The sequence below is a fragment of the Kitasatospora sp. NPDC101157 genome, from assembly GCF_044768255.1.
Classification (GTDB): Bacteria; Actinomycetota; Actinomycetes; order Streptomycetales; family Streptomycetaceae; genus Kitasatospora.
The window spans coordinates 168,144-225,814 of record NZ_JBIWPL010000011.1 but is presented as its reverse complement, the minus strand read 5'-3'; the positions used below and the strand labels follow the sequence as shown (position 1 = coordinate 225,814).

Here is a 57,671-nt window from a genome sequence, read left to right as displayed (position 1 = left end):
CGCTTCGCCGAGTGCGAGGCCGCGCTCGCGCCCCACACCGGCTGGTCGGCCAGAGCGGTGCTGCGAGGTGACGCCGGGGCGCCCGGCCTCGACCGGGTCGACGTGGTCCAGCCGGTGCTGTTCGCCGTCATGGTGTCGCTGGCCGAGTTGTGGCGCTCGTACGGCGTCCGGCCGGCGGCCGTGCTCGGCCACTCCCAGGGCGAGATCGCCGCGGCCTGCGTGGCCGGCGCGCTCTCGCTCGACGACGCCGCCCGGGTGGTCGCACTGCGCAGCCGGGCGCTGCGGCAGCTGGCCGGTCTCGGCGGCATGGTGTCGGTGGCCGAGCCGGTCACCGCCGTCCGGGAACGGCTCGGCCGCTGGGGCGAGCTGATCTCGGTCGCCGCCGTCAACGGCCCCGGCTCGGTGGTGGTCTCCGGCGAACCCGGCGCCCTGGACGAACTGCTCGCCGACTGCGAGCGGTCCGGCGTCCGGGCCCGCCGCATCCCGGTCGACTACGCCTCGCACTCCGCCCAGGTCGAGCGGATCGAACACGAGCTGCTGGACCTGCTGGCGCCGATCACCCCGCGCAGCGCCGACATCCCGTTCTGCTCCACCGTCACCGGCGCGGTCATCGACACCGCCGGGCTCGACGCCGCCTACTGGTACCGCAACCTGCGCCGGACCGTCGAGTTCGAACAGGCCACCCGCACCCTGCTGGCGGCCGGACACCAGCTGTTCGTCGAGGTCAGCCCGCACCCGGTGGTCACCACCGGCCTCCAGGAGACGATCGAGGACGCCGGCCTGCCCGCCGCCGCCCTCGGCACCCTGCGCCGCGACGAGGGCGGGCTCGGCCGCTTCCTGCTCGCCCTGGCCGACGCCCGGGTGCACGGTGCCCGGGTGGACTGGCAGCGCTGCTTCGCCGGTACCGATCCCCGGCCCGTCGAGCTTCCGACCTACCCCTTCCAGCGGCAGCGCTACTGGCCGCGCCCCGGTGCCGCCGGCGGCGACGTGACCACGGCCGGCCTCGCCGCGCCGGAGCACCCGCTGCTCGGCGCCGCCGTCGAACTCGCCCGGGACGGCGGCCTGCTGGCCACCGCCCGCTGGTCGCTGCACACCCACCCCTGGCTCGCCGACCACGCCGTCGCCGGCACCCTGGTCGTTCCCGGCGCGGCGCTGGTCGAGGCGGTCGTCCGGGCCGGGGACGAGCTGGGCTGCGGCCGGATCGAGGAACTGACCCTGCACGCGCCCGTCCTGCTGCCCGAACGCGGCGCCCTCCAGGTGCAGATCGAGCTGGGCGCCCCCGACGGCTCGGGCCTGCGCCCGGTCGCGGTGCACACCCGGCCCGCGGAGGCGGACACACCGGACGCCTGGACCCGGCACGCCGAGGGCAGGGTCGGCCCGGCCGGCGCCGAGCCCGCACCGGAGACCGCCGCCTGGCCGCCGGCCGGGGCCGAGCCGGTCGACCTGGACGGCTGGTACCCGGGCCTGCGCGCCGACGGGTACGGCTACGGCCCGGTGTTCCGGGGCGTGCGCGCGGCCTGGCTGCTCGGCGACACCGTCCACGCCGAGGCGGAGCTGCCCGAGCCGGCCCGTCCCGACGCCCCCCGCTACGGACTGCACCCGGCCCTGCTGGACGCGGCCCTCCACCCGGCCGGGCTCGGCCCGCTGCGCGGCCGCCCCGGACTGCCGTTCGCCTGGACCGGCGTCACCCTGCACGCCGCCGGGGCAACCGCGCTGCGCGTCACGCTCACCCCGGCCGGACCCGACGCGGTCCACGTCCGGATGACCGACCCGGCCGGACGGCCGGTGGCCACCGTGGACGCCCTGGCCGTGCGCCCGCTCACCGGAGCCGCCCTCGACCCGGCCGCCCGGGTGGCCCGCGAGGCGCTCCACCACCTGGACTGGCAGGCCCTGCCCGCCCCGCAGGCCGCTCCGGCCGCCGCCCGCTGGACCGTGCTCGGCGAACCGCCCGCCCACGCGGACGCGCTCGCCGAGGCGGGGATCAGCTTCGGCCCCGGGGGCGGCGTCGTCCTCCACCAGGCCACCGGACCGCACCCGCTGGCCGCGCTCGAAGGCGTCCTCGCCGCGCTGCGGGATCACCTCGCCGCGGACACGGGCGCGGGCGCAGGCGCGGGCGTGGACGCGGACGGGAACGGGGCCGGCGGCGACGCCACCCTGCTCGTCGTCACCCGCCGGGCCGTCGCCACCGACCCCGCCGAGGACGTCCACGACCTGCCCGCCGCGGCGGTGCACGGACTGGTCGGCTCCGCCCAGAACGAGCACCCCGGCCGGATCGTGCTCGCCGACCTGGACGACGACCCCGCCTCCTGGCGCACCCTGCCCGCCGCCCTCGCCGCAGCCCTGGCCGCCGGCGAACCCCGGCTGGCCCTGCGCCACGGCACCGTCCACGCCCCCCGGCTGGCCCACGCCCACACCGCCGCGCCGCTGCCCGTCCCCGACGGTCCGTGGCGCCTGGACGTCCGCACCAAGGGCACGGTCGACAACCTCGAACTGCTGCCCTGCCCGGACGCCGCCGAACCGCTCGCCGACGGCCAGGTGCGGATCGAGGTCCGGGCCGCCGGCCTCAACTTCCGCGACGTCCTCAACGCCCTCGACATGTACCCCGGCGGGGCGCGGCACCTCGGTTCCGAGGCCGCCGGCATCGTCCGGGAGACCGGACCGGGCGTCACCGGACTCGCCGTCGGCGACCGGGTGATGGGCATGGTCCCGGGCGGCTTCGGCCCGCTCGCCGTCACCGACCACCGCCTGCTCACCCGGATCCCGCAGGACTGGACCTTCGCCCAGGCCGCCTCCGTCCCCGTGGTCTTCCTCACCGCCTACTACGCGCTGCGCGACCTGGCCGGGCTCCGGGCCGGCGAACGCCTGCTCGTCCACGCCGCCACCGGCGGCGTCGGCATGGCCGCCGTCCAGCTCGCCCGGCTCTGGGGGGCCGAGGTGTACGGCACCGCGAGCGAGGCCAAGCAGCACCTGCTGCGCGCCGACGGCCTGCCCGGCACCGCCGTCGCCTCCTCGCGCACCCTCGACTTCGAGGACCGCTTCCGTACCGCCACCGGCGGCGCGGGCGTGGACGTGGTGCTCAACTCCCTCGCGGGGGAGTACGTCGACGCCTCGCTGCGGCTGCTCGCCCCCGGCGGCCGGCTGATCGAGATGGGCAAGACGGACGTCCGCGACGCCGAGGAGGTCGCCGCGGCCCACGGCGGCGCCCGCTACCGGGCCTTCGACCTCCAGGAGGCCGGCCCGGAGCGGATCGGGCAGATGCTCGCCGATCTGGTGGAGCTGTTCGAACAGGGCGCGCTGCGACCCCTCCCGCTCACCTGCTGGGACGTCACCCGCGCCCGGGAGGCCTTCCGGCACATGGCCCAGGCCCGGCACACCGGCAAGATCGTGCTCACCGTGCCGCGCCCCTGGGACCGGGAGGGCACCGTCCTGATCACCGGGGGCACCGGCACCCTCGGCGGCGAACTCGCCCGCCACCTGGTCACCGAACACGGCGTGCGGCACCTGCTGCTGGCCGGTCGCCGCGGCCTCCAGGCCCCCGGAGCACGGGAGTTGAGCGAGGAGCTGGCCGCCTCGGGCGCCGAGGTCACGGTCGCCGCCTGCGACACCGCCGACCGCGCCGCCGTGGCCGCCCTGCTGGCCGGGGTGCCCGCCCGGCACCCGCTGACCGCCGTCGTGCACGCCGCCGGCATCCTCGACGACGGCGTGGTCGACGCCCTCACCCCCGAACGGCTCGCCGCCGTGCTGCGGCCCAAGGCCGACGCCGCCCACCACCTGCACGACCTCACCCGCGGCCTCGACCTCGCCGACTTCGTCCTGTTCTCCTCCGCCGCCGGTGTGTTCGGCTCGCCCGGCCAGGCCGGCTACGCCGCCGCCAACAGCTGGCTCGACGCCCTCGCCCAGCACCGCCGGGTCTCGGGCCTGCCCGCCACCTCCCTGGCCTGGGGCCTGTGGGCCCAGGCCAGCACCATGACCGCCCACCTCGGCGCGACCGACCGCGCCCGCGCCGAACAGTCCGGCGCGCTCACCCTCGACACCGCCGACGGCCTCGCCCTGTTCGACGCCGCCCTCGCCGCCCGGCGCGCCCTGCTGGTCCCCGTCCGGCTGCACACCGCCGCCCTGCGCGGCCGCGGCCCGGCCGAACTCCCGCCGCTGCTGCGCGACCTGGTCCGCACCCGGACACGCCGCACGGCGCAGTCCGGGCCGGCCGCAGACGGGCTGCCCGCCCGCCTGGCGGCCCTCGGCCCGGCCGAGCGCCACGCGGCGCTGCTCGACCTGGTGAGCGGCTGCACGGCGGCCGTCCTCGGCCACGGGTCGGCCGAACAGGTCCACGCCACCCGGCCGTTCCGCGACCTCGGCCTGGACTCGCTGACCGCCGTCGAACTGCGCAACCGGCTCAACACCGCCACCGGCCTGCGGCTGCCCGCCACCCTGGTCTTCGACCACCCCACCCCCGGCGCGCTCGCCGGACACCTGGCCGAGGGCCTCGGCGGCCGGACCGCCGGCCCCGCGGCCGGCACCGCGCCGGGCGCCGCCGACGAACCGGTCGCGATCGTCGGCATGGCCTGCCGCTTCCCCGGCGCCGTCACCTCCCCCGAGGAGCTGTGGGCCCTGCTGGCCGGCGGCACCGACGCCGTCACCGGCTTCCCCACGGACCGCGGCTGGGACCTCGAACGGCTCTACGACGGCATCCCCGACCACCCGGACTCCTCCCGCACCCGCCAGGGCGGCTTCCTCGACGCCGCCGCCTGGTTCGACGCCGACTTCTTCGGCATCAGCCCCAACGAGGCGCTGGCCATGGACCCGCAGCAGCGGCTGCTGCTGGAGACCGCGTGGGAGGCGGTCGAACGTGCCGGCATCGACCCCGGCACCCTGCGCGGCAGCCGCACCGGGGTGTTCGCCGGCCTGTCCTCCAGCGACTACCTCGACCGGGTCACCCGCATCCCCGAGGAGGCCGCCCCGTACGTCAACACCGGCAACGCCGTCAGCGTCGCCTCCGGCCGGGTCGCCTACGCGCTCGGGCTGGAGGGCCCGGCGGTGACGGTGGACACCGCCTGCTCCTCCTCCCTGGTGGCGCTGCACCTGGCCGTGCGCGCGCTGCGCGGCGGCGAGTGCTCGCTGGCCCTGGCCGGCGGCGTCACCGTGATGTCCACGCCGATGATCCCGGTCGACTTCGCCCGGCAGCGCGGCCTGGCCGCGGACGGACGCTGCAAGCCCTTCGCCGAGGCGGCCGACGGCACCGGCTTCTCCGAGGGCGTCGGCGTGCTGCTGGTCGAGCGGCTCTCGGACGCCCGGCGCAACGGGCACCCGGTGCTGGCGGTGGTGCGCGGCAGCGCGGTCAACCAGGACGGCGCCAGCAACGGACTCAGCGCCCCCAACGGCCCGTCCCAGCAGCGGGTGATCCGGGCGGCCCTGGCCGACGCCGGGCTGTCGCCCGCCGAGGTGGACGCGGTCGAGGCGCACGGCACCGGGACCCGGCTGGGCGACCCGATCGAGGCCCAGGCGTTGCTCGCCGTCTACGGGCAGGAGCGTGAACTGCCGCTGCTGCTGGGCTCGGTGAAGTCCAACCTGGGCCACACCCAGGCCGCCGCCGGGGTCGCCGGGGTGATCCGGACGGTGCTCGCCCTGCGGCACGGCGAACTGCCGAAGTCGCTGCACATCGACACCCCGACCAGCCACGTGGACTGGTCCCAAGGGGCCGTGGAACTGCTCACCGAGGCCCGTGCCTGGCCGGAGACCGGACGGCCCCGCCGGGCCGGCGTCTCCTCCTTCGGTCTCAGCGGCACCAACGCCCATGTGCTCCTCGAAGCGGCACCCGAATCCGGGGGCGTCCAGCCCGGTGCCGTCGAGCCCGGTGCCGTGCCGGCCGGCGCCGTCGAGCCCGGTGCCGTGCCGGCCGGCGTCCCGGAACCCGGCGCCCCCGGATCCGGCGCCCTGCCATGGCTGCTCTCCGCCCGCAGCGCCCAGGCACTGCGCTGCCAGGCCCGCGCCCTGCTCGGCCACCTCGACACCGCCGCCCCGGCGCCGCTCGACCTCGCCCACTCGCTCGCCACCCGACGCGCCCTCCTGGAGCACCGGGCCGCCGTCATCGGCACCGGCCCCGCGGAGCTGCGCGCCGGACTGACCGCCCTCGCCGACGGCACCCCCGCCCCCGGCGTGGTCACCGGCCGGCACGCCGCCGGGCGGGACCGCCGGGTCGTCCTGCTGTTCCCCGGCCAGGGCTCCCAGTGGGCCGGCATGGGCGCCGAACTCCTCGACAGCTCACCGGAGTTCGCCGAGGCCATCGCCGCCTGCGAACAGGCCCTGGCGCCCTGGACGGACTGGTCGCTGAGCGCCGTCCTGCGCGGTGCGCCGGACGCCCCGGCCCTGGACCGGGTCGACGTCGCCCAGCCCGCGCTCTGGGCCACCATGATCGCGCTCGCCGCCTGCTGGCAGGCCCACGGGGTGACCCCCGCCGCCGTGCTCGGCCACTCCCAGGGAGAGATCGCCGCCGCCTGCGTGGCCGGCGCGCTCTCCCTGGAGGACGGGGCCAAGGTGGTCGCCCTGCGCAGCCTGGCCATCGCCCGCGAACTGTCCGGCCACGGCGGCATGGTGTCCGTCCCGCAGACCCACGCCGAGGTCCTGGCCCGGATCGAACCCTACGACGGCCGGATCTCGGTCGCCACCGCCAACGGCCCCGCCGGGGTGGTGGTCTCCGGCGAGCCCGAGGCCCTCGACCGGCTGCTGGCCGGCTGCGAGGACGACGGCGTCCGGGCCAAGCGGATCCCCGTCGACTACGCCTCGCACTCCGCCCAGGTCGAGCGCATCGAGCGGACCCTGCTCACCGAACTCCACGGGATCACCACCCGGGAGGCCCGGATCCCGTTCTTCTCCACCGTCACCGCCGACTGGCTCGGCGACACCCCGCTGGACGCCCGGTACTGGTACCGGAACCTGCGCCGCACCGTCCGGCTGGAGGAGTCCGTCCGCGCCCTGCTCGCCCAGGGCCACGACGCCTTCCTCGAATGCAGCCCGCACCCGGTGCTGGCCATGGCCGTCGAGGACACCGCCGCCGACGCCGGGGCCCGGGCCGTGGTGCTGGGCACCGTCCGGCGCGAGGACGGCGGCCCCGCGCGGCTGCTGACCTCGCTCGCCGAGGCGCACGTCAGCGGGGTGCGGATCGACTGGGCCCCCGCCGTGGCCGGCGGACGCCCGGTGGACCTGCCGACCTACGCCTTCCAGCGTCGCCGCTACTGGCTCGCCCGGGACACCGCCGCCACCGGCCCGGCCGACCCGTCCGGACTGGACCGCGCCGTCCACCTCGCGGGCGACGACACGATCCTGCTCACCGGCCGGATCGGCACCGCCACCCACCCCTGGGCCGCCGACCACCGGGTGCGCGGCACCGCCGTCGTTCCCGGCACCGCCCTGCTCGACTGGGCCGTCCGGGCCGGTGACGAGGCCGGCTGCCCGGCCGTCGCCGAACTCACCGAGCACAGCCCGCTGGTCCTGCCCGAGCACGGCACCCTCGACCTCCAGCTCACCGTCGGCCCGGCCGGCGAGGACGGCCGGCGGCCCCTCACCGTCCACGCCCGCCGCAGCGACACGCCCGGGCCCGCCCCGTGGACCCGCCACGCCTCCGGCACCCTCGCCCCGGCCGGGGCACCGTCCGCCGCCCGGCCGGCGTCCCAGGACGCCCTGCCGCCGGACACCGGCACCGGGACCCACACCGACACCCCCACCGACACCCCCGCCGGACCGGACGGGTACGGCGAGCGCTTCCGCACCGTCCGCTCGCTCGCCCGGCGAGGCGAGGAGCGGTACGCCGAGGTCGCCCTGGCCGAGGAGCACCGCGCCGAGGCGGCCGGCTTCCGGCTCCACCCCGCGCTGCTCCAGGGCCTGCTGGCCGTCACCGGGGCCGGCGCGGACGCCGGCACCGCAGCCCAGCCCGCCGACTGGCGCGGGGTCACCCTGCACGCCACCGGCGCCACCCGGCTCCGGGTCCGGCTCACCCCGGGCCCCGACGGCGGCCACGCGCTCAGCGCCGTCGACCCGGACGGTGCCCCCGTGCTCACCGTCGAGGCCGTCACCGCCCGCCCGATCACCGCCGACCTGCTCGGGCCCGAGCCCGAGCCGCTGTACGCGGTCGAGTGGTGCCCGGTGACCCCCGGCGAACCGCGCGGGACCGTCGCCCTCCTGGGTGCGGACCCGGCAGCCACGGACCCGGCAGCCACGGACCCGTCGGCCACGGATCCCGGTCCGGCCGCCGCACCCGGTGCCCCCCGCTACGCCGACCTGGCCGAGCTCACCGCCGCCCTGGACGCCGGCGAGCCGGCCCCCCACACCGTCGTCCACCGTCTCACCACCGCCGACGGCGACGACCCCGTCACCGCCACCCACCAGGCCGTCCGGGCCGCCCACCGCCTCGCCCGCGCCTGGCTCGCCGAACCGCGCCTGGCCGGCTCCCGGCTCGCCCTGCTCACCCGGGGCGCCGAAGCCGCCGTCCCCGGAGAGGACGTGACCTCCCTCGCCCAGGCCGCCGTGCACGGACTGGTCCGCTCCGCGCAGTCCGAGGAGCCCGGCCGGTTCCTGCTGCTCGACCTCGACGACGACCCGGCGTCCACGGTGGCCCTGTCCGCCGCCCTCGCCGTGCCCGACGAGCCCCGGCTCGCCGTCCGGCACGGCCGGGTGACGGCCCCCCGGCTGCGCCCGCTGCCGGTACCGGGGCCCGGGCAGACGTCCCCGGACCGTCCGGCCTGGTCCTGGAACCCCGCCGGCACCGTCCTGATCACCGGCGGCACCGGTACCCTCGGCGCACTGGTCGCCCGCCACCTGATCACCGCACACGGCGTGCGCCACCTGCTGCTCACCGGCCGGCGCGGCCCCGCCGCCCCCGGCGCGGAGGCCCTGCGTGAGGAGCTCACCGCCCTCGGTGCCACCGTCACCGTCGCCGCCTGCGACACCGCCGACCGGGCCGCCCTGGACGCCCTGCTCGCCACCGTCCCGGCCGAGCACCCGCTCACCGGGGTCGTGCACGCCGCCGGCGTCCTGCACGACGGGCTCCTCGCCAACCTGACGGACGAGCAGCTCACCGAGGTGCTGCGCCCCAAGGCCGACGCCGCCTGGCACCTGCACCGCGCCACCGCGCACCTGGACCTCTCCGCCTTCGTCCTCTTCTCCTCCTTCGCCGCCACCGCCGGTGGACCGGCCCAGGCCAACTACGCGGCCGCCAACGCCTTCCTCGACGCGCTGGCGCACCGGCGCCGGGCCCAGAGCCGCCCGGCCGTCTCGCTCGGCTGGGGATACTGGGGAGAATCGAGTGCGATGACGTCCACGCTGGACGCCGTGGACATCGCCCGCTTCGCCCGCTCCGGCATGCTGCCGCTCCCGGCCGCCCAGGGCCTCGCCCTGCTCGACGCCGCGAGCACCGTGGACCGCCCGCACCTCGCCCCCGTACGGCTCGACCGGCACGCCCTGGCCACGGCCGGCGCTCCGCCGCTCTTCGCCGACCTGCTGCCCCGGCGCGCCACCGCGCGGCCCACGGCCGCCGGCACCGCCACCGGCGGCGAGCGGGGAGTCCGGGACCGGCTGGCCGGCCTCGGCGCCGCCCAGCAGGAGCAGCTGCTCCAGAGCCTGGTGATCGGCCACCTGGCGGCCGTGCTCGGTCACCCGGAGCCCGCCGCGCTCGAACCGGAACGCGGCTTCCTGGACCACGGCATGTCCTCGCTGGCCGCCGTCGAACTGCGCAACCGGCTGAACGCCGAGCTCGGACTGCGCCTGCCCACCACCACCGTCTTCGACCACCCGTCACCGGTCGCCCTGGCCGGCCGGCTGCGCGAACTCCTGGGCGCGCCGACGGACGCCGCGGCCCCGGCCCGGCCCGTCTTCGCCGAACTGGACGTCCTGGAGACCGCGCTCACCGGCGCGCTCGACAGCGCCGCCCTGGACCCGGCGTCCCGCGCCCGGCTGCTCACCCGCCTCAAGAGCCTCCAGTGGCGGCTCGACGACGGCGCGACCGAGCCGGCCGACGGCGCCCCCGAACCGGACGCCGGACTCGACGGCAGCACCGACGACGAGATGTTCGACCTGATCGACCGCGAACTCGGACTCGCCTGACCGCCGCACGCACACCCCGCCGCGCACCGGCCGCCGACCCGTACCACCTTCCGAACTGCGAGGTTTCCCACCCATGGCCAGCACCTCCGAGGACAAGCTCCGCGACTACCTCAAGAAGGTCACCGCGGACCTGCGGCGAACCAGGCTGCGGCTGGAGTCGGTCGAGGCCAGGGACGCCGAGCCGATCGCGATCGTCGGAATGGCCTGCCGCTACCCCGGCGGCGTCCGCACCCCGGAGGACCTGTGGCGGCTGGTGGCGGACGGCACCGACGCCATCGGTGAACTCCCGGCCGACCGCGGCTGGGACACCGAGGCGCTCTACGACCCCACCCCCGGCACCCCCGGCAAGAGCTACGTGCGGCACGGCGGATTCCTGGACGGCGTGGCCGACTTCGACGCCGAGCTGTTCGGCATCGCCCCCCGCGAGGCCCTCGCCATGGACCCGCAGCAGCGGCTCCTGCTGGAATCCGCCTGGGAGGCGATCGAACGCGCCCGGATCGCCCCCGCCTCGCTGCGCGGCACCGACACCGGCGTGTTCATCGGCGGCGCCGACACCGACTACGGCTCACTCGCCCGCCAGACCGAGGAGACCGAGGGGCACCTGCTCACCGGCGGAGCCGTCAGCGTGCTCTCCGGCCGGATCTCCTACACCCTCGGGCTGGAGGGCCCGGCCGTCACCGTCGACACCGCCTGCTCCTCCGCCCTCGTCGCCCTCCACCTCGCGGTGCGCGCGCTGCGGGCCGGGGAATGCTCGCTGGCCGTCGCCGGCGGCGTCGCCGTGATGCCCACCACCCGGCTGTTCACCGAGTTCTCCCGCCAGCGCGGCCTGGCCCCGGACGGGCGGTGCAAGCCCTTCGCCGAGGCGGCGGACGGCACCTCCTGGGCCGAGGGCGTGGGCGTGCTGCTGGTCGAACGGCTCTCGGACGCCCGGCGGCACGGCCACGAGGTGCTGGCCGTCGTCCGTGGCACCGCGGTCAACCAGGACGGTGCCAGCAGCCGGCTGACCGCCCCCAACGGGCCCTCCCAGCAGCGGGTCATCCAGGCCGCCCTGGCCAATGCCCGGCTCACCCCGGACCAGGTCGACGCCGTCGAGGCGCACGGCACCGGCACCACCCTGGGCGACCCGATCGAGGCCCAGGCCCTGCTCGCCACCTACGGCCAGGACCGGCCGGCGGACCGGCCGCTGTACCTCGGCGGCATCAAGTCGAACATCGGGCACGCCCAGGCGGCGGCCGGGGTCGCGGGTGTGATCAAGACGGTGATGGCGATGCGGCACGGGGTGCTGCCGCGGACCCTGCACGTGGACGCGCCGTCCGGTGAGGTGGACTGGTCGGCGGGGTCGGTGGAGCTGCTGGCCGAGGCCCGGGACTGGCCGGAGACCGGCCGCCCGCGCCGGGCCGGTGTCTCGGCCTTCGGGATCAGCGGCACCAACGCCCACGTGGTACTGGAACAGGCAGAGGACACGGCGGTGGCACCCGCGCCGGAGGAGGCCGCCCCGGCGCCGGCCGTGCTGCCCTGGGTGCTCAACGGCCGGACCGGCGACGCGCTGCGCGCCCAGGCCGCACGGCTGCTGGACGGCGCGGCCGGACTGTCCGCCGGGGACCTGGCGTGGTCGCTGGCGACCAGCCGCTCACCGCTCGGCCACCGGGCCGTGGTGGTCGGATCCGACCGGGAAGCGCTGCTGCGCGGCCTCGGCGTGATCGCGGCGGGCGAGGGCGAGGGCGAGGGCGAGGGCGAGGGCACGGGCACGGGCACCGGCGTGAGCCCGGCGGTCGTCGAGGGTGCGGTCCGGGGCGGCGGGACGGCCTTCCTGTTCTCCGGTCAGGGCTCGCAGCGGTTGGGGATGGGGCGGGAGTTGTATGCCCGGTTCCCGGTGTTCGCGGAGGCTTTCGATGCGGTGTGTGCGGAGCTGGACCTGCCGGTGCGGGAGGTGGTGTGGGGTGCGGACGCGGAGCTGCTGAACCGGACGGACTTCGCCCAGGCGGGGTTGTTCGCGGTGGAGGTGGCGCTGTTCCGGCTGGTCGAGTCGCTGGGCGTGCGGCCGGAGTTCGTGGCGGGTCACTCGATCGGCGAGGTCGCCGCCGCGCATGTGGCGGGGGTGTTCTCGCTGGCGGACGCGTGTGCGCTGGTCGCCGCCCGTGGCCGGCTGATGCAGGCGCTTCCGGAGGGTGGCGCGATGCTGGCGGTGCAGGCCGGCGAGGAGGAGGTCCGGCCGCTGCTGGGCGAGTCGGTGTCGATAGCCGCCGTCAACGGCCCGTCCTCGGTGGTCGTTTCGGGCGCGGAGGCTGCCATCGCGGCGGTCGAGGCGCGCTTCGCCGACCGGAGGACCAGCCGCCTGCGGGTGTCCCATGCCTTCCACTCGCCGCTGATGGACCCGATGCTGGAGGAGTTCCGTACCGTCCTCAACGGGCTGACGTACCACGCACCCTCGATCCCGCTGGTCTCCAACCTCACCGGCGAGCTCGGCGCGGACCACCGGTCGCCCGAGTACTGGGTGCGCCACGTCCGCGAGGCGGTCCGCTTCGCCGACGGCCTCCGCGCGCTGGAGACGGCCGGCGTCAGCCGCTTCCTGGAGCTCGGCCCGGACGGTGTGCTCACCGCGATGGCGGCCGCCTCCCTCGCCGGTGACGCCGTGACGGCCGCGCTCCTGTGCAAGGGCCGGCCCGAGGAGCCCACCGCGCTCGCCGCGCTCGCCCGTCTGCACGTCACCGGGGCGAACGTCGACTGGGCTGCCCTGTTCGCCGGCTGCGCCGTCCGTACCGTCGGGCTGCCCACGTACGCCTTCCAGCACCGCCGCTACTGGCCCACCCCCTCCGCGGCCGTCACCGGCGACCTCGGCGCCGCCGGCCTCCACGCGGCCGACCACCCGCTGCTCACGGCCGCCCTCGAACTGTCCGACGACGACGGCCTGTTGTTCACCTCCCGGCTCTCCCGGCAGTCCCACCCCTGGCTCGCCGACCACGTGGTCCGGGGCGACGTCCTGCTGCCCGGCACCGCCTTCCTCGAACTCGCCGTCCGGGCGGGCGACGAGGCCGGCTGTGACCGGGTCGAGGAGCTGACCCTGGCGGCGCCGCTGGTGCTGCCCGAACACGGGGGCGTCCAGCTGCAGCTGCGCGTCGGCGCGGCCGACGACAACGGCCGGCGCGCCTTCACGGTCGCCTCCCGCCCCGAGGACGCCGACGGCGGACCCTGGGACCAGCACGCGAGCGGCGTCCTGGGGACTGGTGCGGCGCCGGTGGAGTTCGATGCCTCGGTGTGGCCGCCGGCCGGTGCGCAGGCGGTGGACCTGAGCGGCCTCTACGAGGGCATGGCAGACGGTGGGTATGCGTACGGTCCGGTGTTCCGGGGTCTGCGGGCGGCCTGGCGGCGGGGTGACGAGGTGTTCGCCGAGGTCGCCCTGCCGGCCGGGACCGAGGGTACCGGTTACGGCCTGCACCCGGCGCTGCTGGACGCGGCCCTGCACGTGACGGCCGTGAACGGCATGCCGCACGGTGTGGTGCCCTTCTCCTGGGAGGAGGTGTCGCTGCACGCCTCCGGTGCCTCGGCGGTGCGGGTGCGGGTCACCCGGACCGGCGAGGAGTCCGTCGCGGTGGCGGTCACCGACAGCGAGGGCCTGCCGGTGGCGTCGATCGGGTCGCTGGTCCTGCGGGCGGCGTCGGCCGCCGATGCGAGCGCCTCCGCCCGTGACGCGCTGTTCCGGGTGGACTGGGTGCCGGTGGTGCCGGTTGGCGGGGTGTTTGTGGAGGTTGGGTCGCTGGGGGAGGTGCCGGCTGAGGTGCCGCCGGTGGTGGTGGTGCGGTCGGTGGCCGGTGGTGGGGTGCACGAGCGGTCGGCGTGGGCTCTGGAGTGGGTGCAGGGCTGGTTGGCGGAGGAGCGGTTCGCCGGTTCGCGGTTGGTGTTCGTGACGCGTGGTGCGGTGGACGGTTCGGATCTTTCCGCTGCTGCTGTGTGGGGTCTGGTGCGGTCGGCGGTTTCGGAGGAGCCGGGCCGGTTCGGTCTGGTGGATCTTGCGGGGGAGGAGGAGCTGCCGGCGTCGGCGCTGGGTGTGGATGAGCCGCAGTTGCTGGTGCGGGACGGCGAGGTCCTTGCGGCCCGGCTGGTGCGGGCCACTGCCCGGGCCGAGGCCGTGCCGGTGGTGTGGCCGGGTGAGGGCACGGTGCTGGTGACCGGGGGGACGGGTGGTCTGGGCCGGGTTGTCGCCCGGCACCTGGCGGGTGAGCACGGGGTGCGGAGTCTGTTGTTGGTGAGCCGCCGGGGTGCGGAGGCCGAGGGTGTGGGGGCGTTGCTGGCGGAGTTGGAGGCGCTGGGCGCGCGGGCGGTGGTCGAGGCCTGTGATGTGGCGGACGAGGGGGCGGTGGCGGGTCTGTTCGCCCGGCACGATATCCGTGCGGTTGTGCACACGGCGGGGGTGATCGATGACGGGGTGGTCGGCTCGCTGACCCCCGACCGGCTGTCGGCCGTGCTCCGGCCGAAGGCGGACGCCGCGTGGAACCTCCACGAGGCCACGAAGGACAGCGAGTTGGCGGCCTTCGTCCTGTTCTCCTCGGTCTCCGGCGTGTTCGGCGGCCCGGGCCAGGCCGCCTACGCGGCGGGAAACGCCTACCTGGACGCCCTGGCGGTGCACCGCCGTTCGCTCGGCCTGCCCGCCGTCTCCCAGGCCTGGGGCCCGTGGACCCACGACGGCGGCATGACCGCCACCCTCGCCGAGGTCGACCTGCACCGGATCGCCCGCTCGGGCCTACCGGAACTGACCCCCGCCGAGGGCACGGCCCTCTTCGACGCCTCGCTCGCGGCCGACGAGCCGGCGATCCTGCCCGTGCGCCTGGACCTCGCCGCGCTGCGCTCCCAGGAGCCGGTGCCCGCCCTGCTGCGCGGGCTGGTGCGTGGCCGGGTCCGCCGCACCGTGGTGGCCGGGCCTGCGGGATCGGCTGTGACGGCGGGGCTGGCGCAACGCCTGTCCACGCTGGGCGGCGAAGAGCGGCGCGCGGTGGTGCTGGAGCTGGTGCGTGAGCAGATCGCGGTGGTGCTGGGGCACGAGGGCGAGTCCGCGGTCGATCCGTCGCGGGCGTTCCAGGACCTGGGGTTCGACTCGCTGACGGCGGTGGAGCTGCGGAACCGGCTGCGGTCCGTGACCGGCCTCCAGCTGCCGTCCACGGTGGTGTTCGACTACCCGACGGCGGGCGCACTGGCCGGATTCCTGCTGGAGGGCCTGCTCGGGGCCGAGAGCGTGGTCCACGTCCCGGAGGCCCTGCCGGCACTGACGGACGACCCGGTCGTGATCGTGGGGATGGCCTGCCGCTACCCCGGAGGCGTCGCCTCACCGGAGGACCTGTGGCGCCTGGTCGCCCACGGGGTGGACGCGGTGTCGGAGTTCCCGGCCAACCGTGGCTGGGACCTCGACGCGCTGCACAGCGAGGACCGGTCGGCACCGGGCACCTCCTACACCCGGATGGGCTCGTTCCTCCACGACGCCGGGCAGTTCGACCCGGAGTTCTTCGGGATGAGTCCGCGGGAGGCGTTGGCGACGGATGCGCAGCAGCGGTTGCTGCTGGAGACGTCCTGGGAGGCGTTCGAGCGGGCGGGTATCGATCCGGTGTCGCTGCGGGGCAGCCGCACCGGTGTGTTCGCGGGCGTGATGTACACCGACTACCGCTCGCTGCTCGACGGCGACGAGTTCGAGGGCTTCCGGGGCAACGGGAGCGCCCCCAGTGTGGCGTCCGGACGCGTGTCCTACACCTTCGGGTTCGAGGGCCCGGCGGTGACGGTGGACACGGCGTGTTCCTCCTCGCTGGTGGCGATGCACCTGGCGGCCCAGGCGCTGCGCGGCGGTGAGTGCTCGTTGGCGCTGGCCGGTGGTGTGACGGTGATGTCCACCCCCAACACTTTTGTCGAGTTTTCGCGGCAGGGTGGGTTGTCGGCGGACGGGCGGTGCCGTTCGTTCGCGGAGGCGGCGGACGGGGTCGGCTGGGGTGAGGGCGTTGGCATGGTCGTGCTGGAGCGCCTCTCGGATGCGCGGCGCAACGGTCACCGGGTGCTGGCGGTGCTGCGGGGCAGTGCGGTGAACCAGGACGGTGCGTCCAATGGTCTGACGGCGCCGAACGGTCCGTCGCAGCAGCGGGTGATCCGGCAGGCGCTGGCGAGCGCGGGTCTTGCGCCCGCTGATGTGGGTGCGGTGGAGGCGCACGGGACCGGGACGACGTTGGGTGACCCGATCGAGGCGCAGGCGCTGCTGGCGACGTACGGGCAGGATCGTGAGCTGCCGTTGCTGCTCGGTTCTATCAAGTCGAACATCGGGCACGCCCAGGCGGCGGCCGGTGTCGCTGGTGTGATCAAGATGGTGCTGGCCATGCAGCACGGGCAGTTGCCGCGCACGCTGCACGTGGATGCGCCGTCCTCGCACGTGGACTGGTCGGCGGGGGCGGTGGAGCTGCTGGCGCAGGGTGCCGAGTGGCCGGACACCGGTCATCCGCGCCGGGCGGGTGTGTCGTCCTTCGGGATCAGCGGCACCAACGCCCACCTGATCCTGGAGCAGGGTGAACCCGAGGCCGTGCGGCACGGTTCGGTCGTCCCGGCCTCGATGCCCTGGGTGGTATCGGCCAAGTCCGCCGCCGCGCTCGACGCGCAGCTCGCACGGTTGACCGAGGCGGGTGAACTTCCCTCCGCCGATGTGGCGTTCACTCTGGCGGGCCGGTCGCGGTTCGCGCACCGGGTGGTGCTGGTGGACGGCGTGGAGGTGGCCCGGGGGGTGGCTTCGGAGGGCAAGCACGCCTTCCTGTTCTCCGGTCAGGGCTCCCAGCGGCTCGGGATGGGACGGGAGCTGTACGAGCGCTTCCCCGTGTTCGCGGAGGCTTTCGATGCGGTGTGTGCGGAGCTGGACCTGCCGCTGCGCGAGGTGGTGTGGGGTGAGGACGCGGAGCTGCTGAACCGGACGGACTTCGCCCAGGCGGGGCTGTTCGCGGTGGAGGTGGCGCTGTACCGGCTGGTCGAGTCACTCGGCGTGCGGCCGGAGTTCGTGGCCGGCCACTCGATCGGTGAGGTCGCGGCCGCGCATGTGGCCGGCGTGTTCTCGCTGGCCGACGCCTGCACCCTGGTCGCCGCCCGCGGCCGGCTGATGCAGGCGCTGCCCTCCGGTGGCGCGATGCTCGCGATCGAGGCGACGGAGGAGGAGGTCCGACCGCTGCTCGGCGACTCCGTCGCGCTGGCGGCCGTGAACGGGCCCACCTCGGTGGTCGTTTCGGGTACGGAGGAAGCGGTCGCGGCGCTCGGCGAGCACTTCGCCGAGCGGAGGACCAGCCGCCTGCGGGTGTCCCATGCCTTCCACTCGCCGCTGATGGACCCGATGCTGGAGGAGTTCCGTACCGTCCTCACCGGGCTGAGCTACCACGCGCCGTCGATCCCGCTGGTCTCCAACCTGACCGGTGAGCTGGTCACCGGCGCGACCGACGCGGACTACTGGGTGCGCCACGTCCGCGAGACCGTCCGCTTCGCCGACGGCGTCCGCGCGCTGGAGACGGCCGGCGTCAGCCGCTTCCTGGAGCTCGGCCCGGACGGTGTGCTCACCGCGATGGCGGCCGCCTCCCTCACCGGTGACGCCGTGACGGCCGCGCTCCTGCGCAAGGGCCGTCCCGAGGACACGAGCGTGCTGACCGCCCTGGCCCGTCTGCACGTCGCCGGAGTCGACGTCGAGTGGGCGGCCCTGTTCACCGGGACCGCTGCCCGTACCGTCGAGCTGCCCACGTACGCCTTCCAGCACCGGCAGTACTGGCCGGCCGTTACCCTCACCCGCGGCGGGGATGTCCGGCTCGCCGGTCTCGGCGCCGCCGAACACCCGCTGCTCGGCGCTGCCGTCGAGCTCGTGCACACGGACGGGTACCTCTTCACCGGCCGGTTGTCCGCCGGGACGCACGGGTGGCTGGCGGACCACGTGGTGCTGGGTTCGGTGCTGGTGCCGGGGACGGCGCTGGTGGAGCTGGCCGTCCGGGCCGGGGACGAGGTCGGTTGCGACCGGGTCGAGGAGCTGACCCTGGCGGCGCCGCTGGTCCTGCCCGAACGAGGCGGTGTCCTGGTGCAGGTGTGGGTCGGCGAGCCGGACGCGTCCGGGCGGCGCGCCGTTACCGTGCACGCCCGGCCGGAGGCGGAAGAGGGGACGGACTGGTCCCTGCACGCGAGCGGCGTCCTGGGGACGGGTGCGGTGCCGGTGGAGTTCGATGCCTCGGTGTGGCCGCCGGCCGGTGCGCAGGCGGTGGATCTGAGTGGTCTGTACGAGGGGCTGGCCGAGGCCGGGTTCGGTTACGGTCCGGTGTTCCGGGGCCTGCGGGCGGCCTGGCGGCGCGGTGACGAGGTGTTCGCCGAGGTGGCTCTGCCGGAGGGCACCGAGGGTGCGGGTTTCGGTCTGCATCCGGCGCTGTTCGACGCCTGCCTGCACGGCTTCGCGTTGGCCGGGTCCGAGGGGGAGGCCGGTTCCGAGGGCGGGGCCGGGGTGCCCTTCGCCTGGGAGGACGTGGCGCTGCACGCCGCGGGCGCGTCGGCGGTCCGGGTCCGGCTGACCCGGACGGCGGCCGATGCGGTGTCGCTGGCGATCGCTGACACCGAGGGACGGCCGGTGGCCTCGGTCGGGTCGTTGGTCGTCCGACCGGTGGCGGCGGACGCGGTGGCCTCGGTCGACCGGAACTCACTGTTCCGGGTGGACTGGGTGCCGGTGGAGCCGGTGGTACCGGTTGGCGGGGTGTTTGTGGAGGTCGGGTCGCTGGGGGAGGTGCCGGCTGAGGTGCCGCCGGTGGTGGTGGTGCGGTCGGTGGCCGGTGGTGGGGTGCACGAGCGGTCGGCGTGGGCTCTGGAGTGGGTGCAGGGCTGGTTGGCGGAGGAGCGGTTCGCCGGTTCACGGTTGGTGTTCGTGACGCGTGACGTGGTGTCGGGTGGTGACCTGGCGGGGGCGGCGCTCTGGGGTCTGGTGCGGTCGGCGGTTTCGGAGGAGCCGGGTCGGTTCGGTCTGGTGGATCTTGCGGGGGAGGAGGAGCTGCCGGCGTCGGCGCTGGGTGTGGATGAGCCGCAGTTGCTGGTGCGGGACGGCCGGCTGCTGGCTGCCCGGCTGGTGCGGACGGAACCGGCGGTCGTGCCGGTGGTGTGGCCGGGTGAGGGCACGGTTCTGGTGACCGGGGGGACGGGTGGTCTGGGCCGGGTTGTCGCCCGGCACCTGGCGGGTGAGCACGGGGTGCGGAGTCTGTTGTTGGTGAGCCGCCGGGGTGCGGAGGCCGAGGGTGTGGAGGCGTTGCTGGCGGAGTTGGAGGCGCTGGGCGCGCGGGCGGTGGTCGAGGCCTGTGATGTGGCGGACGGGGCGGCGGTGGCGGGTCTGTTCGCCCGGTATGAGATCCGTGCGGTTGTGCACACGGCGGGGGTGATCGATGACGGGGTGGTCGGCTCGCTGACTTCTGACCGGCTGTCGGCCGTGCTCCGGCCGAAGGCGGATGCGGCGTGGAATCTGCACCGGGCGGCTGAGGGTGTGGATGTGTTCGTGCTGTTCTCGTCCATGGCGGGGACGTTCGGGAGTGCGGGGCAGGCGGCGTATGCGGCGGGCAATGCCTGTCTGGATGCGTTGGCGGTGCACCGGCGTGCGTTGGGTCTGCCGGGGGTGTCGCTGGCGTGGGGGCCGTGGTCCGGGGTGGCGGGCATGACCGGCACCCTCACCGACGCCGAGTCCGACCGCATCGCCCGTCACGGCCTCCCGGCGATCTCCCCGGAACAGGGCACCGCGCTCCTCGACGCGGCGCTCTCCACCGGGCACGCGGCCGTGCTGCCGGTCCGGCTCGACCCCGCGGCGGTGGCGGCGCACGGTGACGTGCCTGCGCTGCTGCGGGGCCTGGTACGGGGGCGGGTGCGGCGTGCGGTCGTGGCGCGGTCGGCCGTGACGGCGGGGCTGGCGCAACGCCTGTCCGCGCTGGGCGGCGACGAGCGGCGCGCGGTGGTGCTGGAGCTGGTGCGCGAGCAGATCGCGGTGGTGCTGGGGCACCAGGGCGGGTCCGCGGTCGATCCGTCGCGGGCGTTCCAGGACCTGGGGTTCGACTCGCTGACGGCGGTGGAGCTGCGGAACCGGCTGCGGTCCGTGACCGGGCTCCGGCTCCCGGCGACCGTCGTCTTCGACTATCCGACCGCCAGCGCGCTGGCCGCCTTCCTGCTGGAGGGCCTGCTCGGGGCCGAGAGCGTGGTCCACGTCCCGGAGGCCCTGCCGGCACTGACGGACGACCCGGTCGTGATCGTGGGGATGGCCTGCCGCTACCCCGGAGGCATCGCCTCGCCGGAGGACCTGTGGCGCCTGGTCGCCGACGGGGTGGACGCGGTGTCGGACTTCCCGGCGGACCGCGGCTGGGACGTCGAGTCGCTGTACCACCCGGACCCGGACCACACCGGCACCTCCTACACGCGATCGGGCGGATTCCTGCACACCGCAGGGGAGTTCGATCACGAGTTCTTCGGGATGAGTCCGCGGGAGGCGTTGGCGACGGATGCGCAGCAGCGGTTGCTGCTGGAGACGTCCTGGGAGGCGTTCGAGCGGGCGGGTATCGATCCGGTGTCGCTGCGGGGCAGCCGCACCGGTGTGTTCGCGGGCGTGATGTACGCCGACTACGCCGGCCTGCTCGGCGGTGGTGAGTTCGAGGGGTACCAGGGCAGTGGCAGCGCGGGGAGCGTGGCCTCGGGCCGGGTCTCCTACACGCTGGGCCTGGAAGGCCCGGCGGTGACGGTGGACACCGCCTGCTCCTCCTCGCTGGTGGCGATGCACCTGGCCGCGCAGGCGCTGCGCAGCGGTGAGTGCTCGTTGGCGCTGGCCGGTGGTGTGACGGTGATGTCGACGCCGGGCACCTTCGTGGAGTTTTCGCGGCAGGGTGGGTTGTCGGCGGACGGGCGGTGCCGTTCGTTCGCGGAGGCGGCGGACGGGGTCGGCTGGGGTGAGGGCGTTGGCATGGTCGTGCTGGAGCGCCTCTCGGACGCCCGGCGCAACGGTCACCGGGTGCTGGCGGTGCTGCGGGGCAGTGCGGTGAACCAGGACGGTGCGTCCAATGGTCTGACGGCGCCGAACGGTCCGTCACAGCAGCGGGTGATCCGGCAGGCGTTGGCGAGCGCGGGTCTTGCGCCCGCTGAGGTCGACGCGGTGGAGGCGCACGGCACCGGGACGACGCTGGGTGACCCGATCGAGGCGCAGGCGTTGCTGGCGACGTACGGGCAGGACCGTGAGCTGCCGCTGTTGCTCGGTTCGATCAAGTCGAACATCGGGCACGCCCAGGCGGCGGCGGGTGTGGCGGGTGTGATCAAGATGGTGCTGGCCATGCAGCACGGGCAGTTGCCGCGCACGCTGCACGTGGATGCGCCGTCCTCGCATGTGGACTGGTCGGCGGGGGCGGTGGAGCTGCTGGCGCAGGGTGCCGAGTGGCCGGCCACCGGTCATCCGCGCCGGGCGGGTGTGTCGTCCTTCGGGATCAGTGGGACGAACGCCCATGTGATCCTGGAGCAGGGTGAACCCGAGGCCGTGCGGCACGGTTCGGTCGCTCCGGCCTCGATGCCCTGGGTGGTATCGGCCAAGTCCGCCGCCGCGCTCGATGCCCAGACCGCGCAACTCGCCCGGATGGACGGCCCGTCCGCCCTCGATGTGAGCCTGACGCTCGCCGGGCGGTCGCGGTTCGCGCACCGGGCGGTGCTGGTGGACGGCGTGGAGGTGGCCCGGGGGGTGGCTTCGGAGGGCAAGCACGCCTTCCTGTTCTCGGGTCAGGGTTCGCAGCGGCTTGGTATGGGTCGGGAGTTGTACGAGCGCTTCCCGGTGTTCGCGGAGGCTTTCGACGCGGTGTGTGCGGAGCTGGACCTGCCGGTGCGGGAGGTCGTCTGGGGTGAGGACGCGGAGCTGCTGAACCGGACGGACTTCGCCCAGGCGGGGCTGTTCGCGGTGGAGGTGGCGCTGTACCGGCTGGTCGAATCACTCGGCCTGCGGCCGGAGTTCGTGGCCGGTCACTCGATCGGCGAGGTCGCCGCCGCGCACGTGGCGGGGGTTTTCTCGCTGGCGGACGCGTGCGCGCTGGTCGCCGCCCGCGGCCGGCTGATGCAGGCGCTGCCCTCCGGTGGCGCGATGCTCGCCGTACAGGCGACGGAGGAGGAGGTCCGGCCGCTGCTGACCGACGAGGTGTCGACAGCCGCCGTCAACGGCCCGTCCTCGGTGGTCGTCTCGGGCGTGGAGGCCGCCGTCGCGGCGATCGAAGCGCACTTCGCGGACCGCCGCACGACCCGCCTGCGGGTCTCGCACGCCTTCCACTCCCCGCTGATGGACCCGATGCTGGACGACTTCCGTACCGTCCTCAACGGGCTGACCTACCACGCACCCTCGATCCCCGTCGTCTCCAACCTCACCGGCCAGCTGGTCACCGGCGCGACCGACGCGGACTACTGGGTGCGCCACGTCCGCGAGGCGGTCCGCTTCGCCGACGGCCTTCGCACCCTCCACGACCAGGGCGTCCGCCGGTACCTCGAACTGGGCCCCGACGCCGTCCTCACCGCCCTCACCGCGAACGCACTGCCCGAGGCCGACGACGCCGTCACCACCCCGGCCCTGCGCCGCAACCGCCCCGAGGAAGCGACCTTCGTGGAAGCCCTCGCCCGACTCCACGTCCACGGCACCGACATCGACTGGCGCGCCCTGCTCGCCGGCACCGGCGCCCGGAGCGTGGACCTTCCGACGTACCCCTTCCAGCGGCGCCGTTTCTGGCCGGCCGTGCGCCCCGCACACAGCGGTGACGTCCGCTCCGCCGGCCTCGCGGCCACCACTCACCCGCTGCTGGCCGCAGCAGTCGACCTGGCCGACGAGGACGGACTGGTGCTCACCGGTCGCCTGTCGACGGCCGCCTTCCCGTGGCTGGCCGATCACGTGGTCCAGGGCCGGGTCCTGCTGCCCGGCGCGGGCCTGCTCGAACTCGCTCTGCGTGCCGCGGGCGAGACGGGCTGCGAGCTGGTGGAGGAGCTGACGCTGGCCGCGCCGCTCGTGCTGCCGGAGCAGGGTGCCGTCCAGCTGCAGCTCAGGGTCGGAGCGCCCGATGCCGCCGGTCGTCGGGAGTTGGGGATCCACTCCCGGCCGGAGGGTGATCCGGAGGCCGGCTGGGTGCAGCACGCGGCGGGTTCGCTGGCCGTTGCGGCGGCGCCCGGTGAGCCGTCCTTCGACGCCTCGGTCTGGCCGCCGGCGGGTGCGGAGCCGCTGGCGGTGGAGGGGGCGTACGAGCGGATGGCGGAGGCCGGGTTCGGTTACGGTCCCGCCTTCCGGGGGCTCCGCGCGGCCTGGCGCCGTGACGACGAGCTGTTCGCGGACGTCGAACTCCCGGAGGGCGCCGCGCCCGACGGCTTCGGCGTCCATCCCGCCCTCCTGGATGCCGCTCTGCACGTCGCCATCGTGGACGCGGCGAGCGACGACACCGTGGTCCCGTTCGCGTGGACGGGTGCGGCGCTCCGTGCCGTCGGTGCTTCGGCGGTGCGGGTGCGGATCGTCCGGCTGGACGGTGGCGGGCTGCGGCTCGACCTCGCCGACCCGGCGGGTGGCCCGGTGCTGACGGTGGAGGCCGTGCGGGGCCGGGCGGTGTCGGCGGACCAGCTGGGCTCGGCCGACCCGCTCTACGCGGTCGACTGGTCGGAACTGCCCGGTTCCCCGGACCAGGGCACCGGGTGGACGGCCTGGGAAGACCTGCCTGCCGAGGGCCCGGCTCCCGACACCGTCGTACTGGACTGCTCGACCCTGTCCGCCCCTGCCGACGACCTCCCTGCCGACGACCTCCCGGCCGCCGTCCGCGCGGTGACGCACGGCGTCCTGCACGTGGTGCAGGAGTGGTTGGCGGAGGAGCGGTTCGCGGGGTCGCGGTTGGTGGTGGTGACGCGCGGTGCGGTGGCGGTGCGTGCGGGTGAGCCGGTGGGGGTGGCGCAGGCTCCGGTGTGGGGTCTGGTGCGGTCCGCGTCGGCGGAGAACCCGGGCCGGTTCGCGCTGGTGGACACGGATGGTGAGGTGGTGGTGTCGGGCGAGCCGGAGTCGGCGGTCCGGGGCGGGGTGGTGCTGGTCCCGCGTCTGGTGCGGCTGCCGGTGCCGGACGGGCCGTTGTGCGTCCGTGGCGACGGCACGGTCCTGATCACCGGTGGGACGGGTGGTCTGGGGGCGGTGGTGGCCCGGTACCTGGCCGGTGAGTGCGGGGTCCGCAGGCTGGTGCTGACGAGTCGTCGTGGCCCGGCGGCCGCGGGTGCGGCCGAGTTGGTGGCGGAGCTGGCCGCGCTGGGGGCGGAGGCCGAGGTCCGGGCCTGTGATGTGTCCGACCGTGCCGCGGTCGCGGAGCTGGTCGACTCGATCCCGGACCTGTCCGCGGTGGTCCACGCCGCCGGGGTCGGTGACAACGGCCTGGTGGGTGCGTTGACGCCGGAGCGGATGGATGCCGTCCTGGCCCCGAAGGCGGACGGTGCCTGGTACCTGCACGAGCTGACCCGCGAGCGCGACCTCGCCGCTTTCGTGCTGTTCTCCTCGGCCGGTGGCCTGGTGCTGACCGCCGGGCAGGGCAACTACGCGGCGGCGAACGTCTTCCTGGACGCCCTGGCCGCCCACCGTCACGCGCTCGGCCTGCCCGCCACCTCCCTGGCCTACGGCCTGTGGGACGTCGGCGCCGGCCTCGGCCGTGACCTCGCCGAGGTCGACCGCCACCGGATGGCCGTCCAGGGCGTCCCCGTCCTCGATCACGCCACGGGCCTCGCCCTGTTCGCGGCCGCCCTGCGCAGCGAGCGCGCGGCCGTCGTCCCGATCCGGGTCGACCGGGCGGCCCTGCGCACCCGCACCGACGAACTCCCGGCGCTGCTGCGCGGCCTCGCCGCCCCGCGTGGCCGCGCAGCGCTCCCCGTGAGCGGCCGCGCCGCCGGCACCGGCCTCGCGCAGCGCCTCGCCGGGCTGGCGGAGACCGAGCGCCGCCGCCTGGCGCTGGAGATCGTGCGGACGGAGGTCGCGGCCGTGCTCGGTCACGCCTCCTCCGAGGAGGTCACACCCGAGCGCGCGTTCCGGGAACTCGGCTTCGACTCCCTCGCCGCGACGGACCTGCGCAACCGCCTCAACCAGCGCACCGGACTGCGCCTGCCCGCCACCCTCGCCTTCGACCACCCCAACGCGCGGGCCGTGGCGGCCCACCTCCTCGACCTGGCCGGGGCCGGTGCGACCCCGGCACAGGCAGACGGCGCTCACCGCCGCCCGGACACATCGCCCGACACCTCCGGCGAACCGATCGCGATCGTCGGGATGGCCTGCCGCTACCCCGGCGGCGCGGCCTCGCCCGAGGCACTGTGGCAGCTCCTGACGGACGGCGTCGACACCGTGACCGAGTTGCCGGCCGACCGCGGCTGGGACCTCGGGAACCTCTACGACCCCGAGCCCGGGAAGGAAGGCCACAGCTACACCCGGCACGGGAGCTTCCTGCACGACGCCGGAGACTTCGACCCCGGCCTGTTCGGGATCTCCCCGCGCGAGGCGCTCTACATGGACCCGCAGCAGCGGCTGCTGCTGGAGACCTCCTGGGAGGCGCTGGAGCGGGCCGGCATCGACCCGCTGTCCCTGCGGGGCAGCCGGACCGGCGTCTTCGCCGGGGTCATGTACCACGACTACGCGCTCAACACGAACCCCTCCGGCACCAGCGGCGGCAGCGTGGTCTCGGGCCGGGTGTCCTACACGCTGGGCCTGGAGGGTCCCGCGGTGACGGTGGACACCGCCTGCTCGTCCTCGCTGGTGGCCCTGCACCTGGCCGTCCAGGCCCTGCGCAGCGGTGAGTGCTCGATGGCCCTCGCGGGCGGTGCCACCGTGATGTCCACGCCGGGCATGTTCATCGAGTTCTCCCGGCAGCGGGGGCTGTCGGCGGACGGCCGGTGCAAGGCGTTCGCGGGCGCGGCGGACGGAGTGGGCTGGTCCGAGGGCGTCGGGGTGCTGCTCGTGGAGCGGTTGTCCGACGCACAGCGCCACGGCCACCGGGTGCTCGCGGTGATCCGTGGTACGGCCGTGAACCAGGACGGCGCGTCCAACGGCTTCTCGGCGCCGAACGGTCCGTCGCAGCAGCGGGTGATCCGGCAGGCGCTGGCGAGCGCGGGTCTTGCGCCCGCCGAGGTCGACGCGGTGGAGGCGCACGGCACCGGGACGACGCTGGGTGACCCGATCGAGGCGCAGGCGTTGCTGGCGACGTACGGGCAGGACCGTGAGCTGCCGTTGCTGCTCGGTTCGATCAAGTCGAACATCGGGCACGCCCAGGCGGCGGCCGGTGTGGCGGGTGTGATCAAGATGGTGCTGGCCATGCAGCACGGCACGCTGCCGAAGTCGCTGCACATCGACCGGCCTTCGCCGCACGTGGAGTGGTCCGAGGGCGCTGTCGAGCTGCTCGCCGAGGCCTGGGACTGGCCGGAGACCGGCCGGCCGCGGCGCGCGGGCGTGTCCGCGTTCGGGATCAGCGGGACCAATGCGCACGTGATCGTCGAGCAGGGGCCCGCGCTCTCGCCCGCCCACGTACCCGCGCCGGCGTCCGAACCGGCCGTCGAGCGGCCGGGGCCGGACACGACGGGGCCGGACACGACGGGGCCGGACCCGCTGCCCTGGCTGCTCGCCGCGGCCACACCGGAGGCCTTGCGGGCCCAGGCCGGTCGGCTCGCGACCTTCCTCGGCTCCCGTCCGGAACTCAGTGCCTCCGACGTCGCACACTCGTTGGCGACCACGCGGGCGGCACTGGAGCACCGCGCGGTGGTGCTGGGAGCCGACCGTGCCGAGCTACTGGCCGGACTGGACGGGCTGGCCCGGGGCGAACTCCTCCCCGGCGTGGCGGTCTCCTCGGCCCGGGCCGGTGGGGCGACGGCGTTCCTGTTCTCCGGTCAGGGCTCGCAGCGGCTCGGCATGGGGCGGGAGCTGTACGAGCGCTTCCCCGTGTTCGCGCAGGCTTTCGACGCGGTCTGTGCGGAGCTGGACCTGCCACTGCGGGAAGTCGTCTGGGGTGAGGATGCGGAGCTGCTGAACCGGACGGACTTCGCCCAGGCGGGGCTGTTCGCGGTGGAGGTGGCGCTGTACCGGCTGGTCGAATCACTCGGCCTGCGTCCGGAGTTCGTGGCCGGTCACTCGATCGGCGAGGTCGCCGCCGCGCACGTGGCGGGGGTGTTCTCGCTGGCCGACGCCTGCACCCTGGTCGCCGCCCGTGGCCGCCTGATGAAGGCGCTTCCGGAGGGTGGCGCGATGCTGGCGGTGCAGGCCACCGAGGAGGAGGTCCGGCCGCTGCTGAACGCCGAGGTGTCGACAGCCGCGGTGAACGGGCCGTTCTCGGTGGTGGTTTCCGGCACGGAGGCCGCCGTCGCGGCGATCGAAGCGCACTTCGCGGACCGCCGTACGACCCGCCTGCGGGTCTCGCACGCCTTCCACTCCCCGCTGATGGATCCGATGCTGGAGGACTTCCGTACCGTCCTCAACGGGCTGACCTACCACGCACCGTCGATCCCCGTCATCTCCAACCTCACCGGCGGGCCGGTCAGCGGCGCGACCGACGCGGACTACTGGGTGCGCCACGTCCGCGAGGCGGTCCGCTTCGCCGACGGCCTCCGCACCCTCCACGACCAGGGCGTCCGCCGCTACCTCGAACTGGGCCCCGACGCCGTCCTCACCGGCCTCGCACAGGGCGTCCTCGACGACCCGGATGCCACCGGAACCTGTGTCGTCGCCGCCCTGCGCGCGGACCGGAGCGAGTCGGCATGCCTGGCGGCCGCGCTCGGCCGGCTGCACGCGGCCGGGGCGGAGGTGAGCTGGTCCACCGTCTTCGCGGGCCGCGGTACCCGGACGGTCGAGCTGCCCACCTACGCGTTCCAGCACCGCCGTTTCTGGCTCGACGCGACGGCCCCGCTCGCTGATCTGGGCGCGGTGGGCGTCGGCGCCGTCACCCACCCGCTGCTCGGGGCGTCCGTCGACCTGTCGCACACGGACGGCTTCCTGCTCACCGGCCGGCTGTCGCTGGACTCGCACGCGTGGCTGGCGGACCACCAGGTCCTGGACACCGTCCTGGTGCCGGGCGCGGCGCTCGTCGAGCTCGCTCTGCGTGCCGCGGGTGAGACGGGCTGCGAGCTGGTGGAGGAGCTGACGCTGGGCGCGCCGCTCGTGCTGCCGGAGCAGGGTGCCGTCCAGCTGCACGTCCGGGTCGGCGGGCCGGACGCCGCCGGTCGTCGGGAGTTGGGGATCCACTCCCGGCCGGACGGTGATCCGGAGGCCGGCTGGGTGCAGCACGCGGCGGGTTCGCTGGCCGTTGCGGCGGCGCCCGGTGAGCCGTCCTTCGACGCCTCGGTCTGGCCGCCGGCGGGTGCGGAGCCGCTGGCGGTGGAGGGGGCGTACGAGCGGATGGCGGAGGCCGGGTTCGGTTACGGTCCCGCCTTCCGCGGGCTCCGCGCGGCCTGGCGCCGTGGCGACGAGCTGTTCGCCGAGGTCGCGCTGCCGGAGGAGGTCGGGGCGGACGGCTTCGGGGTGCACCCGGCGCTGCTCGATGCGGCGATGCACGCCGCGATCCTGGTCGGGGGTGAGCGGGAGACGACGATCCCGTTCGCCTGGACCGGCGTGTCGCTGTGCGCCGTCGGTGCTTCGGCGGTGCGGGTGCGGATCGTCCGGCTGGACGGTGGCGGGCTGCGGCTCGACCTCGCCGACCCGGCGGGAGGCCCGGTCCTGACCGTGGCCTCGATGGTGGGCCGGGCGGTGTCCGCGGAGCAACTGGGCTCGACCGACCCCTTGTACGGGGTCGACTGGTCGGAGCCGGCGGACTCGCCTGCCGCGTCGGACTCCTGGGCACGCTGGGAGGACGTCCTCGAATCCTCGGAGCCCGTGCCCGACGTGGTCGTCCTCGACTGCGGAGACCCCGGCCGGGCCGACCTCGGGGCCGCTGCGGACGTCCCGGACGCGGTGCGCACGTACGTCCACACCGTGCTGGCCGCCGTCCAGTCCTGGTTGGCGGAGGAGCGGTTCGCGGGGTCGCGGTTGGTGGTGGTGACGCGCGGTGCGGTGGCGGTGCGTGCGGGTGAGCCGGTGGGGGTGGCGCAGGCTCCGGTGTGGGGTCTGGTGCGGTCCGCGTCGGCGGAGAACCCGGGCCGGTTCGCGCTGGTGGACACGGATGGTGAGGTGGTGGTGTCGGGCGAGCCGGAGTCGGCGGTCCGGGGCGGGGTGGTGCTGGTACCGCGCCTGGTCCGGCTGCCGGCGCCGGAGGGACCATCGGGTGTCGGTGCGGATGACACGGTGTTGGTCACGGGTGGTACGGGTGGTCTGGGTGCGGTGGTGGCCCGGTACCTGGCCGGTGAGTGCGGGGTGCGCAGGCTGGTGCTGACGAGTCGTCGTGGCCCGGCGGCCGCGGGTGCGGCCGAGTTGGTGGCGGAGCTGGCCGCGCTGGGGGCGGAGGCCGAGGTCCGGGCCTGTGACGTGTCCGACCGTGCCGCGGTCGCGGAGCTGGTCGACTCGATCCCGGACCTGTCCGCGGTGGTCCACGCGGCCGGGGTCGGTGACAACGGCCTGGTGGGTGCGTTGACGCCGGAGCGGATGGATGCCGTGCTGGCTCCGAAGGCCGATGGTGCCTGGTACCTGCACGAGTTGACCCGGGACCGGGGTTTGAGCGCGTTCGTGCTGTTCTCCTCGGCCGGTGGCCTGGTGCTGACCGCCGGGCAGGGCAACTACGCGGCGGCGAACGTCTTCCTGGACGCCCTGGCCGCCCACCGTCACGCGCTCGGCCTGCCCGCGACGTCCCTGGCGTACGGCCTGTGGGACGTCGGCGCCGGCCTCGGCGCGCACCTCCGGGAGCTGAACCGCCACCGGATGGCCGCCCAGGGCGTTCCGCCGCTCACCCGCGAGGCCGGTCTGGCCCTGTTCTCCGCGGCTCTGCGCAGTGAGCGTGCGGCCGTCGTCCCGATCCGGGTCGACCGGGCGGCCCTGCGCACCCGCACCGACGAACTCCCGGCGCTGCTGCGCGGCCTGGTCCCGACGGTCCGCCGGACGGCGGCCCGCGCGGACGCGCTGCCGGCCGCGCCGACCGGCCACCTCCCGGCCCGGCTGGCCGGGCTGCCGGAGGCCGAGCGACGGCGGACGGTCCTCGAACTCGTCCGGGCCCGGGTGGCCGCCCTGCTGGGGCACGAGTCCGGCGACGCGATCGAACCGGACCGGGCGTTCCAGGAACTCGGCTTCGACTCCCTCGCCGCGACCGACCTGCGCAACCAGCTGAACGGCCTCACCGGGCTCCGGCTGCCCGCCACCCTCGCCTTCGACCACCCCAACGCGGAGGCGGTCACGGGCTTCATCCTCACGGAGCTGGGGACGGCGGCCGACGTCGCGAACGGCGACGGACTCCGCGCAGAGGCCGAGGTGCGCGCCGCCCTGCAGTCGATCCCGACCCGCCGGCTCCGCGACGCGGGCCTGGTCGAGGCCCTGCTCGACCTCGCCGACGACCGGGTACGCCCCGCGCTCCCGGCCACGGCCACGACCACGACCACGGCCACGACCGCCACGGGGACGGGAACGGAGACGGAGGTGACGGAGGCGGCGGCGGGCGCCGTGACACCGAGCGCCGTCCGGCACGAGCCGATCGCGATCGTCGGCATGTCCTGCCGCTACCCGGGCGGAGTCAGCACCCCCGAGGACCTCTGGCGCCTGGTGACCTCCGGCGCGGACGCGATCTCGCCGTTCCCCGCCGACCGCGGCTGGGACCTCTCCGCCTTCCGCGCCGAGGACGCCGGCCACGCCCTGGAGGGCGGGTTCCTGGACGGCGCCGCCGAGTTCGACCCCGAGTTCTTCGGGATCTCCCCGCGCGAGGCCCTCGCCATGGACCCGCAGCAGCGGCTCACGCTGGAGCTCTCCTGGGAGGCCCTGGAGCGCGCGGGCATCGACCCGACCGGCCTGCGCGGCAGCCGGACCGGGGTCTTCACCGGTGTGATGTACCACGACTACCCGGGCAGCGACGGCAACGGCAGCGTGGTGGCCGGCCGCGTCTCGTACAAGCTGGGCCTGGAGGGCCCGGCCGTCGCGGTGGACACCGCCTGCTCCTCCTCGCTGGTGGCGCTGCACCTGGCCGTCCAGGCGCTGCGGCAGGGCGACTGCTCGCTCGCGATCACCGGCGGTGTGACCGTGATGGCCACCCCGGGGGTGTTCGCCGAGTTCGGCCGACAGGGCGCACTCGCCCCCGACGGGCGCTGCAAGTCCTTCGCCTCCGCCGCCGACGGCACCGGCTTCGCCGAGGGCGCCGGGTTCCTGGTCGTCGAACGGCTGTCGGACGCCCTGCGGCACGGGCACCCGGTGCTGGCACTGGTCCGCGGCAGCGCCGTCAACCAGGACGGCGCCTCCAACGGCCTCACCGCTCCGAACGGTCCCTCGCAGCAGCGGGTGATCCGGCAGGCCCTGGCCAATGCCCGCCTCGGCGCCGACCAGGTCGACGTGGTCGAGGCCCACGGCACCGGCACGCGGCTGGGCGACCCGATCGAGGCCCAGGCCCTGCTGGCGACCTACGGGCAGGACCGTGAACTGCCGCTGCTGCTCGGCTCGGTGAAGTCGAACATCGGTCACACCCAGGCGGCGGCCGGTGTTGCGGGTGTGATCAAGATGGTGCTGGCCATGCACCACGGCGAGCTGCCGTCGACGCTCCACGTCGACGAGCCGAGCGGACAGGTCGACTGGACGGCGGGATCCGTCCGGCTCCTGACCGAGCGCCGGCCGTGGACCCCGGGCGACCGGCCGCGCCGGGCGGGCGTGTCCTCCTTCGGCATCAGCGGGACCAACGCCCACGTGATCATCGAGGAGGCTCCGGCCGTACCGGCCGCCGATCCCGCCCCGGAGACCCCGGGCGGCCCCGGGACCGTTCCCTGGCTGCTCTCCGCCGCGACCCCGGAGGCCCTGCGTGCGCAGGCCGAACGCCTGCTCCTGGCGGTGGGCGACGCCCGTCCGGTGGACGTCGCGTACTCCCTGGCGACGACCCGGGCCGCGCTGGAACACCGGGCGGCCGTGGTCGGCGACGATGCGGAACAGCTCCGGACCGGCCTGCGCGCGATCGCGGACGGCCAGGCGCCGACCGGTGTCGCCACGGGCGGGCGCAGCGCTTTCCTGTTCTCGGGTCAGGGCTCGCAGCGGCTGGGGATGGGGCGGGAGTTGTATGCCCGGTTCCCGGTGTTCGCGCAGGCTTTCGATGCGGTGTGTGCGGAGCTGGACCTGCCGCTGCGCGAGGTGGTGTGGGGTGAGGATGCGGAGCTGCTGAACCGGACGGACTTCGCCCAGGCGGGGTTGTTCGCGGTGGAGGTGGCGCTGTTCCGGCTGGTCGAATCGCTGGGCGTGCGGCCGGAGTTCGTGGCGGGTCACTCGATCGGTGAAATCGCAGCCGCTCATGTGGCGGGGGCGTTCTCGCTGGCGGACGCCTGTGCGCTGGTGGCGGCGCGTGGCCGGCTGATGCAGGCGCTTCCGGAGGGTGGCGCGATGCTGGCGGTGCAGGCCGGCGAGGAGGAGGTCCGGCCGCTACTGAACGCCGAGGTGTCGATAGCCGCCGTCAACGGCCCGTCCTCGGTGGTCGTTTCGGGTACGGAGGAAGCGGTCGCGGCGCTCGGCGAGCGCTTCGCTGAGCGGAGGACCAGCCGCCTGCGGGTGTCCCATGCCTTCCACTCGCCGCTGATGGACCCGATGCTGGACGACTTCCGTACGGTCCTCAACGGGCTGACGTACAGCGAGCCCTCGATCCCGCTGGTCTCCAACCTCACCGGCGAGCTGGTCACCGGCACGACCGACGCGGACTACTGGGTGCGCCACGTCCGGGAGGCCGTCCGCTTCGCCGACGGCCTCCGTACCCTCCACGCCGCCGGCGTCCGACGCTTCCTCGAAGTCGGCCCCGATGCCGTCCTGACCGCCCTGACTGCGAACGCGTTGTCCGACGGCGAGACCGAGCCGATCGCGACGCTCCGCCGCGGACACGAGGAGGAGCGGACCTTCGCCGGCGCCCTGGCGAGGCTCCACGTGCTCGGCACGTCGGTGGACTGGTCCGCCTTCCTCGCCGGGACGGGCGCCCGGCGGATCGCCCTGCCGACGTACGCGTTCCAGCACCGCCGGTTCTGGACGGACGCCCCCGCCTTCCTTCCCACGGCGGAGTCCGCCGGGCTGGCGAACGCCGGGCACCCGCTGCTCACCGGCTCGCTCGAACTGGCCGACGCGGCCGGGACGGTGTTCACCGGCCGGTTGTCCGCCGGGACGCACGGGTGGCTGGCGGACCACGTGGTGCTGGGTTCGGTGCTGGTGCCGGGGACGGCGCTGGTGGAGCTGGCCGTCCGGGCCGGGGACGAGGTCGGCTGCGACCGGGTCGAGGAGCTGACCATGGCCGCGCCGCTGGTCCTGCCGGCGGAGGGATCGGTCCGCCTCCAGGTGAGGGTGGCCGAACCGGATGCGTCCGGCCGCCGCGCCATCGGCATCCACTCCACGGCGGACAGCGGCCCGGCACCGGTGTGGTCCCTGCACGCGAGCGGCGTCCTGGGGACGGGTGCGGTGCCGGTGGAGTTCGATGCCTCGGTGTGGCCGCCGGCCGGTGCGCAGGCGGTGGACGTGAGTGGTCTGTACGAGGGGCTGGCCGAGGCCGGGTTCGGTTACGGTCCGGTGTTCCGGGGCCTGCGGGCGGCCTGGCGGCGCGGTGACGAGGTGTTCGCCGAGGTGGCTCTGCCGGAGGGCACCGAGGGTGCGGGTTTCGGTCTGCATCCGGCGCTGTTCGACGCCTGCCTGCACGGCTTCGCGTTGGCCGGGTCCGAGGGCGAGGCCGGTTCCGAGAGCGGGGCCGGGGTGCCCTTCGCCTGGGAGGACGTGGCGCTGCACGCCGCGGGCGCGTCGGCCGTCCGGGTCCGGCTCACCCGGACGGCGGCCGGTGCATTGTCCCTCGCCGTGGCCGACGCCGAGGGCAGGCCGGTCGCGTCGGTCGGTGCGTTGGCGGTGCGGCCGATCGCGGCCGAGCAGCTCGCGGCCGCTCCGCGAGTGGGCCGTGACGAACTCTTCCGGTTGGACTGGGTGCCGGTGGAGCCGGTGGAGCCGGTTGGCGGGGTGTTTGTGGAGGTTGGGTCGCTGGGGGAGGTGCCGGCTGAGGTGCCGCCGGTGGTGGTGGTGCGGTCGGTGGCCGGTGGTGGGGTGCACGAGCGGTCGGCGTGGGCTCTGGAGTGGGTGCAGGGCTGGTTGGCGGAGGAGCGGTTCGCCGGTTCGCGGCTGGTGTTCGTGACGCGTGGTGCGGTGGACGGTTCGGATCTTTCCGCTGCTGCTGTGTGGGGTCTGGTGCGGTCGGCGGTTTCGGAGGAGCCGGGCCGGTTCGGTCTGGTGGATCTTGCGGGGGAGGAGGAGCTGCCGGCGTCGGCGCTGGGTGTGGATGAGCCGCAGTTGCTGGTGCGCGACGGCGAGGTCCTTGCGGCCCGGCTGGTGCGGGCCACTGCCCGGGCCGAGGTCGTGCCGGTGGTGTGGCCGGGTGAGGGCACGGTGCTGGTGACCGGGGGGACGGGTGGTCTGGGCCGGGTTGTCGCCCGGCACCTGGCGGGTGAGCACGGGGTGCGGAGTCTGTTGTTGGTGAGCCGCCGGGGTGCGGAGGCCGAGGGTGTGGGGGCGTTGCTGGCGGAGTTGGAGGCGCTGGGCGCGCGGGCGGTGGTCGAGGCCTGTGATGTGGCGGACGAGGGGGCGGTGGCGGGTCTGTTCGCCCGGCACGATATCCGTGCGGTTGTGCACACGGCGGGGGTGATCGATGACGGGGTGGTCGGCTCGCTGACTTCTGACCGGCTGTCGGCTGTGCTCCGGCCGAAGGCGGACGCGGCGTGGAATCTGCACCGGGCGGCTGAGGGTGTGGATGTGTTCGTGCTGTTCTCGTCCATGGCGGGGACGTTCGGGAGTGCGGGGCAGGCGGCGTATGCGGCGGGCAATGCCTGTCTGGATGCGTTGGCGGTGCACCGGCGTGCGTTGGGTCTGCCGGGGGTGTCGCTGGCGTGGGGGCCGTGGTCCGGGGTGGCGGGCATGACCGGCACCCTCACCGACGCCGAACGGACGCGGATGACCCGCGCGGGAGTACCGCCGTTCGACCCGGAGCACGGGCTGGCGCTGTTCGACGCGGCAGTCGGCGCGGCGGAAGCGGCCGTCCTGCCCGTCCGGCTCGACCTGCCCACGCTCCGGGACCGGGGCGAGGTTCCCGCCCTGCTGCGCGGCCTGGTCCGGACCCCGGTGCGTCAGGCGGCCTCGGCCCCCGCCGCGATCGACCTGACCCGGCGGCTCTCGGGCCTGGGCGCGGAGGACCGGCACGAAGCCGTCCTCGACCTGGTGCGTGACCAGATCGCGCTGGTGCTGGACCACCGGAGCCGGGCGACGGTCGACCCCTCCCGGGCGTTCCAGGACCTCGGGTTCGACTCGCTGACGGCGGTGGAGCTGCGGAACCGGCTGCGGTCGGTCACCGGGCTCCAGCTGCCGGCGACCGTCGTCTTCGACTACCCGACCGCGCGTGCCCTGGCCGGCTTCCTGCTGGAGGGCCTGTTCGGCGCCGAGCGGACGACGGAACTCCCGGCGGTGGTGCCCACGCCGTCCGACGACCCGGTCGTGATCGTGGGGATGGCCTGCCGTTACCCGGGCGGGGTGACGTCTCCCGAGGACCTGTGGCGTCTGGTCGCCGACGGGGTGGACGCGGTGTCGGAGTTCCCGGCGGACCGCGGCTGGGACGTCGAGTCGCTGTACCACCCGGACCCGGACCACACCGGCACCTCCTACACCCGCACCGGCGGGTTCCTGCGCGAGGCGGCCGCGTTCGACGCGGGCTTCTTCGGGATGAGTCCGCGGGAGGCGTTGGCGACGGATGCGCAGCAGCGGTTGCTGCTGGAGACGTCCTGGGAGGCGTTCGAGCGGGCGGGTATCGATCCGGTGTCGCTGCGGGGCAGCCGCACCGGTGTGTTCGCGGGTGTGATGTACGCCGACTACGCCGGTCTGCTCGGCGGTGGTGAGTTCGAGGGGTACCAGGGCAGTGGCAGCGCGGGGAGCGTGGCCTCGGGCCGGGTCTCCTACACGCTGGGCCTGGAAGGGCCGGCCGTCACCGTCGACACCGCCTGCTCCTCCTCGCTGGTGGCGATGCACCTGGCCGCGCAGGCGCTGCGCAGCGGTGAGTGCTCGTTGGCGCTGGCCGGCGGTGTGACGGTGATGTCCACCCCTGCGACCTTCGTCGAGTTCTCCCGACAGCGCGGCCTGGCCGCCGACGGCCGCAGCAAGGCCTTCGCGGAGGCGGCGGATGGGGTCGGCTGGGGCGAGGGCGTCGGCATGGTCGTGCTGGAGCGCCTCTCGGACGCCCGGCGCAACGGTCACGGCGTACTCGCTGTGCTGCGGGGCAGTGCGGTGAACCAGGACGGTGCGTCCAATGGTCTGACGGCGCCGAACGGTCCGTCGCAGCAGCGGGTGATCCGGCAGGCGCTGGCGAGCGCGGGGCTGTCGGCGGCCGAGGTCGATGCGGTGGAGGCGCACGGGACCGGGACGACGTTGGGTGACCCGATCGAGGCGCAGGCGCTGCTGGCGACGTACGGGCAGGACCGTGAGCTGCCGTTGCTGCTCGGTTCGATCAAGTCGAACATCGGGCACGCCCAGGCGGCGGCCGGTGTCGCTGGTGTGATCAAGATGGTGCTGGCCATGCAGCACGGCACGCTGCCGAAGTCACTCCACATCGACCAGCCCTCCTCGCACGTGGACTGGACGGCGGGCGCGGTGGAACTGCTGGCCGAGCGCACGGAGTGGCCGGACACCGGTCACCCGCGCCGGGCAGGCGTGTCCTCCTTCGGGATCAGCGGCACCAACGCCCATCTGATCCTGGAACAGCCCGAGCCGGTGGCGGAGCCGGAGGCCAGTGAGGCCGGTGGCCTGGTGCCGTGGGTGGTGTCCGCCAAGTCGGAGACGGCGCTGGACCTCCAGCTGGCCAGGTGTGCCGGAGCAGCCGAACTCCCGGTCAGGGATGTGGCGTTCACTCTGGCGGGCCGGTCGGGGTTCGCGCACCGGGCGGTGCTGGTGGACGGCGTGGAGGTGGCCCGGGGGGTGGCTTCGGAGGGCAAGCACGCCTTCCTGTTCTCCGGTCAGGGCTCGCAGCGGCTCGGGATGGGACAGGAGCTGTACGAGCGCTTCCCGGTGTTCGCGCAGGCCTTCGATGCGCTCTGTGCGGAGCTGGACCTGCCGCTGCGGGAAGTCGTCTGGGGCGAGGACGCGGAGCTGCTGAACCGGACGGACTTCGCCCAGGCGGGGCTGTTCGCGGTGGAGGTGGCGCTGTTCCGGCTGGTCGAGTCGTTGGGCGTACGCCCGGAGTTCGTGGCCGGTCACTCGATCGGCGAGGTCGCCGCGGCGCACGTGGCGGGGGTGCTCTCGCTGGCCGATGCCTGCACCCTGGTCGCCGCCCGTGGCCGGCTGATGAAGGCGCTTCCGGAGGGTGGTGCGATGCTCGCGATCGAGGCGACGGAGGAGGAGGTCCGGCCGCTGCTGACCGACGAGGTGTCGACAGCCGCCATCAACGGGCCCACCTCGGTGGTCGTCTCGGGCGTGGAGGCCGCCGTCGCGGCGATCGAAGCGCACTTCGCCGACCGCCGCACGACCCGCCTGCGGGTCTCGCACGCCTTCCACTCCCCGCTGATGGACCCGATGCTGGAGGACTTCCGTACCGTCCTCAACGGGCTGACCTACCACGCACCCTCGATCCCCGTCATCTCCAACCTCACCGGCGGGCTGGTCACCGGCACGACCGACGCGGACTACTGGGTGCGCCACGTCCGCGAAACCGTCCGCTTCGCCGACGGCCTCCACACCCTCCACGCCGCCGGCGTCCGCCGCTACCTCGAACTGGGCCCCGACGCCGTCCTCACCGCCCTCACCGCGAACGCACTGCCCGAGGCCGACGACACCGTCACCACCCCGGCCCTGCGCCGCAACCGCCCCGAGGAAGCGACCTTCGTGGAAGCCCTCGCCCGACTCCACGTCCACGGCACCGACGTCGACTGGCGCGCCCTGCTCGCCGGAGCCGGTCGGCACCTGGCGGAGCTCCCGACCTACGCCTTCGAGCACCGGGACTACTGGCCGACCGGGCTGCCCGCCGGCCGGGGCGCCGAGTCCGCCGGCCTCAGGACCGCCGAGCACCCGCTGCTCACCGGTTCGCTGGAGCTGGCCGACAGCGACGGCGTCCTGTTCACCGGTCGTCTGTCGACCCGCTCGCACCCCTGGGTCGGCGACCACGTCGTCCTGGGCTCCGTCCTGGTGCCGGGGACGGCGTTGGTGGAGCTGGCCGTCCGGGCGGGTGACGAGGTCGGCTGCGACCGGGTCGAGGAACTGACCCTCGCGGCGCCGCTGGTCCTTCCGGGGACGGGCGCCGTTCAGCTCCAGCTCGCCGTCGGCGCGCCGGACGACGCGGGCCGACGGCCCGTGACCGTGCACTCCCGTCCGGGCTCGGGCGGTCTGCAGCCCTGGACCCTGCACGCGAGCGGCGTCCTGGGGACGGGTGCGGCGCCGGTCGGGTTCGACACCTCGATGTGGCCGCCGGCCGGTGCCGAGGAGATGGATCTGAGCGGCCTGTACGAGGGGCTGGCCGAGGCCGGGTTCGGTTACGGTCCGGCGTTCCGGGGCCTGCGGGCGGCCTGGCGGCGCGGTGACGAGGTGTTCGCCGAGGTGGCACTGCCGGAGGGCACCGAGGGCGCGGGCTTCGGCCTGCATCCGGCGCTGTTCGACGCCTGCCTGCACACGCTCGCCGCGGGTGGCGGGCAGGGCGACGGCGGGGCCGGGGTGCCGTTCGACGCCTGCCTGCACACGCTCGCCGCGGGTGGCGGGCAGGGCGACGGCGGGGCCGGGGTGCCGTTCGCCTGGGAGGACGTCGCGTTGCACGCCTCCGGTGCGTCGGCGCTCCGGGTCCGGCTGGCGCCGTCGGCATCCGGCGGAGTGGCGCTGGCCGCCGTCGACGCCGACGGGCGCCCGGTGACGTCGGTGGGCTCGCTCACGGTCCGGCCGGTCACCGCCGAGCAACTGCGCGCCGTCGACCGCCCGGCCGGTCATGACGCGCTGTTCCGGGTCGACTGGGTGCCGCTGCCGGTGCCCCTGCCGGCCGCGGCAACCGGCACCGGCACCGCCGCCGCAACCGGTTCCCCCGGGGCGGCCGCCACCGCGGACCGGACCGACCCGGACACCCCCGCCCCGTTCCTCTCGGTCGAGCCGACCGCAGCGGCGTTGGCCGCGCTCGCCGGGCACTCCGCGTTGCCCGCCGTGGTGTTCACCGAACTCCCCGCCGGCGGCGCCGAGTCGGTGCACGACAGGGCGGCCGAGGTCCTGGACCTGGTGCGGACCTGGCTCGCGCACGACGAGTTCGCCGCCGCGCGGCTGGTCTTCGTGACGCGCGGTGCGGTGTCCGGCGACGACCTCGTCGCCGCCACCGCCTGGGGCCTGGTGCGATCGGCGGCTTCGGAGGAGCCGGGCCGGTTCGGCCTGCTCGACCTGGCCCCCGGCGAGACCGGCTTCCGGCCCGCCGTCGCAGCTGGCGCAGCCGTCGCGGCCGTCGCGGCCGTCGCAGTCGTCGATGAGCCACAACTCATGCTTCGTGACGGCGAGTTGTTCGCCGCCAGGCTGGTCCGGGAGGAGCTCGCGAGTACGCCGCCGAGCTGGCCCACCGAGGGCACCGTGCTGATCACCGGCGGCACCGGTGGCCTGGGCCGTCTGGTGGCCAGGCACCTCGCCGCTGAGCACGGCGTGCGCGGTCTGCTCCTGGTCAGCCGCAGCGGAGCCGCCGCCGACGGCGTGCCCGAGCTGGTCGCCGAGCTGGCCGACATGGGCGCCGAAGCGGTGGTGGAGGCCTGCGACGTGGCCGACGAGGCCGCCGTCACCGGCCTGTTCGCCCGGCACGACATCCGTGCGGTGGTGCACACCGCGGGCGTCCTGGACGACGGGACGATCGGCTCGCTCACGCCCGAGCGGATCTCCGGAGTCCTGCGCCCGAAGGCGGACGCCGCGTGGCACCTGCACCGCGCCACCGAGGGCCTGGACCTCACCGCCTTCGTCCTGTTCTCCTCGGCGGCCGGGACGCTCGGCAACCCGGGCCAGGCCAACTACGCCGCGGCCAACGCGTTCCTGGACGCGCTCGCCCGGCACCGGCGCTCGCTCGGCCTGCCGGCGGTCTCGCTGGCCTGGGGCCCGTGGACCGGTGGTGACGGCATGACCGGCGCCCTCACCGGGGCCGAGGCCGAACGCCTGGCCCGGGCCGGCCTGCCGCCGCTCACCCCGGACCTGGGACTGGCGCTCTTCGACGCCACCACGGCAGGCCCGGAGCCCGTCGTCCTGCCGCTGCGACTGGACCCGGCCGCCCTGCGGCAGCGCGGCGAGCTCCCGCCCCTGCTGCGCGGACTGGTCCGGATGCCGGTGCGGCGCGGTGCGGCCGCGGGTGCGGACGGTGTGCCGGGCGGAGGCGCCGCGTTCGTCCGGCAGCTGTCCGAACTGCCGGGCAGCGAGCGGGGCGAGGCGCTGCTGGAGGCGGTCCGCCGACAGGTGGCCGCCGTCCTCGGGCACCCCGATCCGTCCGGGGTGGACCCGCAGCGGGCCTTCCAGGACCTCGGCCTGGACTCGCTGACGGCCGTCGAGCTGCGCAACCGCCTGGGATCGCTGGTGGGCCTGCGACTGCCCGCCACCCTGGTCTTCGACCACCCGACGGTCGCGGACCTGGCCGAGCACCTCTTCGACCGGCTCGGCCTGGCACCCGAACCGACCGCCGGGCCGGCCGCGATCCTGGCCGAACTCGACCGTCTGGAGAAGGCGTTCGGCGCGGGCGAGGCCGAGGGAGCGGACCAGGAGCTGTTCGACCAGGTGGCCGCCCGCCTGGACGTGCTGCGCTCGAAGTGGATCGCTGCCGGGAGCACCGCCGCGGCCGGGCCCGCAGGCCCCGGGGCCTTCGACTTCGACACGGCCTCGGACGACGAGATGTTCGATCTGCTGGACAACGAACTGGGCCTGTCCGACTGACCGGTCCGCCGCCCTTCCCGTCGCGGGAGCCCACTCGGTGGGCTCCCGCGATCTCCGTTGCGCCCACCGCGGCCGACCGTCGGTCGGCGGTGAGCGGCACCGCGTCGTGCCCCGCCCGTCCGGACGCCAGTTCTGGGAGCTCACCTAGCGCCACCGGCCGCACAGTGGGCGGCATCGGGCGGCGGCGGATGTCGCTCCACACGGCCGGGAGGCGACGATGGGACCGATGGTGCTCGGGGACCTGCTCGACGAGGCGGAGCCGGCCCTGCGGGACGTGGCGCGGTCGACGGCCCGGCGCGAGGTTGTGGAGCTGGCCGCGCGGGTGCTCGGGGCGGAGCCGGACGGGCTGGATCCGGCACGGCTGCTGGACGGCCGGGCCGTGCGCCGGCTGCGCGAGCTGGTGCGCCGCAGAGCCGAGGGTGTCCCGCTCGGCCATCTGACCGGGCGGGTGGTCTTCGCCGGCCTCGAACTGGCCGTCGGACCGGGGGTGTTCGTTCCCCGGGTGCACAGTGAGCTGGTGCTGGCGGCCGGCCGGAAGGCCGTCGAGGGCATCGCCGGGCCGACGGTGGTGGACCTGTGCGCCGGTTCCGGCGCGATCGGGCTGGCACTCGCCCACGCGCGGCCGGACGCCCGGGTGCACGCGGTCGAGTTCGATCCCGTCGCCGTGGACTTCACCCGCCGCAACGCGGCCCGGCGGGCCGCGCTCGGGGACACCGAGGTCACCGTCCACGAGGGGGAGGCGGCCCGGGCGGGTGCCCTCACCGGGCTGGCGGCCGGGGCGGACCTGGTGCTCGCCAACCCGCCGTTCATGCCGGACGCGGCCGAGGTGCCGGACGAGTTCGGCCGCTACCAGCCCCGGCAGGCGGTGTTCGGCGGTGCCGACGGCCTGCGGGTGGTCCGGCAGGTGGTGGAGGCGGCGGCCGGTCTGCTGCGGCCGGGCGGTGTGCTGGTGGTCGAGCACGGCCACCTGCACGGCGCGACGGTCCCGGGGCTGTTGCGGGAGTCCGGCCGCTTCGCCGACGTGTCCTGCCGCCCCGACCACGACGGCTGGCCGCTCTACTCCTCCGCGGTCCGGACGGCCTCCTGAGCCGGCCCGGCGCCGGCGACCGAGGAGCCGTCGGAAGCCTTCCCGGCGCCGGTACGGGCCGGACCCGGCCGGGTCCGCAGGACCGCGGGTTCCTCGGAAACGGCCCCGCGGTCCGCGCTCCGAGCCCGGCTCGGGCGAAGTGTCCGGCCTCTCGTCGAACTCGGGTGCCGTTAACGAGCGGCGAACCAAGTGACAAGTAATCCGTGAGTGACTTCGTCAGATTCCGACGCTCTTCCGCCCGCGCCTTTGGAGGCGGCGTCCCTTGGTCAAGCTCAGTGGCTGCCCGCGGGGAGCTGGACGGTCAGGAAGCGGGAAAGGGCGGCGAGTACGGTTGCGGACCGCTGAGCGTCCAGACGCGTCCCGATCCGGGATCCCTTCAGCAGGAACAGCGCGAAGGTGGCCTGGCAGGAAGCCACGACGTTCTCTGCCCACGGATCGCACGCGATCCACTGCTCGTCGACGCTGCGCTGCGTCGGGTCCACGACATAGGCGTGCAGGGTGTAGTTGACGTCGGTGAAGTACTGGTCCCCGGGCCGGGTCGAGCTGCTGATGGTGAGGATCAGGTCGGGTTCGCCGGTGTCCAGGGTCAGCCGGCCCGTGGGCGCTGTGGTACGGGCGGGCCCGCAGGGCGGGAGTCCGAGCCGCTGAACGACGGATGCCCTGAGGTCCGGGTCATCGATGCCGCAGGCGGCGTCAGCGGTCCGCTCGTCGCTGGGGAGTCCGTGGATATCGGCGATCACAGCGCGCTGGACGTCGGTGCCGGAGAAGTCGCCGATGCCCACCACCAGGTCGCCGCTGTGGGCGAGGAGGGTGCCCGACCCGGTGCGCGGGGGTCCGCTCATCTCGCTCACGCAGTGGGCCGGTGGGCCCGCGAGGTACACCACACCCGGTCCGGCGTCGCCAGGCACACTGACGCCGTACACCTGCCAGTCGCGGGGGAGGGAGGCACCGGCCGGCAGCGTGAGCTCCGCCGGCACCGGGACCTTCGACCCGCCGTTCGACGGTTGCCCTGCGGGGGAGCAGTCCGCGACCGGGGCGACGCCGGGGGCAGCCGTGGGCTCCGTCCGCTCCTCCCCGTCGCTCCCTTCCCGGATGAGGACGTTGCTGCCGTAGGCGGGACCGCTGGCTGCGGGGGGCGCGGCGAAGGAACCGCTGGTGATCCGGGCGAGAGTCTTCGTCGCCATGGTCCTCGCGCCGCTCTCCGAGTCGACATCGGTGGCGAGGCCGTCGTGCGGAGGGAGGAGCTCCTTGCGCACCCGGAAGCCGAACATCATGCCGCCGCGCAGCAGGAAGAGTCCGTCCTGCCCGCACCACAACGCGTCCTGGGCCCCGGCCGGGTCTTCGACGGATCCGCATCGACCGCCCGCGAGCAGGCCCTGCTTCCCGCGGTTCCAGGTCTCGGCCGTGACGTGCCCGTACTGCCACTCCGCCTCCCACCGGGTGTCCTGGTAGGGCGGTGGCGGCTTGGCCGCGGTAAACGTCGTCGACTGGCCGAACCGGCAGGAGGTCGGATCGGTCTGGTACTTGATGTCGATGTTGCCGAGCCCGAAGTACTGCAACGAGTCACGGGCCGCGATGATGGGAAGTTTGCGGTAGTAGGAGTCGGCGGGGACCTCCGCGACGAGGTTGAGGTCATCGACGGTGAGTACCTGGCAGGGATCCTCGGGCAACGCCCAGGAGTCGTGACCGGACCCCGGCGCCGCGCGGTGGACGGAGCGCCAGACGATGCAGGCAGCCACGCTCAGGGCGAGCACCAGGAGTACTGCGATGATCTTCGTGTCGCGGCGCATCAGGGTGCCAGCCTCACCGTGAGCTTGTCGAAGTCCGCACTGGTGGTGCCTGCCTTGCTCCAGCCCGATCCCGGGGTACCGGGCTCCGAGGTGTAGGCGCTCGCCAGTCGTGCCGCGATGCCGGACACCACGAACGGCTGGCCGTCCCGGTCCTTGATCTCGACGTGTTCCAGCCTGCCGTTGACCGAGTACGAGGCGACGAGGACGAAGCGGACCAGCTGCCGCTGGGCGAAGACGGTGACCGTCACCGGCGTCGTCTCCCGGTAGGCGAGGCTGAAGCCGTTGGCGTCGAAGTAGTAGCCGCCCAGCGTGCGGCGCTCGTCGTCGTACGACCGCGCGCGCGGCTGGAGCTCGTCGAGGTCGAGGCCGATCCTCAGGGCAGGGGCGTTGCCCCCGGATTTCGCCATGTAGGCGGTTCCGGCCAGTGGGGACTCGCGATCGATCACTCGAGCGCCGATGTCGGTGAGCATCACGCCGCTGTGCCGGTTGCCCTGCAGGGTGAACCTGATGGTGTCCTCGGCCATCGGTGCTCCCTCGTGCGCGGCCGCCAGCGCGTCGATCTTCGTGTCGGCGTCGGGAGCCGGCTGGGGATCCTTCAGGACCCACCAGCTGGTCGGATCACCGGGCCGGCTCGTGCCGGTGAGGGTGGCGTTGATGCCGGGGCCCTCGGTGAATCCGTCCGCCACCGAGTCGCGGTGCGAATTCCACCACAAGCTCCCCGCGACGATCACGACGGCGGCGACGGCGCCCGCGAGGGTCCGGCGGACCGACAGCTGCCGCCGCGGCGGGACCGGTTCCGGGTAACTCGTGCCGTGCAGCAGTGGGGTCCGGGTGCCGGGGCCCACTTCCAGCAGCGAGCGGAACCTTTCGCGCAGGTCCGGCTCCAGCCGTTCGACGGCCGTGAAGGGCTCCAGGGTGAGCGCGCTGACACCGTCTCTCAGCCGGTGCGTCACGACCACACCGATGGCGAACTCGCCGCCGGATCCGTCGCCGGCGAAGATCACCGTGCCTGAGACGCTGCTCCAGATCGAGTCGGTCTCGCCGTTCGTGACGTCCCGCGGTGTCGCCTCCACGTGCAGGGTCAGGCGGCCGCCGACCGGGCCCTCCGCCGTGGGGACGAATCCGACGAGCTGGGCGCGACCGCGTGGCCGTGGCCGCCCGGAGGTGCTCTCGTCCTCCTTCCACCACGGATAGCCCACGCCCTGGCAGGCGAGGCGGGTGGCCCGGCTCGTGTCGACGTGGGCGATGCGGACGTACGGCGCCCGGGGGGCCTGCGGCCCGGCCAGCTCCAGGACCGCAAGGTCCACCTGCCGGCCGCCGTGAACCAGGACCGTGGCGGGTAACTCCTCGCCTCCCCAGAACCGGACCAGGACCGTCCCCTCTCCCACCGCGTGAGCGGCCGTCAGGATGCGGCCGGCACCGATGCAGTACCCGGACGACACTCTCCACTTGGGCGCGGGTGGAGGCCCCGAGTTCCACAGCACCTCCACCGCGTACTGACTCTCCGGCATTCCCGTCAGGGCTTCTCGGTGCGGGCCCGTGACGTGACCTGGACCGCCTCGCCGTCGCGCCCCACGGGCGCCCCGAGCTGTAGGGTGACGGTCTGGATGTGCTCCCTGCTGTACCCGGCGTCCGCGCCGAGCTCCAGCACCCAGAACTTGGCCTTCCCGCCGGCCTTCGCGTCCGCGGTGACAGCCACCTGGAATTCCACGGTGGTTCCCTCCACGGGGAAGCGCACGTCGTGGTCCTCGGCGGCCCGCGCCGCGACGGCGAGCTCCTCGTGGAGCGCCGCGAGGACCTCGGCCAATCCGATTCTGTTACTCATAACTTCTCCCCCCTATGGGTCAGTTGCTGCTGATCCTAGGCAGCCCGCAGGGCGGTGACAGGTGTTTCGATCGAATTGTCGGCAGCCCAGCCTGTCGTTCGACGATTTCGCCGGGCGAGGTGCAAGTGACTCGGCGGACCCGATAGCCTCGCATCACTGATGCCGGCATGCTCCACAGCCTGAACACGCGCGTTCAGCTTGTCCTTTGACCTCACCCGGAGCCGGGCTTACGGTGGTGCCATCACCAGCTCCCGATCACCTGCAAGCCGCCTTGGGCCGCCAGCCACGGGGCACGTTCGGCCTCGCGCTGTTTGACACGGACGAATCCCGTATGGTCGGCCGCCGGCTCCCAACCGGGGAAGTCCCACCGGACGGTGTCGGGACTTTGAGAACGACAGGCAGCCCTCGAACTGCTCGTCCGCCTCGTCGGAGTGGTCGGTGATCCGCGGGTTATCCACGACGAGGTACGGCGGCTGACCGTCGCCTACCCGAAGCTGGCGCTGCCGACCCTGCTCGGCGACCTGGTCGAGGTCCAGGACCTCACCTTCCGGCTGCTGGAGCACGGCCGGGTCAAGCCTCTGCAGGCCCGCGAGCTGTACCTGCTCGCCGGGATCACCTCCGGCATGCTCGCCAAGGCCAGCCACGACCTGGGCAACCCGAGCGCCGCGATGATGCAGGCCCGCACCGCCTTCGTCTGCGCCGACAACGCGGACCACCACGCCATGCGCGCCTGGGTCCGCTCGCTCCAGTCGCTCATCTCCTACTGGGCCGGCCGCCCGGCTGAGGCCGCCGACTACGCCGACCTCGGGCAGGCTGCCGCCGGCAGCGTCCGGGGCACCACCAGTGTGTGGCTGGCCTGTCTCTCCGCCCGCGCCCACGCGCTCCTCGGTGACGGGGAGGCCACCCGCGCCGCCATCCAGCGCGCCGAGGACGCCCGCGCCGTGCTCGACCTTCCCATCGAGCAGCGGAACTTCGGCATCACCAGCAGTGCCCAGCGCGTCCACGCCGCGCTGGCCTCCGGCGGTCGACGGGCGACCGGCGTGGCGGCCGACCTGCGCGAGGAGATCGAGGCGTTCACCGCCAGCCCGACGTCCGTCCTCATCCGATGAACGCGCAGGTAGGCTCCGCGGCCATGACCCCAGTTCACCTGGCCGGTCCCCGCCTGGCGATGCGCGAAGTCGAACCCGAGGACACCGACGCCCTCCTGGCCATCTACGGAGACCCCGAGGCTACCCGGCACCTCAGCTTCGAACCCCGCACCCGCGACCAGGTCCAGGCGATCACCGCCCGCTCCATCGCCTCCGCGAACGCCACCCCGCGAACCGAGTACTGCCTGGCCATCACTCGCCTCGGCGAACACCGGCTGATCGGGTACGCCCGCCTGGCCACCGAGCCGCAGGAGGCCGCCACCATCGGCTTCGCCCTCCACACCGCCGAGCGGGGTAAGGGACTCGGCACCGAGACCGTCCACCTGCTGTGCGCGCTCGGCTTCAACGTCTCTGGTCTGCACCGCATCTGGGCCGCCCGCTCCCCGCTCAACGAAGCATCCGCACGGACGCTCCTGCGCGCCGGTATGACCGAGGACGGTCGCATCCGCGACCACGTATTCGTCCGCGGCGCTTGGCGCGACTCGATCGTCTACTCGATCCTGGAGCACGAGTGGACACCGATCGGCGGGCTCGACACGACGAGCGCGCTCGACCGATCGGCCGCCCCGCCCGGCGGCGGGGCCGTGCCGGGGAGGTGAACTCGCGGCGTCAACCGGCGCCGCGACCGACGGGGGAGAAGGGGTCTTCACCGACCTTCACCGACCTGGCCGGCGCCCCGGGCGAGCACGCCGCAACCGAGGAGCCGGCCGAGGACGGCAGCGACCAGGACGAGGACGACATCGAGGCGGTGCTGTCCCAGACCAAGGCCCATCCCGGTAACGTCATCAGCCTCAACTCGCTGCTGAGGAGAACCCCCCGCGGCCGCCCGGTTTCCGTTCCCCGGTGCCCACGCGCCCGCGCACGGGAGGTCGGCCGGTCCGACTTCCCGTGCGCGGGTGTGGGCGCAGTGCCGTCAGCGCGGTGTGAGCGGCCGGCGGAAGCCGCGCGCCGCCAGCCAGGCACCGAGCCCGGCCACGGCTGCGCCGAGCAGCAGGGCCGGTCCGGCGGAGCCGGTGCCGGGCAGCCCGAGGGCCAGGGCGCGGGTGGTGTCGATCGCGTAGGTGAGCGGGTTGACGTGGGCGACCGCGGCCAGCCAGCCGGGGAGGTCGGCGGTGGGGACGTAGGCGCTGGAGGCGAACATCAGCGGGAGCACCGCGATGACCGCAAGGTTCTGGATGGGTTCGGCCCGGCGCAGCCAGGCCGCCGCGGCGATGAACAGCCAGCCGAGTGCCCAGCTCATGAAGAGGGTCAGCCCGATCGAGGCGGCGACGGCACCCGCCCCGCCGCGCGGGTGGTAGCCGAGCAGGACCGTCCCCAGCAGCAGGATGATCACGGCCTGTACCGCGGCGCGCACCAGCGTGGTGAGGCTGCGCGCGAGCAGGAGCGAGCCCGGGGCGACGGGCAGGCAGCGCAGCCGGGCGACGATGCCGTTCTGGAGGTCCTCGACGAGCCCGATCCCGGACTGGACGGCGGACTGCACCGCGTTGTCCACCAGGACGGCGGGCAGGACGAAGTCGAGGTACGTGACGTCGGGCGGGAAGTGCGGGGGCAGGCCCATCCGGCTGAACACCTGGGAGAGCACCACCAGAGTGATGACGGGTTGGAGCAGGCCGAACAGCAGCACGGCCGGGTCCGTGACGAGTGCGCGCAGCGACCGCCCGGTGAGGATGCGAACCTGGGTCAGCCGCGAACTGCCGCGCCAGGCCTGGGCGGTGGGCATCGGGGTGCGGGGCGGGCGGCCGGTGTCGAGGCTGGGGGCCGGAGTGGTCGGGGTGGTCACCGGGTGGGTCCTTCCGAGCGGTCGGGGCGGTGGGCCAGGGCGAGGTAGACGTCCTCCAGGCCGGGCTCGCCGAAGGTCAGTTCGGCGGCCTCGATCCCCACCCCGTCGAGCGCCCGGACCACCGCCGCGACCTCGCGGGTGGCCTCGATGGGGACGACCAGCGCGGCGCCCTCCCGGCCGGAGGCGGGCGCGAAGCCGGCCTCGCGCAGGGCCCGGACGGCGCGGTCCGGGTCGTCGGAGGGCTCCAGCACGAGGGTGACGGTGCGCCGCCCGACCCGGGCCTTGAGCTCGGCCGGGGTGCCGTCGGCGACGACGGTGCCGCCGGAGAGCACGGTGATGGAGTCGGCGAGCCGGTCGGCCTCGTCCAGGTACTGGGTGGTGAGCAGCACGGTGGTGCCCTCGGCGACCAGGCCCTCGACGATCTCCCACAGGCCGAGCCGGCTGACCGGGTCCAGCCCGGTGGTCGGCTCGTCGAGGAACACCACCTCGGGCCGCCCGACCAGGCTCGCGGCCAGGTCGAGGCGGCGGCGCAGCCCGCCGGAGTAACCGCGGGCGGGCCGGTCGGCGACGTGTCCGAGGTCGAACAGGCCGAGCAGCTCGTCGGCCCGGGCCCGGCCGGCGCGGCGTCCGGCCCCGAGCAGCCCGGCGAGCAGCAGCAGGTTGTCGCGGCCGCTCAGCCGTCCGTCGACGGTGGCGTACTGGCCGGTGAGGCCGATCCGCCGGCGGACCTCGGCCGGCCGGTCGCGGACGTCGTACCCGGCGACGCTGGCCCGGCCGGTGGTGGGTGGCAGGGCGGTGGTGAGCACGTTGACCAGGGTGGTCTTGCCGGCCCCGTTGTGGCCGAGCAGGGCCAGCACGCTGCCCCGGGGGACGGTGAGGCTGACCGAGTCGAGGGCGCGGACGTCGCCGAAGGTCATGCCGACGTCGACCGCCTCGATCACGGGGTCGTCGGCGCCCGGGGGCGTGGGGGTCAAGGCCGGTTCCTCCGTAGGGCGGTGGTGGTCGGACAGGTCGGGTGAGCCGCTCGTGACGGGTGTCAGTCGAGGGCGTCCATGAGGCGGAACAGCTCGTCGTCGGTGGCCGTGCCGAGGTCGGTGCCGAGGCCCGTACCGGAGCCGGAGCCGGAGCCGGAGCCGGCGTTCGGGCGCGCGGCCCCGCCGGCCGCCGCGCCGCGGCGGGCGAGCTTGCGCAGCCGGGTGGCGTCGGCCGGTTCGAGGGTCGCGCCGCTGGTGAGCAACTCGGCCAGCAGATCCACCAGTTCACCCGGGGTGTGCGGCCGTCCGGGGCCTCCGTCGAGGTGGGCCCCGACGGCGCGGACCACGGCGTCCGGGGACGGGTGGTCGAAGACCAGGGTGGCCGGGAGCACGGTGCCGGTGGCCGCGGCGATCCGCTCGCGCAGTTCGATCGCCTTGACGGAGGTGACGCCGAGGGCGGCGAAGGGCTGAGCGGGGTCCAGGTCGGCGGGGGACCGGCCGAGCACGCCCGCGGTCTCGGCGAGGACGAGCCGGCGCAGCACGGCCTCGCGCTCGGCGGGGCCGCCCGCGGCCGGCCGCTCGGGGAGCGCGGCCGGCGGACCGTCCGGCCCGGGCATCGCCACGGGCAGCGCCGACGGCGAGGGCGCTCCGGCCCCCAGCCAGTACGTCCGCCGCTGGAACGGGTACGTCGGCAGCGGCACCGGCCGGGCGCCGGGCAGCACGGCGTCCCAGTCCACCGGAACGCCGTGCAGGTGGAGCCGGCCGACGGCGGCCAGCAGCGAGCGGGTCTCGTCGGCCTGCTCCGCCGGCGCGGTCGTCAGTACGGCGGCGCCGCCCGCGTCCCCGGTCGACCGCCCCGCGTCCCCGGCGGCCAGGCACTCGCCGATCATCGGCGCCAGCGCGGTGCCCGCGGCGAGTTCGAGGTAGGCGTCGACACGTTCGCTGCGCAGCCGTTCGACGGCGTCCCGGAACCGGACGGGTCGGCGGGCCTGGCCGACCCAGTGGCCGGGATCCAGGGCCTGCTCCCGGGTCAGCGGCAGTCCGGTGACCCCGGAGACCAGGGGCAGGGTGGGAGCGGCGAAGGCCAGGCCCTCGACCACGGCCCGGAACTCGGCCAGCATCGGTTCCAGCAGCGCGGAGTGGAAGGCGTGCGACACGCGCAGCCGGGTGGTCCTCCGGTCGGCGAACCGGGCCTCGATCGCCGCGACCGCGTCCTCGGTGCCCGAGACGACCACCGAGGACGGCCCGTTCACCGCCGCGAGCGAGACCGCCTCGCCGAGCAGCGGCCGGACCTCGTCCTCGGTGGCCCGGACGGCGAGCATCGCGCCGCCGGCCGGGAGGGCCTGCATCAGCCGTCCGCGGGCGGCGACCAGCACGCAGGCGTCCGGCAGCGACAGCACCCCGGCCACGTGCGCGGCGGCGATCTCGCCGACCGAGTGCCCGGCCAGCAGGTCGGGCCGGACGCCCCAGGAGTCCAGCAGCCGGTACAGCGCGACCTCGTGGGCGAACAGCGCGGGCTGGGCGAACTCCGTGCGGTCGAGCGACTCCGGCCCCTCCCACAGCACCGGGCGCAGCGGCCGGGCCAGCAGCGGGTCGAACAGGGCGCACACCTCGTCCAGTGCGGCCGCGAACCGGGGATGGTCGGCCGACAGCTGCCGCCCCATGCCGGGCCGCTGGCTGCCCTGGCCGGCGAACACGAAGGCGAGCCGACCGCCGCCGTCCCGCCGGCCCGTCGCCGGTGCCACCGGACCGGGCTCGGCGGCGGCGAACCTCTCCAGTGCGTCGACGAGTTCGGCCCGGTCGGCGCCGACCAGCAGGGCCCGGTCCCGGTGCACGGCACGGGTGGTGGCCAGCGCGTGGGCGAGGTCCGGCAGGGCGAGGCCGGGGTGGGCGGCGAGGTGCCCGGCCAGCCGCCCGGCCTGCTCCCGCAGGGCCCGCTCGCCGCGTGCGGAGAGTACCAACGGCACCGGTCGGCTCGCGGAGTCCGGTTCGGCCCGGTCGTCGGACGCGGCCGGCACCGGGCCGCCGTCGGCCGCCGGCCCGGTGCGGTCCGGCCCGGTGCGGTCCGGCCCGGGCGGCGCCTCCTCCAGCACCACGTGGGCGTTGGTCCCGCTGATCCCGAACGAGGACACCCCGGCCCGCCGCACCCGGCCGGCCTCCCGGGGCCAGGGCCGGTCCCCGGTCAGCAGCCGGACCGCGCCCGAGGACCAGTCCACCCGGGTGGTCGGCTCGGTGACGTGCAGCGTCCTCGGCAGCAGGGCGTGCCGCAGTGCCTGCACCGTCTTGATCACCCCGGTCACTCCGGCCGCGGCCTGGGTGTGCCCGAGGTTGGACTTGACGGACCCCAGCCACAGCGGCCGGTCCGCCGGGCGCGCGCCGTCGTGCACGGCGAGCAGCGCCTGGGCCTCGATCGGGTCGCCCAGGGCCGTCCCGGTGCCGTGCGCCTCGACGGCGTCCAGGTCGCCCGGCCCGAGTCCGGCGTCGGCGAGCGCGCGCCGGAGCACCCGTTGCTGGGCGGGGCCGTTGGGTGCGGTGATGCCGTTCGAGGCACCGTCCTGGTTCACCGCGGAGCCGCGCACCAGGGCGAGCACCGGGTGTCCGTTGCGCCGGGCGTCGCTCAGCCGTTCCAGCACGAGCAGGCCGACGCCCTCGGCCCAGGCGGCGCCGTCGGCGTCGTCCGAGAAGGACTTGCAGCGGCCGTCGGGGGAGAGCCCGCGCAGCCGGGAGAACTCGGTGAACGGGGCAGGGGTGGCCATCACCGCGACGCCGCCGGCCAGCGCGAGCGAGGACTCGCCGGAGCGCAGCGAGCGGCAGGCGAGGTGGAGCGCGACGAGCGAGGAGGAGCACGCGGTGTCGACGGTGAGCGCCGGGCCCTCCAGGCCGAAGGAGTACGAGATCCGCCCGGCCAGCGCGCTGCCGGCGGTGCCGATCCCGAGCAGTCCCTCCAGCTCGGCCGGGGCGCCGGCGCCGTAGTCGTGGTACATCGCGCCGGTGAACACCCCGGTGCGGCTGCCGCGCAGTCGGGTCGGGTCGATGCCGGCGTGCTCCAGCGCCTCCCAGGCCGTCTCCAGCAGCAGCCGCTGCTGCGGGTCGGCGGCGATCGCCTCGCGCGGGGAGAAGCCGAAGAAGGGGGCGTCGAACCGTCCCGCGCCGTCCAGGAATCCGCCCCGGCGGACGTAGGAGGTGCCGGGGTGCTCCGGGTCGTCGTGGAACAGGCCGTCGAGGTCCCAGCCGCGGTCGGCGGGGAACGCCGAGTCGGTGTGGGCGCCCTCGGCGAGGAGCGCCCACAGGTCGTCCGGGGAGGCGATGCCGCCGGGCAGCCGGCAGGCCATCCCGACGATCGCCACCGGTTCCTCGGAGGCCGCCCAGGGCTCCTCCTCCGCCCGCTCGGGGGCGGCGCCCGAGAGCAGCAGGGCGACGGCTGCCGGGGTGGGGTGGTCGAAGCCCAGGCTGACCGGCAGCGCCCGGCCGGTGGCCTCCACCAGCAGGTTGCGCAGCCGGATGGTGCGCACGGAGTCGAGCCCGTACGCGCGGAACGCGGTGTCCGGGCCGATCGGCGGGTCCGCCGGCCCACGGCCCGTCACCTCGGCGGCGCAGCCGCGGACGAGGTCGAGTGCCGCACCGTAGCCGAGCGGCGGCGCGCCCTCCGGCACGGCCCCGGCGGACGGCCGCGCCCCGGGCCCGGGCGCCCCGGGCTCCTCCGGCGCCACCAGCTGCTCCAGCCCACGCCGGTGGACCTTCCCGGCCGGGGTGCGCGGCAGCTCGTCGACGGTCACCAGCTCCAGCGGGATCTTGTAGTCGGCGACCCCGCGCCCCTGCAGGTAGGCGGTCACGGCCCGCAGGCCGATCCCCGGGGCGGCCCGCCGGGTGAGCACCAGGCAGGGGATCTCGCCGAGCCGTTCGTCCGGCCGGGCGACGACGGCCAGGGGACCGATGCCCGGCAGGGCGGCCAGCAGCTCCTGGACCTCGGTGGCGTCGAACTTCCGGCCGCCCACGTTGATCAGCTCCGCCGACCGGCCGTGGAAGGAGAGCCGGCCGTCCGGGCCGAGGCTGGCCCGGTCGCCGGTGCGCAGCCAGCCGTCCGCCGTGATCGCGGCGCGGGTCAGCTCGGGCTCCCGGTGGTAGCCGCGGAACATGCTCGGGCTGTGGTACTGGAGTTCACCGGCCTCGCCGGCCGGCAGTTCCGAGCCGTCCTCGCCGACGATCCGGAGCCGCGCGCCGGGGGTCGGCCGGCCGACCCCGCGCGCCGTGGCCGGGTCGCCCGGCGCGGTGTGGGTGCCGGTGCCCAGTTCGGACATCCCCCAGACCACCACCAGCTCGCCGCCGAGCGCCGTCCGGACGTCGTCGGCCAGCGCGGCCGGGATCGCCGCCCCGGCGGTGCGCACCTGCTGCGGCCGGAAGCCGGCCGGCCGCCCACCGCGGGCCAGCGCGGCGACGACGTCATACAGCTGCGCCGGGACGGCGAAGACCGCGCTCGGCGCGGTGCGCCGGGCCAGGGCGAGGAAGCGCTCGGGGTCCCAGGCGCGCAGCAGCACCTGCCGGCAGGACCGGAACAGCGCGGTGTGCAGCGACTGCAGGCCGAACAGGTGGGTGAGCGGACAGGCCGTCAGGATCGCGCCGGCGAAGGCCTCACCGCCCTCCTCGGCGACGGGGGCGGTGTTGGAGAGCAGCCCGTCGTGGCTGTGCAGGCAGATCTTGGGCCGGGCCGAGGTGGTGCCGGAGGAGGGCAGCAGGACCAGTGGCTGGTCCGGCCGGACCTCGACCGGGTGCGGCTCCAGCCCGGCCCGTTCGGCCATCACCCGGGCCAGCGAGCGCACCCCGGGCGGCAGCGCCGCCGGATGCCCCGCCGCCTCGCCCGCGCGGTCCTGGGGGCCCGTTCCCGTGCGGTCCTCCGCGAGGTCCCCAGCGACCAGCACCGCCCGCAGCGAGGGTACGGCGGCCGCCAGCGCCCCGGCGGTGTCCGCGGCCTGCGGCGCGAGCAGGACGGCGGTCGGGTCCACCCGGCCCAGCAGCGCCCGTACGTCGGCGGCCCCGTAGCCGGCGTGCACCGGCAGCATGACCGCGCCGATCGTGGCCACGGCCAGGTGCGCGGTCTGGTACTCCCAGCAGTTGGGCAGCTGGACCGCGACCACGTCGCCCGGGCCGGTGCCCAAGTCCTGGAGCGCCCGGGCCAGCGCGGCGATTTCGGAGGACCACTGACGCCAGGTCAGTTCGCGTTCGCCGTCCACCAGCGCGACGGCGTCGGGGGCGCGCCGTACGGCCGCGGCGAAGACCCCGGGCAGGGTGTGCCCGCCCAGGGCCCCGGGAGCCCCGGCAGCCGGATCGATCGCGTAGTCATCGCTGAGGACGGACACCTTCACTCCCGGGCTCGGTGGCTGCTGCGCCTGTCATCCTCGGCCGGTCGCCGCCGGGAAAGCCCTAGAGCCTTCCTGGGCAGTGGCAGTGGCAACTGCGGCGGCAGTGGTAGTGGCAGTGGCAGTGGCAGTGGCAGCCGCAGCGGCGGCGGTGTCGGCGTCGGAACCGGACCAGGCCCCCGCCGCTGCCTCGGAGCCGGCCGACCCGGCCGACCCGGACGCCCGGGCCACGGCCCCGTGCTGCGCCCGCGGGGACGTGGCCGGCTGCTCCCCGGGGAACGGGGCGCCCAGCAGCGCCAGCAGCGGCCGGGCCTTCACCACCGTCTCCTCGAACTCGGCCTCGGCGTCGGACAGCGCGATGATCGCGCCGCCGACCCCGTAGCGCAGCCGCCCTCCGCTCAGCACGGCGGTGCGGATCACGATGCTCAGGTCGGCGGCACCGGTCAGCGAGACGTAGCCGATCGCGCCGGAGTAGATCCCGCGCGGGCCGTTCTCCAGCCGGTCGATGATCTGCATGGTGCGGATCTTCGGGGTGCCGGTCATGGAACCGCCGGGGAAGGCGGCGCGGATCCCGTCGACCGCGCTGCGCCCGGATCGCAGCCGGGCCCGGACGGTGCTGACCAGCTGGTGGACGGTGGCGTAGGTCTCGACGTCGAACAGCGGTTCGGCGACCACGGATCCGGTCTCGGCACAGCTGCCGAGGTCGTGCCGGACCAGGTCGACCACCATCAGGTTCTCGGCGCGGTCCTTCTCGCTGGCCGCCAGGTCGGCGAGCAGCACGGCGTCCTCGCCCACGGTGGCGCCGCGCGGCCGGGTGCCCTTGATCGGCTTGGACTCCATCGTCCCGTCGGGGCCGATCCGCAGGAAGCGTTCGGGGGACGAGCTGAGCACGGACAGCCCGTCGAAGTCGAGGAAGGCGGCGAAGGGGGCGGGGCTGATCCTGCGCAGGGACCGGTAGGCCTGCCAGGGGTCGAAGGCGGCGGGGCCGTCGATCATGTTGGTGAGGCAGACCTCGTAGGTCTCGCCCGCGCCGATCTGGTCCTGGCAGGCGTCGATGAGGTCGAGGTAGGCGCGGCGGCGGTGGCGCAGCCGCAGCGGGGCGGACTCGCCGGGGCGGACCGGGGCCGGGTCGGCGAGGACGGGCGCGGGCCCGGCCAGGGTGGCGGCGGTCGCGGCCAGCCAGGTGTCGGCCGGTGCGGTGCGGCCGTCCTCGGCGAGGGCGAGCAGGTGGACGGTGCCGGTGTCGTGGTCGAGCACCACCGCCCGGTCGGCGAACACCATGACCGCGTCCGGGTCGGGCGAGCGGTGGGCGCGGTCGCCGCCGCACTCGGCCTTGAGCTCGTAGCCCAGGCAACCCACCCAGCCCAGCGCGAAGTGGAAGGGCAGCTCGGGCAGTTCGGTGCGCAGCGTGCGCAGGTCCGCGTCGAGCCAGTCCAGGAAGGCGCCGTGCACCACCTCGGCGGTGTCCCCGGAGCGCACCGTCACGGTGCCGCGGGAGACGTCGGCGGTGGCCACCCGGGCGAGCGGGCCGGAGGCGTCGCCCAGCACGGAGATCCGGCCGAGCCGGCCGCCGGGGAGGCTGCTGTCCAGCCAGTACGGGTGGCTTCCGGTGCGGAAGAGCCGGTCGAAGACGGTCTCCGCGTCCCACCGGGTGTCGACCGTGCGGCTCAGCACGGTCAGCCGCCGGGTGACCGGTGCGGCCGGGGCGTCCACCGTCGTGCGGCGCGCGGCGGGGACGTGCCGGGGGCCGGGCCGGTGCGTCCGGTTGAACTCCTCGGCGAGGTCCCGGAAGTTCGCGAGCAGGTCGTGCCCGGCCTCGGTGCCGATCGACTCGGGGTGGAACTGAACGCCCCACAGCGGGAGTTCGCGGTGCTGGAGGGCCATCACCACGCCGTCGTCGGTGGCCCAGGCGATCGGCTCCAGTCCGGGGGCGAGCGCGGTGACGGCCAGCGAGTGGTAGCGGACGACCTCCAGCGGGTTGGGCAGCCGGCGGAAGAGGCCGGTGCCGGTGTGCCGCACGGCGGAGGTCCGGCCGTGCCGGGGCGCGGGCGCCCGGCCGACGGCGGCGCCGTGGGCCAGGGCCAGGCCCTGGTGCCCGAGGCAGACGCCGAGCACCGGCAGGCGTCCCTCGCGGGCGATCTCCTCGCAGTGGCCGAAGTCGGCGGGGTTGTGCGGGGTGCCGGGGCCGGGGGAGAGGACGACGGCGTCGAAGCCGTCGAGCAGTCCGGGCCGCCAGGACGGGTCGTCGTTGCGGATCACCTCCGGCTCCCTGCCGTTGACCTCGGCGAGGTAGTGGAAGAGGTTGTAGGTGAAGGAGTCGTAGTTGTCGACCAGGAGAGTGCGCATCAGGGATCCTTGTCCTGCCGGTGCCGCCTGCGGGGCGTGGGTCGGCGGGCGGTTGGTCAGCGGAGCTCGGCGAGCTCGGTGGTGATCTCCCGCAGGACCGCCGCCTGCTGCTCGGCGAGGAAGAAGTGGCCGCCGGGGAGCACCCGGAGGCGGAAGCCGCCGGTGGTGTGCTCCTGCCAGGCCTCGGCCTCGGCGACGGTGGTGCGCGGGTCGGCGTCGCCGGTGAGCGCGGTGATCGGGCACCGCAGCACCCGGCCGGGCTCGCA

Annotated in this window: 14 protein-coding genes (2 of these 14 cut by a window edge); 5 read left to right on the top strand and 9 right to left on the bottom strand. The window is 75.1% G+C overall.

The annotated features are described in order from the left end of the window. From ACIRVF_RS22935 to ACIRVF_RS22925, 3 genes are all read left to right on the top strand, one after another. Positions 1-10,092 carry the 3' portion of a type I polyketide synthase gene (locus ACIRVF_RS22935; protein WP_402820704.1) on the top strand. 6,459 nt of this gene lie to the left of the window's left edge, so 10,092 of the gene's 16,551 nt are visible here — the last part of the coding sequence; the start codon falls outside the window, past its left edge; its stop codon occupies positions 10,090-10,092. Between the two features lie 73 nt (positions 10,093-10,165). Beyond that, positions 10,166-41,101, top strand: a complete 30,936-nt coding sequence (locus tag ACIRVF_RS22930) for an SDR family NAD(P)-dependent oxidoreductase (RefSeq protein WP_402820701.1) — start codon at positions 10,166-10,168, stop codon at positions 41,099-41,101. A 226-nt stretch (positions 41,102-41,327) separates the two neighbouring features. Next, positions 41,328-42,188, top strand: coding sequence for a N5-glutamine methyltransferase family protein (locus ACIRVF_RS22925; protein ID WP_402820698.1), 861 nt, complete (start codon positions 41,328-41,330; stop codon positions 42,186-42,188). A gap of 272 nt (positions 42,189-42,460) precedes the next feature. Here the strand turns inward: ACIRVF_RS22925 and ACIRVF_RS22920 are convergent, their stop codons facing one another. Genes ACIRVF_RS22920 through ACIRVF_RS22910 form a run of 3 tightly spaced genes read right to left on the bottom strand, consistent with a single transcriptional unit; the run spans position 42,461 to position 45,803 of the window. Beyond that, on the bottom strand, positions 42,461-43,978 hold the full coding sequence (locus tag ACIRVF_RS22920) for a hypothetical protein (RefSeq protein WP_402820695.1): 1,518 nt from the start codon (positions 43,976-43,978) through the stop codon (positions 42,461-42,463). Then, a complete protein-coding gene (locus ACIRVF_RS22915) occupies positions 43,978-45,489 on the bottom strand; it encodes a hypothetical protein (RefSeq protein WP_402820692.1) in 1,512 nt (503 codons plus the stop codon). The genes ACIRVF_RS22920 and ACIRVF_RS22915 overlap by 1 nt, the downstream gene beginning before the upstream one ends. Positions 45,490-45,494: 5 nt before the next feature. After that, a complete protein-coding gene (locus ACIRVF_RS22910) occupies positions 45,495-45,803 on the bottom strand; it encodes a trypco2 family protein (RefSeq protein ID WP_360419595.1) in 309 nt (102 codons plus the stop codon). A gap of 431 nt (positions 45,804-46,234) precedes the next feature. On the opposite strand from ACIRVF_RS22910, the gene ACIRVF_RS22905 reads away from it, so the two are divergent. Both ACIRVF_RS22905 and ACIRVF_RS22900 read left to right on the top strand, forming a co-directional pair. After that, positions 46,235-46,912 (top strand): hypothetical protein, encoded by a 678-nt coding sequence (locus ACIRVF_RS22905; RefSeq protein ID WP_402820687.1) that lies wholly within the window; start codon positions 46,235-46,237, stop codon positions 46,910-46,912. A gap of 23 nt (positions 46,913-46,935) precedes the next feature. After that, positions 46,936-47,550 (top strand): GNAT family N-acetyltransferase, encoded by a 615-nt coding sequence (locus ACIRVF_RS22900; RefSeq protein WP_402820684.1) that lies wholly within the window; start codon positions 46,936-46,938, stop codon positions 47,548-47,550. Between the two features lie 47 nt (positions 47,551-47,597). On the opposite strand, the gene ACIRVF_RS22895 is transcribed toward ACIRVF_RS22900, so the two are convergent. The 6 genes from ACIRVF_RS22895 to ACIRVF_RS22870 form a co-directional block, all read right to left on the bottom strand. Then, positions 47,598-47,723: a hypothetical protein gene (locus ACIRVF_RS22895; protein ID WP_402820681.1), complete on the bottom strand. Its 126-nt coding sequence runs from the start codon at positions 47,721-47,723 to the stop codon at positions 47,598-47,600. Between the two features lie 141 nt (positions 47,724-47,864). Continuing rightward, the gene (locus tag ACIRVF_RS22890) at positions 47,865-48,731 is read right to left on the bottom strand and encodes an ABC transporter permease (RefSeq protein ID WP_402820678.1); all 867 of its coding nucleotides are present in this window, start codon (positions 48,729-48,731) and stop codon (positions 47,865-47,867) included. Further along, on the bottom strand, positions 48,728-49,648 hold the full coding sequence (locus tag ACIRVF_RS22885) for an ATP-binding cassette domain-containing protein (protein WP_402820731.1): 921 nt from the start codon (positions 49,646-49,648) through the stop codon (positions 48,728-48,730). The genes ACIRVF_RS22890 and ACIRVF_RS22885 overlap by 4 nt, the downstream gene beginning before the upstream one ends. Before the next feature lie 119 nt (positions 49,649-49,767). Then, on the bottom strand, positions 49,768-55,059 hold the full coding sequence (locus tag ACIRVF_RS22880) for a beta-ketoacyl synthase N-terminal-like domain-containing protein (RefSeq protein ID WP_402820675.1): 5,292 nt from the start codon (positions 55,057-55,059) through the stop codon (positions 49,768-49,770). A 33-nt stretch (positions 55,060-55,092) separates the two neighbouring features. Further along, positions 55,093-57,405, bottom strand: coding sequence for an aminodeoxychorismate synthase component I (gene pabB, locus ACIRVF_RS22875; protein ID WP_402820672.1), 2,313 nt, complete (start codon positions 57,403-57,405; stop codon positions 55,093-55,095). A 56-nt stretch (positions 57,406-57,461) separates the two neighbouring features. Beyond that, positions 57,462-57,671, bottom strand: partial view of a thioesterase II family protein gene (locus ACIRVF_RS22870; RefSeq protein WP_402820669.1) — the 3' end only. 540 nt of this gene lie beyond the right edge of the window; only the last 210 of its 750 coding nucleotides appear in the window; its start codon lies beyond the right edge, outside the window; its stop codon occupies positions 57,462-57,464.

Coding starts and splice junctions, on each gene's coding strand:
- ACIRVF_RS22885 (WP_402820731.1), bottom strand. CDS start 49,648: ATGACCTTCGGCGACGTCCGCGCCCTCGACTCGGTCAGCCTCACCGTC.
- ACIRVF_RS22915 (WP_402820692.1), bottom strand. CDS start 45,489: ATGCCGGAGAGTCAGTACGCGGTGGAGGTGCTGTGGAACTCGGGGCCT.
- ACIRVF_RS22900 (WP_402820684.1), top strand. CDS start 46,936: ATGACCCCAGTTCACCTGGCCGGTCCCCGCCTGGCGATGCGCGAAGTC.
- ACIRVF_RS22930 (WP_402820701.1), top strand. CDS start 10,166: ATGGCCAGCACCTCCGAGGACAAGCTCCGCGACTACCTCAAGAAGGTC.
- ACIRVF_RS22920 (WP_402820695.1), bottom strand. CDS start 43,978: ATGCGCCGCGACACGAAGATCATCGCAGTACTCCTGGTGCTCGCCCTG.
- ACIRVF_RS22925 (WP_402820698.1), top strand. CDS start 41,328: ATGGTGCTCGGGGACCTGCTCGACGAGGCGGAGCCGGCCCTGCGGGAC.
- ACIRVF_RS22895 (WP_402820681.1), bottom strand. CDS start 47,723: ATGGGCCTTGGTCTGGGACAGCACCGCCTCGATGTCGTCCTCGTCCTG.
- ACIRVF_RS22910 (WP_360419595.1), bottom strand. CDS start 45,803: ATGAGTAACAGAATCGGATTGGCCGAGGTCCTCGCGGCGCTCCACGAG.
- pabB (WP_402820672.1), bottom strand. CDS start 57,405: ATGCGCACTCTCCTGGTCGACAACTACGACTCCTTCACCTACAACCTC.